Source organism: Pseudomonas sp. Irchel s3a12 (genome assembly GCF_900187485.1).
In the GTDB taxonomy this organism is placed as follows: domain Bacteria; phylum Pseudomonadota; class Gammaproteobacteria; order Pseudomonadales; family Pseudomonadaceae; genus Aquipseudomonas; species Aquipseudomonas neuropathica.
The window spans coordinates 172191-227117 of the sequence record NZ_FYDN01000006.1; the positions used below are offsets into that span (position 1 = coordinate 172191).

A 54927-nucleotide genomic window follows, 5' to 3' on the forward strand; every position below is an offset into this window, starting at 1 on the left:
CACGTTGGTGATCTTGTCGAAATGGCGCTCCAGTCGTTGGAGTTTTTCCTCGATGTAGGAACGCAGAGGTTGGGTCACTTCCAGTTGGTGTCCACTGATGTTGACTTGCATACAGCTTCTCCTTCGTTGCCAGTGCATAAAGCGGCAGGCCGGATAGCCTGCCACTGGAACGCTGTAACGTGGCTTACATCAACCGCTTGCGTTCGCTCGAAGGCGCGATCCCGAGGGATTCGCGGTACTTGGCGACGGTGCGGCGAGCCACCTGAATGCCTTGTGCCTCCAGTAAACCAGCGATCTTGCTGTCACTCAACGGCTTTTTCTGATTTTCCGCGGCAACCAGTTTTTTGATGATCGCGCGGATCGCCGTGGACGAGCATTCGCCGCCTTCGGAGGTGCTGACGTGGCTGGAGAAAAAGTATTTCAGTTCATAAATACCGCGCGGGGTATGCATGAATTTCTGTGTGGTCACCCGGGAAATGGTCGATTCGTGCATGCCGACCGCTTCAGCGATGTCGTGCAGAACCAACGGCTTCATGGCTTCGTCGCCGTACTCCAGAAAACCGCGTTGATGCTCGACGATCTGGGTAGCTACTTTCATCAGGGTTTCGTTGCGGCTCTGCAGGCTCTTGATGAACCAGCGGGCTTCCTGCAACTGATTGCGCATGAAGGTGTTGTCGGCGCTGGTGTCGGCGCGACGGACGAAACCGGCGTACTGGGCGTTGACGCGCAGGCGCGGTACCGATTCCTGATTCAGCTCGACCAGCCAGCGCTCGTTGTCCTTGCGCACGATGACGTCAGGGACAACGTATTCGGCTTCAGTGGATTCGATTTGCGAGCCAGGGCGCGGATTGAGGCTTTGCACCAGTTCGATGACCTGGCGCAGCTCGTCTTCCTTGAGCTTCATGCGGCGCATCAACTGGCTGTAGTCGCGACTGCCGAGCAGGTCGATGTAATCGCTGACCAGACGTTTCGCTTCCGCCAGCCACGGCGTCTTGGCGGGTAGCTGACGCAATTGCAGCAGCAGGCATTCGCCAAGGTTGCGCGCGCCGATACCGGCCGGTTCGAATTGCTGGATGCGGTGCAGGACGGCTTCGATTTCATCGAGTTCGATGTCGAGTTCCGGATCGAACGCCTCGAGGATTTCCTCGAGGGTTTCGTCCAGGTAGCCCTGATTGTTGATGCAATCGATCAGGGTCACGGCGATCAGGCGATCGGTGTCGGACATCGGTGCCAGGTTCAGTTGCCACAGCAGGTGGCTTTGCAGGCTCTCGCCGGCGGACGTGCGGGTGGTGAAGTCCCATTCGTCGTCATCGCTGCTGGGCAGGCTGCTGGCGCTGGTCTGGTAGACGTCTTCCCAGGCGGTGTCGACCGGAAGTTCGTTGGGGATACGCTCGCTCCAGTCACCTTCCTCCAGGTTGTCCACCGTGGGCGCGGTTTCCTGATACGAGGGTTCCTGGATCTCGGTGTTGGGCTTCTGTTCGGCGTTGTCGGCCATGGGATCGGAATTGTCGAAGTCGTCGCCTTCTTCCTGGCGTTCGAGCATCGGATTGGATTCCAGAGCCTCCTGGATTTCCTGTTGCAGATCCAGGGTCGACAATTGGAGCAGGCGGATGGCCTGTTGCAGCTGCGGTGTCATCGTCAGCTGCTGGCCCATTCTCAAGACTAGCGATGGTTTCATGGCAGGGGCTTAACACCTTATTCGCCGGCGCTATGCGCCATCCACTACAGGGCGCCGGGGCGCCAAACTTAAGCAAATTATATGCCTGAAACTGAAGTGTTTGCCTAGAGCGCTGTAACAATTAAAGCGTATTAATTCCTGCTTGAATCGATACAGCGCCCGGGCGGCGCACCGGGCACTGTTACGCTTACAAGCGGAACTCGTGGCCCAGATACACTTCCTTGACCAGATCGTTGGCCAGGATGGTTTCTGCATCGCCTTCGGCGATCAGTTGACCATCGTTGACGATGTAAGCGGTTTCGCAGATGTCCAGCGTCTCACGGACGTTGTGGTCGGTGATCAATACACCGATGCCCTTGGCCTTGAGGTGGTGGATGATCTGCTTGATGTCGCCGACCGAGATCGGATCGACACCGGCGAACGGTTCGTCGAGCAGGATGAATTTCGGTGCCGTTGCCAGCGCGCGAGCGATTTCCACCCGGCGACGTTCACCACCGGACAGGCTCATGCCAAGGTTGTCGCGGATGTGGCTAATGTGGAATTCCTGCAGCAGGCTTTCCAGCTCCTTGCGACGGCCGGCCTTGTCGAGCTCCTGACGGGTCTCGAGGATGGCCATGATGTTATCGGCCACCGACAGTTTGCGGAAGATCGACGCCTCTTGCGGCAGATAGCCAATACCGGCCTTGGCGCGACCGTGCATCGGCTGGTGGCTGACGTCCAGATCGTCGATCAGCACGCGACCCTGATCGGCCTGTACCAGGCCGACGATCATGTAGAAACACGTGGTCTTGCCGGCGCCGTTCGGGCCGAGCAGGCCGACGATCTGGCCGCTGTCGATCGACAGGCTGACGTCACGCACGACCTGGCGGCTTTTATAGGCCTTGGCCAGGTGCTGAGCTTTCAGAGTTGCCATTACTGGGTTTTCTCGTCGGTTTTCTTCTTCGGCTGGATCACCATGTCGATGCGCGGACGCGCCTCGGTGACCTTGCTGCCGGTAGCGCGACCAGCGCTGGCCAGTTTCTTCACGGTGTCGTAGACGATTTTCTCGCCCTGAGTGACGTTGCCGTCTTTGTCGACGACCTTGGCCTTATCGATCAGCACGACGCGGTTTTGCTGGGCGTGGTATTGAATCGTCACGCCGTAGCCTTGAACCGGTTTGGTGTCGCCCTGGGTTTGCAGTTGCTCGAAATAAGCCAGGTTGCCCACGGAGGTCACTACGTCGATATCTCCATTCGGGGCGCGAGTCATGGTGACGGTGTTGCCTTTAACGATCATCGAACCTTGGGTGATGATCACATCACCTTTATAGGTGGCGATGCCGTTCTTGTCGTCCAGTTGGGCGTCGTCGGCCTGAATGCGGATAGGTTGCTGCTGATCGTTCGGCAGAGCCCAGGCGCTCACGCTTCCCAGTGCTGCGCCCAGACTGAGCAAAATAGGGAGGGTTTTAACGAGCCTCATACTGTCCTCTTACGTTCGATAGCAGGTGTATCCTGCTTTCCTTCAGGTACGCTTTCATTCCAACGCCAGTCGATACACCGCCAGCGCCGTCGATTCTAACGGGTTGCTCGGTCTGCGCATATTCCTGCTGCGGGAACACGGTCATGCGAGTGGAAGTGATCAGGATGTCACGCTTCTTTTCATCGGTGCGCGCAACGCGTACCGAATCGATCAGTTCGACTTCGGTGCCGCCTGAGTTCACTTCACCGCGCTCACTGGTCACGTGCCACGGGAATTCTGTTCCGCGATACATGTTCAGGTCGGGTTTGGTCACGAGCGTGACGTCGGTTGCCTTCACGTGCTCGGCTTTTTCGGACGTCATTTCATACTGCACCTTGCCATCCGGCAGGTATTGCAGGGTATGCGTGTTGGTTGCATACCAGTCGATAGGCGTTTCAACCGAGGTGACCGGTGGTTTGTCGAGAAAGCGTTCCGGGCTGATATTCCAATAGCCGACCGCTGCGAAAATCGCAGCGATGCAGCCAAACAGCAGGAAGTTACGAAATTTTTTGCTGAACATGGTTTGGCTCACAGGTACGCGGCGTTGGCCGCATCGAGGCGGCCCTGGGCGCGCAGGATCAATTCGCAGAATTCGCGGGCGGCGCCTTCGCCACCACGGGCCCGGGTTACGCCATGGGCGTGTTCGCGGACGAAATCGGCGGCGTTGGCTACGGCCATGCCCAGACCAACACGGCGAATCACCGGAAGGTCGGGCAGATCGTCACCGAGGTAGGCGACTTCTTCATAGCTTAGGCCCAGTTGCGCAAGCAGGCCGTCGAGCACGACCAGTTTGTCTTCACGGCCCTGAAACAGGTGGGGAATCCCCAGGTTTTTCGCTCGACGTTCAACGACGGGTGTCTTGCGACCGCTGATGATAGCGGTCTGCACGCCGGCGTTCATCAGCATTTTGATGCCTTGACCGTCGAGGGTGTTGAAGGTCTTGAACTCGCTGCCGTCTTCAAGGAAGTACAGGCGACCGTCGGTGAGGACGCCGTCGACGTCGAAAACCGCCAGTTTGATCGCTTTGCCGCGTTGCAGCAGATCGTTGCTCATTACATGACTCCTGCGCGCAGCAGATCGGAGAGGTTGAAGGCGCCGACCGGGCGATCTTCCTCGTCTACGACTACCAATGCGTTGATTCGGTGATCTTCCATGATTTTCAGGGCTTCGGCGGCCAGCATTTCCGGGCGGGCAGTCTTGCCGTGGGCCGTCATTACCTGGTCGATGGTGGCGCTGCGGATGTCGATGCTGCGATCCAGCGTGCGGCGCAAGTCGCCGTCGGTGAAGATCCCGGCGAGTTTGCCGTCGGTTTCAAGGATGACGGTCATGCCCAGACCTTTACGGGTCATTTCCATCAATGCGTCTTTGAGCAGCGTGCCGCGTTGGACTTGCGGCAACTCTTGTCCGGCGTGCATGACGTTTTCCACTTTCAGCAGCAGGCGACGGCCGAGGGCGCCACCCGGGTGCGAGAAAGCGAAATCTTCGGCGGTGAAGCCGCGTGCTTCCAGCAGTGCCACGGCCAGTGCATCGCCCATGACCAGTGCTGCGGTCGTCGACGAGGTCGGTGCCAGGTTCAGCGGGCAGGCTTCATGCTCGACATGAACATTGAGATTGACCTCGGCAGCCTTGGCCAGCGGCGATTGCGGGTTGCCGGTGACGCTGATCAACTGGATGCCCAGACGTTTGATCAACGGCAGCAGGGTTACGATTTCATTGGTCGAGCCGGAGTTCGACAGGGCCAGAATCACATCGTCACGAGTGATCATGCCCATGTCGCCATGACTGGCTTCGGCCGGGTGGACAAAAAAGGCCGGGGTGCCGGTGCTGGCCAGGGTGGCGGCAATCTTGTTGCCGATGTGCCCGGACTTGCCCATGCCGACCACGACTACACGGCCTTTACTGGCCAGAATCATCTCGCAAGCGCGTACGAAATCGGCGTCGATATGGGGCAACAAGCCTTGTACGGCTTCCACTTCGAGTTGGATGGTGCGTTGTGCCGATTGAATCAGGTCGCTGGATTGGCTCATGTCAGAAATCGTATAGCCCGATGAAAAGGCGGCGATTATAGCGGTTATGTTGCAAAGCCTCACGCAAGTTCGTCGTGCTTTGTCATTACTCGTTACCAAAACCCGGGAAAAGAGCCTGCGCGCCTGTCATATCGCCGAACGCAGGCTGGTACAAGCCTTGGGCGCGTAGCCTTTGCAGTGATATAGTTCGCCGCCAGTTCGGCCTGCCCGGGATGTACGTACTTTTTAAGTAAAGACAGGCGTCCGAGTGAGAGGCTGCATCGCAAGGAGTTTAGATGAGTGCCGATAACGCCTACGCGGTCGAGCTGAAGGGAGTCTCCTTCAAGCGCGGTGCGCGCAGCATTTTCAATAACGTCGATATTCGCATACCGCGCGGCAAGGTCACCGGCATCATGGGACCTTCCGGGTGTGGCAAGACCACGCTGCTGCGATTGATGGGGGCACAACTGCGCCCTGCCAGCGGCGAAGTCTGGGTCAACGGCCAGAATCTGCCTGCGCTTTCGCGCAGTGATCTGTTCGATGCGCGAAAGCACATGGGTGTGCTGTTTCAAAGCGGCGCGCTGTTCACCGATCTCGATGTTTTCGAGAACGTGGCTTTCCCCCTGCGTGTTCATACCGATTTGCCGGAAGAAATGATCCGCGACATCGTCCTGCTCAAATTGCAGGCGGTCGGTCTGCGCGGTGCCATCGAGTTGATGCCGGATGAACTGTCCGGTGGCATGAAGCGCCGCGTCGCACTGGCGCGAGCGATTGCGCTCGATCCGCAGATCCTCATGTACGACGAACCGTTCGTCGGGCAGGACCCGATCGCCATGGGCGTGCTGGTCCGTCTGATTCGCCTGCTCAACGACGCGCTGGGGATCACCAGTATCGTGGTGTCCCACGATCTGGCCGAAACCGCGAGCATTGCCGACTACATCTATGTCGTCGGTGATGGTCAGGTGCTGGGGCAGGGTACGCCGGACGAGTTGATGAACTCGGACGAGCCGCGTATCCGTCAGTTCATGACCGGCGATCCCGATGGCCCGGTGCCGTACCATTTTCCAGCGACGGATTACCGCGCAGATCTTCTGGGGAAGCGCTGATGCGCAGAATTTCATTAATAGAACGCGTACGCCGGTTCGGCGAGTCTGCGATCGACGCCGTCGCGGTGTTCGGTCGTGCGACGCTGTTCCTGTTTCATGCCTTGCTGGGGCGTGGTGGTATCAGCGGCGGTTTTGGTCTGTTGGTCAAACAGTTGCACTCGGTCGGCGTGATGTCGCTGGTGATCATCGTCGTTTCGGGTATTTTCATCGGCATGGTGCTGGCGCTGCAGGGCTTCAGCATTCTGTCGAGCTACGGTTCGGAGCAGGCCGTGGGGCAGATGGTTGCGCTGACCTTGCTGCGTGAGCTGGGGCCGGTGGTGACTGCGCTGTTGTTTGCCGGTCGTGCCGGTTCGGCACTGACCGCCGAGATCGGCAACATGAAGTCCACCGAACAGCTGTCCAGCCTGGAAATGATCGGTGTCGATCCGCTCAAGTACATCATTGCCCCGCGCCTGTGGGCCGGCTTCATTTCCCTGCCGGTGCTGGCGATGATTTTCAGCGTGGTAGGCATCTGGGGCGGCTCGTGGGTGGCCGTCGACTGGCTGGGTGTGTATGAAGGCTCTTATTGGGCGAACATGCAGAACAGCGTGAATTTCACCAGTGATGTGCTCAATGGCGTGATCAAAAGTATTGTTTTCGCCTTTGTAGTGACCTGGATTGCCGTATTCCAAGGCTATGACTGTGAGCCCACTTCCGAGGGCATCAGTCGTGCCACCACCAAGACCGTGGTGTTTGCCTCGCTGGCAGTGCTCGGCCTGGACTTTATTCTGACCGCTTTGATGTTTGGAGATTTCTGATGCAAAACCGCACCCTGGAAATCGGTGTCGGCCTGTTCCTGCTGGCAGGGATCCTGGCTTTGTTGCTGCTTGCTTTGCGGGTCAGTGGTCTGTCTCCGACGTCGACCACCGACACCTATAAACTTTATGCCTACTTTGACAATATTGCCGGTTTGACGGTCAGAGCCAAAGTGACCATGGCCGGTGTAACTATCGGCAAGGTCACGGCGATCGATCTGGATCGCGACAGCTTCACCGGTCGGGTCACTCTGCAAGTGGATAAAAAGGTCGACAATCTTCCGACCGACTCCACAGCGTCTATCCTGACCGCTGGTCTGCTGGGCGAGAAGTACATCGGTATCAGCGTCGGCGGGGAAGACAAACCGTTAAAGGATGGTGGAACCATCCATGACACGCAGTCGTCACTGGTACTGGAAGACCTTATCGGTAAATTCCTGCTCAATACCGTTAGCAAAGACGCCAAATGAGGAGCTTTTGAATGATCTCTATCTTGCGACGCAGCCTGTTGGTGCTGTTGGCGGCCTTGCCGTTGATGGGTAACGCCGTGGCTGCTGCGACTTCGGCACATGATCTGGTGCAGGACACCACCACCCGGTTGCTGGCCGACCTGGCTGCCAACAAAGAGAAATACAAGCAGGACCCGACGGATTTCTACACGGCGCTCAACAACATCGTCGGGCCAGTGGTGGATGCCGAAGGCATTTCCAAGAGCATCATGACGGTCAAGTACTCGCGCAAGGCCACGCCTGCGCAGATGCAGACCTTCCAGGAAAACTTCAAGAAAGGCCTGTTCCAGTTCTACGGCAACGCTCTGCTTGAGTACAACAACCAGGGCATCACCGTTGACCCTGCCAAGGACGAATCGGGCGATCGCACCAGCGTAAACATGACCGTCAAGGGCAGCAGCGGCGCAATCTATCCTGTGCAGTACACGCTGGAGAAGATCAACGGCGAGTGGAAACTGCGCAACGTGATCATCAACGGCATCAACATCGGCAAACTGTTCCGCGATCAGTTCGCCGACGCGATGCAGCGCAATGGCAACGATCTGGACAAGACCATCAATGGTTGGGCCGGGGAAGTGGCCAAGGCCAAAGAAGCCACCGAAAAGAACCCCGCGCAATGAATGAGGCCGCAGTTCGTATGAGTGATGTCGACGAGCTTCTGCTTAGCGGAGTGCTGGACTATCGCACCGGCGCTGACCTGCGCAAGCAAGGCCAGGCGCTGATCAAGTCCAGCAAGGCCTCTTCGCTGGTGATCGATTGCTCGGCGGTGAAGAAGTCCAGCAGCGTCGGTTTATCGTTGCTGCTGTGCTTCATGCGCGATGCGAATGCGGCCGGCAAGGCTGTCAGCATCCGTGCGATGCCCGAAGATATGCGCGAAATTGCTCAGGTCAGTGAACTGACCGAACTGTTGGCGCACCCCTGAACCCACATCTATAAAGAAGCCCCCCGTCAGAGTCCTGCCATGCGGGGTTCGCAGGCGCGGGGCTTTTTTGTATGATGTCCGACCCGTGCGCACAGGGCGCCGATTGAGGTTGAGCATGCAGGCCGTAGAAGTGAAGAGCTTCCTTGAAGGAAAGCTGCCCGGAACGTTGGTAGAAGTTGAGGGCGAAGGCTGCAATTTCCAGCTGAACGTGATTAGCGATGAACTGGCGGCGTTGAGCCCGGTGAAGCGTCAGCAGCAGGTCTATGCCCATTTGAACCCATGGATCACCGATGGCAGCATCCATGCGGTCACTATGAAATTTTTCAGCAGCGCGGCCTGGGCCGAGCGCACCTGAGCCTAAGGGCGTCGAGATTCTTATGGATAAATTGATTATTACCGGTGGCGCTCGTCTTGATGGCGAGATCCGCATTTCCGGCGCAAAAAACTCCGCCCTGCCGATCCTGGCCGCCACCCTGCTGTGCGATGGCCCGGTGACCGTTGGCAACCTGCCGCACCTGCACGACATCACCACCATGATCGAGCTGTTCGGTCGCATGGGCATCGAGCCGGTGATCGACGAAAAACTCAGCGTCGAAATCGACCCGCGCACCATCAAGACCCTGATCGCCCCGTACGAACTGGTGAAAACCATGCGTGCGTCGATCCTGGTACTGGGCCCGATGGTTGCTCGTTTCGGTGAAGCCGAAGTCGCACTGCCTGGCGGTTGCGCCATCGGTTCGCGTCCGGTCGACCTGCACATCCGTGGCCTCGAAGCCATGGGCGCGGTGATCGACGTCGAAGGCGGCTACATCAAGGCCAAGGCGCCTGAAGGTGGCCTGCGCGGTGCACACTTCTTCTTCGATACCGTCAGTGTGACCGGTACCGAGAACATCATGATGGCCGCTGCTCTGGCCAAGGGCCGCAGCGTGTTGCAGAACGCCGCCCGTGAACCAGAAGTGGTTGACCTGGCGAACTTCCTCAACGCCATGGGCGCCAAGGTGTCCGGCGCTGGTACTGACACCATCACCATTGATGGCGTCGAGCGTCTGGGTTCGGCTTTCTATAAGGTCATGCCTGACCGTATCGAAACCGGCACTTACCTGGTCGCCGCTGCCGTGACCGGCGGTCGCGTCAAGGTCAAGGACACCGATCCGACCATCCTCGAAGCCGTTCTGGAAAAACTCCGTGAAGCCGGCGCAGAAATCACCTGCGGTGAAGACTGGATCGAGCTGAACATGCACGGCAAGCGTCCGAAAGCCGTCAACGTGCGCACCGCGCCGTACCCGGCGTTCCCGACTGACATGCAAGCGCAGTTCATCTCGCTCAACGCCATTGCCGAAGGCACCGGTGCCGTGATCGAGACGATCTTCGAAAACCGTTTCATGCACGTGTACGAACTGCACCGCATGGGTGCCAAGATCCAGGTCGAAGGCAATACCGCCATCGTCACCGGTACTGAAGTTCTGAAAGGCGCGCCAGTGATGGCGACCGACCTGCGTGCTTCGGCCAGCCTGGTAATCTCGGCACTGGTTGCCGAAGGCGACACGCTGATCGACCGCATCTACCACATAGACCGTGGTTACGAGTGCATCGAAGAAAAACTGCAGATGCTGGGCGCCAAGATCCGTCGCGTTCCGGGCTGATTGCTGCATTGGGACACAGGGACGTGTCCACTGATTTTAAGAGTCGAGCCGGTTTCCGGCTCGATGTATGTCCGGCGCCGATTGCGACCGGACATGAGTACCTTGATAAGGACTGACGTTTCCCATGTTGACCATCGCACTGTCCAAGGGCCGCATCCTTGACGACACCCTGCCGCTTCTTGCCGAAGCGGGCATCGTGCCGACCGAGAATCCGGACAAGAGCCGCAAGCTGATCATTCCCACGACCCAGGACGACGTTCGTCTGCTGATCGTGCGCGCCACCGATGTGCCGACCTATGTCGAGCATGGCGCGGCCGACCTTGGCGTTGCCGGTAAAGACGTGTTGATGGAATACACCGGCCAGGGTCTGTACGAGCCACTGGATCTGCAGATCGCCCAGTGCAAGCTGATGACCGCCGGCAAGATCGGCGCGCCGGAGCCAAAAGGCCGTCTGCGCGTGGCGACCAAATTCGTCAATGTGGCCAAGCGTTACTACGCCGAGCAGGGCCGTCAGGTCGACATCATCAAGCTCTACGGCTCAATGGAGCTGGCGCCACTGATCGGTCTGGCCGACAAGATCATCGACGTGGTCGACACCGGCAACACCCTGCGCGCCAACGGCCTGGAACCTCAGGAACTGATCGCCACGATCAGCTCGCGCCTGGTGGTCAACAAGGCTTCGATGAAAATGCAACACGCCCGAATCCAGGCGTTGATCGATACCTTGCGCAACGCAGTGGAATCGCGACACCGCGGCTGATTCACCTGCGCGACGTTAAGTCGCGCCCGTCTATCCGCCTCATAGCCAGAATCTCAGGTGCCCAAGCGGAAACGACTGCTAAGTTAGGGCGCCTGAGTTTTTGCCATTCCTATGAGGCTCTCGCTATGACCGCACCGACTGCAATTCGCCGACTCAACGCTGCTGACCCGGATTTCGCGCATCATCTGGATCATCTGCTGAGCTGGGAAAGTGTGTCTGACGACTCGGTCAATCAGCGCGTGCTGGACATCATCAAGGCTGTGCGCGAACGCGGCGACGCGGCGCTGGTCGAGTTCACCCAAAAGTTTGATGGCCTTGAAGTCGCTTCGATGGCTGACCTGATCCTGCCGCGTGAGCGTCTGGAACTGGCTTTGACCCGCATCACCGTGCCCCAGCGCGAAGCCCTGGAAAAAGCCGCGGCCCGTGTGCGCAGCTACCACGAAAAACAGAAGCAGGATTCCTGGAGCTACACCGAAGCTGACGGCACTGTACTGGGCCAGAAGGTCACGCCGCTGGATCGCGCAGGCCTGTACGTGCCGGGTGGCAAGGCGTCGTACCCGTCGTCGGTGCTGATGAACGCGATTCCGGCCAAGGTCGCCGGCGTGACCGAAGTGGTCATGGTCGTGCCGACCCCGCGTGGTGAAATCAATGAACTGGTGCTGGCGGCCGCATGCATCGCTGGCGTCGACCGGGTGTTCACCATCGGTGGTGCGCAAGCCGTCGCTGCGTTGGCCTACGGCACCGAAAGTGTTCCGCAAGTCGACAAAGTCGTTGGCCCGGGCAACATCTATGTCGCCACTGCCAAGCGTCACGTGTTCGGTCAGGTCGGCATCGACATGATTGCCGGCCCTTCGGAGATCCTCGTGGTGTGCGACGGCCAGACCGATCCGGACTGGATCGCCATGGACTTGTTCTCGCAAGCCGAGCACGACGAAGACGCCCAGGCGATTCTGGTCAGCCCGGATGCCGAATTCCTCGACAAGGTCGCTGCGAGCATCGACAAGCTGCTGCCGACCATGGATCGCTCCACCATCATCCAAACCTCGATCAATGGTCGTGGTGCGTTGATTCACGTGAAGGACATGGCCCAAGCCATCGAAGTCGCCAATCGCATTGCACCGGAGCACCTGGAATTGTCGGTCGCCGATCCGCAAGCCTGGCTGCCGCAGATCCGCCACGCCGGTGCGATCTTCATGGGCCGTCACACCTCCGAAGCGTTGGGCGATTACTGCGCTGGCCCGAACCACGTGTTGCCGACCTCGGGCACCGCGCGGTTTTCTTCGCCGCTGGGCGTATACGACTTCCAGAAGCGTTCGTCGATCATCTTCTGCTCGGAGGCCGGAGCTTCCGAACTGGGTAAAACTGCATCGGTGCTGGCCCGTGGCGAGTCGCTGAGCGCCCACGCGCGCAGTGCTGAATACCGCATCAAAGACGAAGACTTTCTAAAAGGGCAGGGGAACTGAGCGATGAGTAAATTCTGGAGCCCGTTCGTCAAGGATCTGGTGCCCTACGTGCCGGGCGAACAACCGAAGCTGACCAAACTGGTCAAGCTCAACACCAATGAAAACCCGTACGGCCCGTCGCCAAAAGCCTTGGCAGCGATGCAGACCGAACTGAATGACAACCTGCGTCTGTACCCGGACCCGAACAGCGACCTGCTGAAAACCGCCGTCGCCCAGTATTACGGTGTGCAGAGCAATCAGGTTTTCCTCGGCAACGGTTCGGACGAAGTGCTCGCGCACATCTTCCACGGTCTGCTGCAACACGATCAGCCACTGCTGTTCCCAGACATCAGCTACAGCTTCTATCCGGTTTACTGCGGTTTGTACGGCATCGAGTTTGATGCGGTGCCGCTGGACGCGCAGTTCCAGATCGATCCGGCCGACTACGCCAAGCCGAATGGCGGGATCATCTTCCCTAACCCGAACGCGCCAACCGGCTGCCTGCTGGCACTGGACGCGGTTGAGCAGATCCTCAAGGCCAGCCCGGATTCGGTGGTCGTGGTGGACGAGGCGTATATAGACTTCGGCGGCGAAACCGCGATCAGTCTGGTGGACCGTTATCCGAACCTGCTGGTGACGCAGACCTTGTCCAAGTCGCGCTCTTTGGCGGGTTTGCGCGTTGGTCTGGCGGTCGGCCATCCCGATCTCATCGAGGCGCTGGAGCGGATCAAGAACAGCTTCAACTCCTATCCGCTGGATCGTCTGGCTATTGTCGGTGCGGCAGCGGCGTTCGAAGATCGTGAGTATTTCGACAAGACTTGCCGTCTGGTCATCGAGAGCCGTGAGTGGGTGATTGCACAGTTGCAGGCCAAGGGGTTTGAAGTGCTGCCGTCGGCGGCGAACTTCATCTTCGCCCGGCATCCGCAGCATGATGCGGCGGGGCTGGCGGCCAAGCTGCGTGAGCAGGGCGTGATCGTGCGGCACTTCAAGCAGGAGCGGATTGCGCAGTTCCTGCGGATTTCGATTGGCACGCCGGAGCAGAATCAGGCGCTGATCGATGGCCTGGGCGACCTATAAAAGCAAAAGCCCCTCACCCTAGCCCTCTCCCAGAGGGAGAGGGGATTGATTGGGGGATATTGCAGAGTTTCGTCGACGTGCACGATTTGTATTGAATCCATAATCGACCTGGTCTTTCAGGTCGATGCATGAAGTCTCACACCTCGGTCGGCTCCCTCTCCCTCCGGGAGAGGGCTGGGGTGAGGGTCTGCTCTTATTCGTGATGCGCTTCGCCGAGGAAGGTCAGTGAGGTGAACAAGCCGCGGCTATCCACATCTGCGCTGCCTTTCACCGGCACCTCGACCTGCGCCGCAATCACATTCAACCCTTCATTCCTCACCAACACCTGCGCCCGACCATCCTTGTCAGTCTCGGTGCTCAACGTGTTCGGTGCACTGCGATAATCGCCAATCAACTTCACCCCCGCCGCCGGTTTGCCATCGAGCAGCACCCGCACCGGTAATGATTTCCCTGGCCCCACGGTGAGCGGATCAACCTCCGGAAGAATCAGCAATTTGATCTGATCCAGTTTTGGCAACTTCGCTCCCGGCTGATAAATCGCCAGGCTGTACTTGAACGTCTCGGTCGCCTCGACAGCGCCCGGCACTTTGCTCCGGCCTTCGTTGACCCACTTTTTGTCAGCAGTCTGCGACCACATGCCGTTGTTCAGCGCCACGGCCAGGACGGCCGGAGCTTTCAGTGGTTTCAGTCGTGCGTGATCCGTCAGGCGCTCGACGCTCACCGGAATCATCTTGCCGCTCGCGTTGTAAGCCCACGCGCCGCTGATCTTCTGCGCCTTGAACGCGTTGTCCTCAGCGCCATGACCGTAGACCACTTCGATGTTGCCACGACGTTGTTCGGTCCACAGGCCATGGGCCGATACCTGACCGGCGAACAGCGCGGCGATAAGCACAAGGGATTTGCCGTATTGCATGGTGACGTCCTTTTACAGGTTGAGAGTCAGGCTGACGGTGAAATTGCGCGGCTCACCGGGGTTGACCCAGTAGTTGCTGTAGGAGCGCTCGTAATACTTCTCGTCGAAGAGGTTGTTCAGGTTCAGGCCGACAGTGACGTTGTCGCTGGCCTTGTAATGCGCGAGCAGGTCGACGGTGTGATACGCCGGCAATTTGAAGTCGCTGCCGGATTCTCCCGAGCGATCGCCGACGTAGGTGAACGCTGCACCGACGTCCGAACCACGCAAATGGCCGTCCTGAAATTCGTAAACACCGAGTAGGCTGCCGCTACGCTTGGCCACGCCGAGGATGCGGCTGCCGGTGGAAATCACCGCGTCGCCCTTGGTCACTTCGGCGTCGATGTAGGCGAAGGCGCCGATGACTCGCACCGCATCGGTGACTTGCCCGGTGACCTGCCAATCGAAGCCGCGACTGCGTGCCTTGCCCATGGCGCGGCTGGTGTCGGTGGCCGGGTCTAGGGCGAGAACGTTTTCTTTGTCGATGTGGAAGAAGGCGAGGGTGCTGCTCAGGCGTTCGTCGAACAGTTCGTTCTTGATGCCGATTTCGTAGCCGACGCCTTCTTCCGGGTCGAAGGATTTGCCGGCGGCGTCGAGGCCATTGTTCGGTTTGAACGAGGTCGAGGCGTTGGCGAACAACCCGGTTTCCGGCGTCAGTTGATAGAGCAGGCCGACCCGCTGGGTGAGCGCGTCGTGACGTTGATTACTGGTGGCGTTGCGGCTGTGATCGTCGATGTGCTGATCGAAATGCTCGAAGCGCGCGCCGACCATCCCGCGCAGTTTGTCGGTGAAGACGATCTGGTCTTGCAGGTTCAGTGCATGACTTTCGACCTGTTCGAAGAAGTCAGTACCCGAACGCGCGCCGTTGGGTTTCGGCTGGCCGTAGATCGGCTTGTAGATGTCGAGGGCGTAGGGGCCGCCAGCAATAGTGGTGACGCGCTCGTTCTTGCGGAAGTTTTCGTACTCGGTGCCAATCAGCAATTCGTGTTGCCACGGGCCGAGATCGAACAGACCGCGCAGTTCCAGTTGGGTGATGCTGTCGTGCCAGTTCGTGTCGCGCTCGCGATAGCGGCGGTTGACGGTGTGGCCGTTGGCGTTCAATGGACGACTTTCCGAAGCATCGCCCCAGAGTTTGCCTTCCTTGTAATGACTGGCCAGACGCAGCTTCCAGCTGTCGTTGAGGTGATGTTCCAGCGTGGCCTGAAGCAGATTGTTGTGGTTATCGATGTTTCCGTCGTTGGGTTCGCCAAGGAAAGTCGAGCGCGAAACACCGCTCCATTTATTGTTGGGCGCGACGATGCCGCGATCAAAGGTCGAGCTGTGACGAACGATTTCGCTTTCCACCAGCAGCGACGTGTCCGGGTTCAATTGCCAGCTGATCGAGGGCGCGACGAATACGCGCTGGCTGTCGACGTGATCGCGAAAACTGTTGTTGTCCTCAACCGCGAGGTTGATTCGCGACAGCACATCACCCTCATCATCCAGCGGTGTGTTGACGTCCAGCGCGGTGCGATAGCGATCCCAACTGCCGGCGCTGGTTTGCAGAGTGGTGAAGGCTTCGGGCTGCGGTTTTTTGGTGACGATGTTCACCGTGCCGCCGGGATCGCCTCGACCATACAGACTGGCGGCGGGGCCTTTGAGTACTTCGATGCGCTCGATATTCGCCGCGTCCGGCGTGCTCGGATAACCCCGGTTGGCGCTGAAGCCGTCCTTGTAGAACTCCGACGTGGTGAAGCCGCGCACGCTGTATTCGTACAGCGTCAGGCCGCCGAAGTTGTTTTGCTTGGATACGCCACCGGCAAAATCCAGCGCGCGCTCGACACTGGTGCTGCCCAGATCCTTGAGCACGCTGGCGGGCACTACGCTGATCGCCTGCGGTATATCGCGGATCGCGGTGTCGGTTTTGGTTGCGCTGGATGAGCGTGTGGCGCGATAGCCCTTGACCGGGCCGGTCGGCGATTCGTAGTCGGAGATGACGCTGATGGCGTCGAGTTCAAGCGGCTTGGGTTCTTCGGCGAAGGCTGGATCGACCAGCAGACCAAGGCTCAGGCCGAGCAGGGAAGCCTTTGTTCGAGACGACATGTTATGTTGTTCCAATTCTTAGAATTGAAACAATATAACATGCCTTTTGAGAATGTATTTTATTAGCGCGATTGGCGCGAACGAAGTTTTATTCTTCTTTTTCTTTCACCGGCGCCGGTGGCGGACGCAGGCCGATTTCTGCGGTGAGCTTCAGTTCTTTGCCGTTGCGCATCACCTGGATCGTCACTTTGTCGGTCGGTTTGATCCGCGCAACCTGGTTCATCGAACGACGGCCATCTCCGGCCGGCTCGCCATCGATGCTCAGAATCACATCACCCAGTTGCAGGCCAGCCTTCTGCGCCGGGCCATCGCGGAAAATCCCCGCCACAACAATCCCCGGACGCCCGGACAAGCCGAACGACTCGGCCAGTTCCTGGGTCAGCGGCTGCACCTCGATGCCCAGCCAGCCACGAATTACCTGACCGTGCTCGATGATCGACTTCATCACTTCCATTGCCAGCTTCACTGGAATCGCAAAGCCGATGCCTTGCGAGCCGCCGGACTTGGAAAAGATCGCCGTGTTGATGCCGGTGAGGTTGCCATTGGCGTCGACCAGCGCACCGCCGGAGTTACCCGGGTTGATCGCCGCGTCGGTCTGGATGAAGTCTTCGTAGTTGTTCAGGCCCAACTGGTTACGCCCGGTGGCGCTGATGATGCCCATGGTCACGGTCTGGCCAACGCCGAACGGGTTGCCGATGGCCAATGCAACGTCGCCGATGCGAATGTTGTCGGAGCGGCCGACAGTGATGGCCGGCAGGGTTTTCAGATCGATTTTCAACACCGCGAGATCGGTTTCCGGGTCGCTGCCGATGACGCGGGCGAGGGTTTCGCGACCGTCTTTCAGGGCCACGACGATCTGGTCGGCGCCGCTGGTCACGTGGTTGTTGGTCAGGATGTAGCCTTCCGGGCTCATGATCACGCCGGAACCGAGGCTCGATTCCATGCGTTTCTGCTTCGGCGAGTTATCGCCGAAGAAACGGCGGAACTGCGGATCCTCAAACAACGGATGCGCCGGTTTGTTGATGACTTTGGTGGTGTAGAGGTTGACCACCGAAGGCGCGGCAATGGTCACCGCGTCGGCATAGGACACCGGGCCCTGTTGCACGCTGGTGGTTTGCGGGGCCTGTTGCAGGTTGACGTCGAGGCTCGGAAGCCCGACCCACTGCGGGTAACGCTGAATAATCAACAGAGCGATAAGCACACCGGCCAACAACGGCCAGCCGAAAAAACGCAGCGCCTTGAGCATTAAGCACGTCCTGGAAAAGTTGCAGGCGGGGTCAGACCGCCCATAATGTCGCGCATTATACGAGGCCGCGCGCGCCTCTGAACGGGATATTTAGGAGTCTTTCATGGCCGTTGCCCTCAGCACCCTCGTCGAAGAAGCCGACCGTTACCTCAGCAGCTCGAAAATTGCCGATTATTGCCCCAACGGCTTGCAGGTCGAAGGCCGGCCGCAAGTGATGCGCATCGTCAGCGGCGTCACCGCCAGTCAGGCGTTGCTGGATGCCGCCGTCGAAGCCGAGGCGGATCTGGTGCTGGTGCACCACGGTTACTTCTGGAAGGGCGAGAACCCGTGCATCACTGGCATGAAGCAGCGTCGACTGAAGACATTGCTCAAGCACGACATCAGTCTGCTCGCTTACCATTTGCCGCTGGATCTGCATCCTGATGTCGGCAACAACGTGCAACTGGCGCGTCAACTGGACATCACTGTGGAAGGGCCGCTGGACCCGGATAATCTGAAAATCGTTGGTCTGGTCGGGTCTTTGAAAGAACCGATGACCGCACGCGATTTCGCCCGCAAGGTGCAAGAAGTCATGGGTCGCGAACCTTTGCTGATAGAAGGTAATCCGATGATCCGTCGGGTTGGCTGGTGCACCGGTGGCGGTCAGGGCTATATCGATCAGGCCGTCGCGGCAGGCGTTGATCTGTACCTGAGCGGAGAAGCGTCCGAGCAGACCTTCCACAGCGCCCGCGAAAACGACATCAGCTTCATCGCCGCCGGCCACCACGCCACCGAACGCTACGGCGTACAGGCATTGGGCGACTACCTGGCGAAACGCTTTGCCGTTGAACATATCTTCATCGACTGCCCGAACCCGATCTGACTCCACGCCGTTCCCTATGTAGGAGCTGCCGAAGGCTGCGATCTTTTGATCTTGTTTTTTAACAGACCAGATCAAAAAGATCGCAGCCTTCGGCAGCTCCTACAGGAGGCGGCGCCCAAACGAGTGGGCATATTCATATACCCTTTCGATCTAGTTGGCGTCCTGATTAGAAGAGGCCGCTGTGCTAGGATTTCCCGCTCGAACACGGCCCGCTGGCCGTTCATAAGAAAGTTTTCGTGAGTAGCCATGGTCGACAAACTGACGCATCTGAAACAGCTGGAGGCGGAAAGCATCCACATCATCCGCGAGGTGGCCGCCGAGTTCGATAACCCGGTGATGCTGTACTCCATCGGTAAAGACTCCGCCGTGATGCTGCACCTGGCACGCAAGGCGTTCTTCCCGGGCAAACTGCCGTTTCCGGTGATGCACGTCGACACCCGCTGGAAATTCCAGGAGATGTACAAGTTCCGCGACAAGATGGTCGAAGAACTGGGCCTGGACCTGATCACCCACATCAACCCCGATGGCGTGGCGCAGAACATCAACCCGTTCACCCACGGCAGCGCCAAGCACACCGACATCATGAAGACCGAGGGCCTGAAACAGGCACTCGACAAGCATGGTTTCGACGCAGCCTTCGGCGGCGCCCGTCGCGATGAAGAGAAATCCCGTGCCAAAGAGCGCGTGTACTCGTTCCGCGACAGCAAGCACCGCTGGGACCCGAAAAACCAGCGTCCAGAGCTGTGGAACGTCTACAACGGCAAGGTCAACAAGGGCGAATCCATTCGTGTGTTCCCTCTGTCGAACTGGACCGAACTGGACATCTGGCAGTACATCTACCTCGAAGGCATCCCGATTGTGCCGCTGTACTTCGCCGCTGAACGCGAAGTGATCGAGAAGAACGGCACGTTGATCATGATCGACGACGAGCGCATCCTCGAGCACCTGTCCGACGAAGACAAAGCGCGCATCGTCAAAAAGAAAGTGCGTTTCCGTACCCTTGGCTGCTACCCGTTGACGGGCGCCGTGGAGTCCGAGGCCGAAAGCCTCACGGACATCATTCAAGAAATGCTCCTGACGCGAACTTCCGAGCGCCAGGGCCGAGTCATCGACCACGATGGCGCCGGCTCGATGGAAGATAAAAAACGTCAAGGCTATTTCTAAGGGGCTGTCATGTCGCACGTATCTGATTTGATCAGCGAGGACATCCTCGCCTACCTGGGCCAGCACGAACGTAAAGAGCTGCTGCGCTTTTTGACTTGCGGTAACGTCGATGACGGCAAGAGCACCCTGATCGGGCGCCTGCTGCACGACTCGAAGATGATCTACGAAGATCACCTCGAAGCGATCACCCGCGACTCGAAGAAAGTTGGCACCACCGGTGACGACATCGATCTGGCGTTGCTGGTCGACGGCCTGCAGGCCGAGCGCGAGCAGGGCATCACCATCGATGTCGCCTACCGCTATTTCTCCACCGCCAAACGCAAATTCATCATCGCCGACACCCCCGGCCATGAGCAGTACACCCGCAACATGGCCACCGGAGCGTCCACCTGTGACCTGGCGATCATTCTGGTCGACGCGCGTTACGGCGTGCAGACCCAGACCCGTCGCCACAGCTTCATTGCGTCCTTGCTGGGGATCAAACACATCGTCGTCGCCATCAACAAGATGGACCTGAAAGACTTCGATGAAGGCGTGTTCGAGTCGATCAAGGCTGACTACCTGAAGTTCGCCGAAGGCTTGAAGATGAAGCCGACCAGCATGCACTTCGTGCCGATGTCTGCCCTCAAGGGCGACAACGTGGTGAACAAGTCCGAGCGCTCGCCGTGGTACACCGGCCAGTCGCTGATGGAAATCCTCGAGACCGTGGAAGTGGCGGGCGATCGCAACTTCACCGATCTGCGCTTCCCGGTGCAGTACGTCAACCGTCCGAACCTGAACTTCCGTGGTTTCGCTGGCACGCTGGCCAGCGGCATCGTGCACAAGGGTGACGAAGTCGTGGTGCTGCCGTCGGGCAAAAGCAGCCGGGTGAAATCCATCGTCACCTTCGAAGGTGAATTGGAACACGCCGGTCCAGGTCAGGCCGTAACGCTGACCATGGAAGACGAAATCGACATCTCCCGTGGCGACCTGTTGGTGCATGCCGACAACGTGCCGCCGGTCACCGACAGCTTCGAAGCGATGCTGGTGTGGATGGCTGAAGAGCCGATGCTGCCGGGCAAGAAATACGACATCAAACGCGCCACCAGCTACGTGCCGGGCTCGATTGCCAGCATCGTCAACAAGGTCGACGTGAACACGTTGGAAGCAGGCCCGGCGAGCGCGTTGCAGCTCAACGAAATCGGCAAGGTGAAGATTGCGCTCGACGCGCCGATCGCCCTCGACGGTTACGAAAGCAACCGCACCACCGGCGCGTTCATCGTCATCGATCGCTTGACCAACGGCACCGTCGGCGCCGGCATGATCGTCGCGCAACCGGTGACGCATGGCACTGCCACGCATCACGGCAAACTGGCGCACGTGGCCACTGAAGAGCGCGCCCAGCGCTTCGGCCAGCAACCGGCGACCGTGCTGTTCAGCGGCCTGTCGGGCGCGGGCAAGAGCACGCTGGCTTACGCCGTCGAGCGCAAGTTGTTCGACATGGGTCGTGCGGTGTTTGTACTGGATGGTCAGAACCTGCGTCATGACTTGAACAAAGGTCTGCCACAGGATCGCGCCGGGCGTACCGAAAACTGGCGTCGTGCCGCGCACGTCGCGCGTCAGTTCAACGAAGCCGGTTTGCTGACGTTGGCGGCGTTCGTCGCGCCAAGCGCTGAAGGTCGCGAGCAGGCCAAGGATCTGATCGGCAAGGATCGTCTGCTGACGGTCTACGTGCAGGCCTCGCCGGCTGTCTGCGCCGAGCGTGATCCGCAAGGTCTGTATGCCGCCGCTGGCGACAACATCCCGGGCGAATCCTTCCCGTACGACGTGCCGCTGGATGCCGATCTGGTGATCGACACGCAGACGCTGAGTCTGGAAGACAGCGTCAAGCAAGTGCTGGATCTGCTGCGCAAGCGTGGCGCGATCTAAGCGTTAGCGACAAACAAAAAGCCCGCCGATGAGCAATCATCGGCGGGCTTTTTTATTGGGGCCAACTCGGTCCATTGTAGGAGTGAGCCTGCTCGCGATAGCGGTGGATCAGCCACCAACAATGTTGAATGACACACCGCTATCGCGAGCAGGCTCACTCCTACAGGGGGTTAGTGTTTGCCCGGATATTTCGTGATCGTTCCCACGCTCTGCGTGGGAATGCAGCTCGGGACGCTCCGCGTCCCATCTAAAGCGGACGCAGAGCGTCCAGTGAGGCATTCCCACGAGGAGCGTGGGAACGATCATACGGAAGGATATTCGCGGTGCATCTGTTCGAGCAGCGCATCCTTGTCCAGCCACAGCTGATTGATCCAGCCTTGGAACTGCAGGCGATATTCACCGTCCTGATCGTAGTTCTTGTCAATGAACTGCTGCGGAATCTTCAGCTCTTCAAAGTGCACCACCACATCGCGCACATTACCGCAGAGCAAATCCCAGAACCCCGGACGCCCGGCCGGGTAGTGGATCGTCACGTTGACGATCGACTCCAGCTGTTCGCCCATTGCATCCAGCACAAAGGCGATCCCGCCAGCCTTGGGCTTGAGCAAATATTTGAACGGCGACTGCTGCTGCGCATGTTTGCCTTCGGTGAAGCGTGTGCCTTCGACGAAGTTGAAAATCCCCACCGGGTTATTGCGAAATTTCGCACACGTCTTGCGGGTGGTTTCGAGGTCTTTGCCTTTCTTCTCCGGATGCTTGGTCAGATACGCCTTGGAGTAGCGCTTCATGAACGGAAAGCCCAGCGCCCACCACGCCAGACCGATCACCGGCACCCAGATCAGCTCCTGTTTGAGGAAGAATTTCAACGGTTGGATCTTTCGGTTGAGCACGTATTGCAGCACCAGAATATCCACCCAGCTCTGATGATTGCTGGTGATCAGGTACGAGTGTTGGTAATCGAGTCCTTGCAGACCGCTGAGGTGCCAGCGTGTACGCCGAACCAGATTCATCCAGCCCTTGTTGTTGCTGATCCACGCTTCGTGGGTGTGGCTCATCAGCCACAGCGAGGCGCGTCGGGCGAGGTCGAATGGCAGCACTTTGATCAGCGCCACGCAAAACAGAAACGAGCACAGCAGAATCGTATTGAGTGCTAACAGCAGCGAAGCGATCACGCCGCGCACGGGTGCAGGTAGAAAATCCAGCATTTACACATCCATAGGTCGGTTGGCGGCTTGAATCGCGGTGAGGGCGATGGTGTAGACGATGTCATCGACCTGCGCGCCACGCGGCAAATCGTTCACCGGTTTGCGCAGGCCCTGCAGCATCGGGCCGAGGCTGACGCAATCGGCGCTGCGTTGCACGGCTTTGTGCGTGGTGTTGCCGGTGTTCAGATCGGGGAAGACGAACACCGTGGCGCGACCAGCCACCTGACTGTTTGGCGCCAGTTGCCGGGCGACGTCTGCGTTGGCGGCAGCGTCGTATTGCAGCGGGCCGTCGATCAGCAGCGAGTGCTGTTGTTCGTGGGCGAGCAGGGTGGCCTCGCGGACTTTCTCGACCTCTTCGCCGGTGGCCGATTCGCCGCTGGAGTAACTGATCATTGCCACGCGCGGGGTGATGCCGAAGGCCGCTGCCGAGTCGGCGCTTTGCAGGGCAATCTCGGCCAGTTCGGTGGCACTCGGGTGCGGGTTCATCACGCAGTCGCCGTAAACCAGCACTTCCTCAGGGAAGAGCATGAAGAACACCGACGACACCAGCGTGCAGCCCGGCGCAGTCTTGATCAACTGAAGGGCCGGGCGAATGGTGTTGGCAGTGGTGTTGATCACGCCCGAGACCAGGCCGTCGACCTCGTCCAGCGCCAGCATCATGGTGCCGATCACTACGGTGTCTTCCAGTTGCTGTTCGGCCATCGGCGCGTTGAGGCTTTTAGTCTTGCGCAAGGCAACCATCGGTTCGACATAGCGCTCGCGGATCAGGTCAGGATCGAGGATCTCCAGGCCCGGCGGCAACACGATCCCTTGGGCGCGGGCCACGGCTTCGACATCTTCCGGTTTGGCGAGTAACACGCAGCGGGCGATGCCGCGTTCCTGACAGATTGCCGCCGCTTGCACGGTGAACGGCTCACTGCCTTCAGGCAGGACGATGCGCTTGTTCGCCGCTTGCGCACGCTGGATCAACTGATAGCGGAATACTGCTGGCGACAGGCGCATTTCCCGTGGCGTGCCACAGCGCTGGTGCAGCCATTTGGCATCGAGATGGCTGGCGACGAAATCGGTGATGATCTCCGCACGCTCGCGGTCGTCGATCGGGATTTCCTTGTTCAGACCGTTGAGCAGGTTGGCGGTGTCGTAGGAACCGGTGCTCACCGACAGCACAGGCAAACCGGCCTGCAACGCACCACGGCACAGATCCATGATGCGCGGATCGGGCAGGGTGTCGCTGGTCAGCAGCAGGCCGGCCAGCGGCACGCCGTTGATCGCGGCCAGACTGACTGCGAGGATGATGTCGTCGCGATCGCCCGGCGTCACCACCAACACGCCGGGCTTGAGCAGCTCGACGGTGTTGCGCATGGTCCGCGCGCAGATGATGATTTTGGTCATCCGGCGGGTTTCGTAATCACCGGCATTAAGCACTTGTGCACCCATCAGGTCGGCAACATCACGGGTACGTGGTGCGTTGAGTTCCGGCTGATAGGGAATGCAGCCGAGCAGGCGGAAATCACCGCTGCGCAGCAACGGCGAATGCTCCTTCAGGCGCGCAGCGAAGGCGTCCATGCTCTCTTCGGTCTTGACCTTGTTGAGGATCACCCCGAGGACTTTCGGGTCTTTCGGGCCGCCAAACAATTGCGCCTGCAATTCGACACGGCCGGAGAGTTCGGCGAGCACTTCGTTTTCCGGTGCCGAGACCAGAATCACTTCGGCATCCAGGCTCTTGGCCAAGTGCAGATTGACCCGTGCGGCATAGCTGGCGCTGCGGGTCGGCACCATGCCTTCGACGACCAGCACGTCTTTGCCAATGGCGGCTTGCTGATAGAGGGTGATGATTTCTTCGAGCAGCTCATCGAGCTGACCGTCGCCGAGCATCCGCTCGACGTGCGCCAGGCCCAACGGTTGTGGCGGTTTCAACCCGTGGGTGCGCGCCACCAGTTCGGTGGAGCGCTCGGGGCCGGTGTCACCCGGATGCGGCTGCGCAATCGGTTTGAAGAAACCGACTTTCAGCCCGGCTCGCTCAAGCGTGCGCACCAGCCCGAGGCTGATGGAGGTCAGACCCACACCAAAATCGGTGGGCGCGATAAAAAAAGTTTGCATGCGAATTCTCTAAAGTTGCATGGCAATGGCGATCGCCTATAGCTGACGACCTACCGAAATTCAGTCGCCAAGGTTATCGCTAACCGAGCCTTGTGCGCACCAACCGCAGGCAAAGGGTTGGCCTATTTTTTCAATACGTTGCGCCGGGTCCAGCACCCAGGCGCGCGATTGCCAGGGCGGCTGATGGCGCAGGTGCTGGGTGTGGCCACAGGAAAGCTCGACGACCCAGTGACCGTCCTCGTCCTGATGAAAGCCTGCGATCGTCGAAACCCGTTTGTCCGGGTTGTGTTCGCTTTCGCGCGATTGCTTCGCTAAACTTGGCCTTTCTATATTCTTATGCAAAAGGTCTCGCCCCATGCTGATCGCCGCCAATAAGGCTGTCTCCATCGACTATACCCTGACCAACGACGCTGGTGAGGTCATCGACAGCTCCGCCGGCGGCGCTCCGCTGGTCTACCTGCAAGGCGCAGGCAACATCATCCCGGGCCTGGAAAAAGCTCTGGATGGCAAAGCTGTTGGTGACGAGCTGGAAGTTTCCGTTGAGCCGGAAGACGCTTACGGCGAATACGCCGCCGAGCTGGTCAGCACCCTGAGCCGCAGCATGTTCGAAGGCGTTGACGAGCTGGAAGTCGGCATGCAGTTCCACGCTTCGGCGCCGGACGGCCAGATGCAAATCGTCACCATCCGTGACCTCGACGGCGATGACGTGACCGTTGATGGCAACCACCCACTGGCCGGTCAGCGCCTGAACTTCAAAGTGAAGATCGTTGACATCCGTGATGCCAGCCAGGAAGAAATCGCTCATGGCCACGTCCATGGCGAAGGTGGCCATCACCACTGATTTTCTGCGCTAAGCTTCGAGTACTGGAGAGGCGCCTGCGGGCGCCTTTTTAGTCCGCGGCTGTCCTTGGTGACCTCGCCAAGTGGCTGTTTCGAGTAGAACACGGGAATCTTGGAGTTCGTCATGAGTGCTTTTCACGACCTTAAGTTGACAGCCCTGGATGGTCAGGAGCTACCGCTGGCGCCGTTCAAGGGCCAAGTCGTGCTGGTGGTCAACGTCGCCTCCAAATGCGGCTTGACCCCACAGTACGCGGCGCTGGAAAACCTCTATCAGCAATACAAAGGCAAAGGTTTCAGCGTGCTGGGCCTGCCATGCAACCAGTTTGCCGGCCAGGAACCAGGCAGCGAAAAGGAAATTCAAGAGTTCTGCAGCCTCAACTATGGCGTGACATTCCCGTTGTCGAGCAAGCTTGAAGTCAACGGTCATGATCGTCACCAGCTCTACCGTCTGCTGGCGGGCGAGGGCGCGGAGTTTCCCGGTGATATCACCTGGAATTTCGAGAAGTTTCTGCTCGGCAAGGACGGCCGCGTGCTGGCGCGGTTCTCGCCGCGCACGGCGCCGGATGATCCGACCATTGTGCATGCGATTGAAAAAGCGCTGAGCTGAAACAGCAAGATCAAAAGATCGCAGCCTTCGGCAGCTCCTACAGGTGACCTCAAACCCCGTGTAGGAGCTGCCGGAGGCTGCGATCTTTTGCGTTGCGTCTTTTAATCCTTAATCACCCAAATCAATAGTGCTGTTCAAAGGGTTCGCGTCTCCATATTATCGCCGTCATAAAGCCTTCTCTGTGGAGTCCTTCGATGCCCGTTCAAGCCTTGTTCAAACCGTTCCAACTCGGTGCCCTCGAATTGCCGACCCGCGTGGTCATGGCGCCGATGACTCGCTCCTTTTCCCCGGGCGGCGTGCCTAATTCGAAAGTCATTGAGTACTACCGTCGTCGCGCTGCCGCGGGCGTTGGCCTGATCATCACCGAAGGCACTACCGTCGGCCACATTGCCTCCAACGGTTATCCGAACGTACCGCAGTTCTTTGGCGACGCGCCATTGGCCGGCTGGAAGAAAGTCGTCGACGCGGTTCACGCCGAAGGCGGCAAGATTGTTCCGCAACTGTGGCACGTGGGCAGCGTGCGCCGAATCGGCACCGAGCCGGACGCTAGCGTGCCGGGTTACGGTCCGTCGGAAAAAATCAAAGACGGTCAGGTCGTGGTGCACGGCATGACTAAACAAGACATTCAAGATGTGATCGCAGCCTTCGCCCAAGCGGCCAAAGATGCACAAAGCATCGGCATGGACGGCGTGGAAATCCACGGCGCCCACGGTTATCTGATCGACCAGTTTTTCTGGGAGGGCAGTAACCAGCGCACCGACGAATACGGTGGCAGCCTGGCCAACCGTTCGCGTTTCGCCATCGAACTGATTCAAGCCATACGTGCAGCGGTCGGCGAAGGTTTCCCGATCATCTTCCGTTTCTCGCAGTGGAAACAGCAGGATTACACCGCACGTCTGGTGCAAACCCCGGAAGCGCTGGGTGAATTCCTCAAGCCGCTGTCTGACGCTGGCGTGGATATTTTCCACTGCTCGACGCGCCGCTTCTGGGAGCCGGAATTTGACGGTTCCGAGCTGAACCTGGCCGGCTGGACCCGCAAACTCACCGGCAAGCCGACCATCACCGTTGGCAGTGTTGGCCTTGATGGCGAGTTCCTGCAATTCATGGTCAACACCGACAAGGTCGCGCAACCGGCCAGTCTGGAGAATCTGCTGGAGCGTCTGAATAAAGAGGAGTTCGATCTGGTGGCGGTGGGGCGTGCGTTGCTGGTCGATCCGGATTGGGCGCAGAAAGTCCGCGAAGGGCGTGAGCAGGATATTTTGCCGTTCAGCCGTGAGGCGTTGATGACGCTGGTTTAACCAGCGGCTGTACTGACGCCATCGCGAGCAGGCTCACTCCTACAATTGGAATGCATTCCCCTGTAGGAGTGAGCCTGCTCGCGATAGCGGTCTCCAAGTCGCCTGGATTCAAGGCAATGTCTGCGCATTCGGCACCACTTGCTCCCCCACACAAGCCCCGCGCAAATGCTTTTCAAACTGCTCGATAACCGCCGGCCAGCCCTGGCGACTCGCATGCTGGCGCGCATTCAGGCGCACGCAGCGCAACCTCTCATCCTCTTCCAGCAACCATGCCGCCGCCTCGCAAAAGGCTTGCTCATCACCAGGCATCGCCAGCACGCCGTTGTAGCCATGGCGAATATGCTGCGCCGCCGCAGCCTGATCGTAAGCCACCACACCCAGTCCCGAGGCCAGTGCCTCCAGCACCACATTGCCGAAGGTTTCGGTCAGACTCGGAAATAGAAACAAATCTCCAGACGCATAGTGCGCCGACAACGCTTCACCGCGCTGCGCACCGCAGAAAACCGCCCCGGGCAAATCCTTTTCCAGCGCCAGCCGTTGCGGTCCGTCACCGACCACGATCAGTTTCAGATTGCGCTGTGGATAAGTGTCACGCAGGTTTTCGAAGCAGCGTTTGAGCAGGCCAAGGTTCTTCTCCGGCGCGAGTCGTCCTACGTGAATCACCGCAATGTCCTGCTCGGACAGGCCCCATTGCTCACGCAAGGCATTCAGCCGTTTGCTCGGATGAAACAACTGGCTGTCGACACCGCGCGATAACAGTGCCAAGCGCTCGAAATGCCGCCGTTCCAGTTCCAGGCGCTGGCTGACGCTCGGCACCAACGTCATGGCCGAGCGATTGTGAAACCAGCGCAAATAATGCGTGAGCATCCGCGTCAGCAGACCGAGCCCGTATTGGCTGGTGTATTGCTGAAAATTGGTGTGAAACCCACTGACCACCGAAATCCCCAGACGTCGCGCCGCACGCAGGGCCGATAACCCGAGCGGTCCCTCCGTGGCGATATACAGCACATCGGGACGCTGGCGCTTCCAGCGCCGCAGCAGTTTGTGCATCGACGACTGACCCCATTGCAGCCCCGGATATCCCGGCAACGGCCAGCCCCGACACAGTAGCAGCGCGTCATCTTCACTGCGCTGCGGATCACCGGCCTGACGCGGCCGCACCAGTTCAACCTGATGCCCACGCGCGCGCAGTCCATCGCACAAGCGGCCAAGGGTATTGGCCACCCCGTTGATTTCCGGTGGGAAGGTTTCGCTGATCAGAGTGATATGTAGAGCTGTCGTCATGACCCCAGTGTCGACTGAGGCCATGTCGTCATTGTGTCGAGTTGATGATGGATTGATGACAGCCACTGGCCCCGCTGGGCTCAATATTTTCGCCAGTCGGTCGTTAGCCTTGATTGAACGTTTGAACCAAGGAAATGGCTATGGCGGAAAATGTCTACGCGTCCCCTGAGGCGAATCTGTTGAACGAAGATGTGCAGGCTGCGGGATTTTACGTGGTTGCCAGATGGAAATTCATTCTGCTGTCGGTGCTCAGTTTTGGCCTGTATTTCTATTATTGGTCGTACAAAAACTGGAGCCTGTACAAGCAGCGGACGCAGGAAGAGCTGTGGCCTGTGGCGCGCGGTATCTTCTATATATTTTTCGTGCACAGGCTGTATCGTCATGCAGACAAAACGATTCACGACAGCGGCCGAAAATCCAGCTGGGATCTTGAGCAGTGGGCAACGGTGTTTGTTGTATTGACGTTGCTTGCAGTGGTGCTCGATAAACTATCGAGCCATTTCGAAGGCTTGTTGTACCTGAGTTTGTTTGCTATGGCACTGCTGCCGCTCAGAGCTTATGTCGCCAGTGAAGGCCAGCAACTGATCAACCTGGCCGCCAACGATCCGCAAGGCTTGGGCAACAACCGCCTGAATGCCTGGAATTTTTTGATCATCGTTCCAGGCATCGGCCTGTGGGCATTGGTGCTGATCGGGACGTGGAGCTTTTTCCACTGAGGCAGCGGCAAAACAACAGCGTCTGGCTCAGGCCTTTTCCTGAGCCAGCACCTCGCCACCGCGCTCACGCACCCAGAACAACGTCGCCCCGGCCACAGCCGCCGGCATCATCAGGATGTTGACCACCGGAATCAGCAGCACCAGATAGACGATCCCGCCAAAGCTCATGCTCTGCCAGCGCTTTTGCCGCAGCCAGGCGAGCATCTCGTTCCAGCCCAGTTTGTGGTTATCCGCCGGGTAGTCGATGTACTGGATCGCCATCATCCACACGCCGAACAACAGCCACAGCGGTGCAGCAATGATATTCACCACCGGGATGAACGAGAGAATGAACAGTCCGATCGCCCGTGGCAGGAAGTAGCCGAGTTTGCGCATTTCCCGGGCGAGGGTGCGCGGGACCATCGCGATCAGTTCGCCCCAGCTGAACGCCGGGAAGTCATCAGTGCCGCGTACCACCACTTCGACTTTCTCGGCAAGGAAGCCGTTGAACGGTGCGGCGATTACGTTGGCCAGCATGGTGAAAGTAAAGAACACCATCAGCGCCACTAGCACTACAAACAGTGGCCAGAGGATGTAGCTGAGGAAACTCAGCCATTCGGGCAGCGAGGGCATCAGCGTATCGACCCACAGGCTGAACTGGTGGCCGGCCAGATAAATCAATCCGACGAACAGCACCAGGTTGATCGCCAGCGGCAGCAAAACGAACAGGCGCAAGCCAGGGCTGAGAACCAGTTTGAGGCCTTCGCGCAGGTATTGCGGGCCGGACAGAACAGGGGCGGGCATAAGGTGCTCCGAGCAAGGGAAAACGCGCCGACCTTACCGGCTTTGCAACGACGGCGAAAGCGCGGTAGAGCGATCGACATTCACTGTAACAAAGACGTCCATCTCGTCAGTGTGTCGGCATAGAGACCACCTATGAGCTGGATTGTTAAACCGTATTTCCTTAATCTTGCCCCCCTCGATACGCTGCACCCAACTTTTTACAGGACTGTCGAGCTCAAGCCTTCCCCAAGGTTTTCCACGGTCCTTTTTTATTCCCGCCGGCAGTCCGGCGATCCGTGCCAGTCTTTCGGCCCGGTCAACAGGAGCAGGTCATGTCTGAAGTCCGTCATTCGCGAGTGATTATTCTCGGTTCCGGCCCTGCCGGTTACAGCGCTGCGGTATACGCGGCCCGTGCCAACCTCAAGCCACTGCTGATCACCGGCATGCAGGCTGGCGGTCAACTGACCACCACTACTGAAGTCGACAACTGGCCGGGCGACGTTCACGGCCTGACGGGTCCAGCCCTGATGGAGCGGATGCGCGAGCACGCCGAGCGTTTTGAAACCGAGATCGTTTTCGATCACATCAACGCCGTGGACTTCGCTGCCAAGCCGTACACCCTGACCGGCGACAGCGCGACCTACACTTGCGACGCCCTGATCATCGCCACCGGTGCCAGCGCGCGTTACCTGGGCCTGCCATCGGAAGAAGCGTTCATGGGCAAAGGCGTTTCCGCCTGCGCAACCTGCGACGGTTTCTTCTACCGCAACAAGCCTGTTGCAGTGGTCGGCGGCGGCAACACCGCTGTTGAAGAAGCACTGTACCTGGCCAACATCGCCAGCACCGTGACCCTGATCCACCGTCGCGAAACCTTCCGCGCCGAGAAGATCCTGATCGACAAGCTCAACGCTCGCGTCGCTGAAGGCAAGATCATCCTCAAGTTGAACGCCAACCTCGACGAAGTGTTGGGCGACAACATGGGCGTGACCGGTGCGCGCCTGAAGAACAACGATGGCAGCTTCGACGAAATCACCGTCGACGGCGTGTTCATCGCCATTGGTCACACCCCGAACACCTCGCTGTTCGAAGGCCAGTTGACCCTCAAAGACGGTTATCTGGTGGTGCACGGCGGCCGTGAAGGCAATGCTACGGCGACCAGCGTCGAAGGCATCTTCGCTGCCGGTGACGTGGCTGACCACGTTTACCGTCAGGCGATCACCTCGGCCGGCGCCGGCTGCATGGCGGCACTGGACACCGAGCGTTACCTGGACGGTCTGCAGAACGCTTCGTTCTAAATCGCAGACATAAAAAAACCGGCCAGATTGGCCGGTTTTTTTGTGCCCGATCGTTCCCACGCTCTGCGTGGGAACGCAGCCGGGGACGCTCCGCGTCCCAATGGACGCAGAGCGTCCGATGAAGCATTCCCACGCGGAGCGTGGGAACGATCAGATAGTGTTGGATCTGTATCAGCGGCGGGTCAGGGGTTGAGCGGTGAATTTGACGCCGGCCAGACCGTGCTGGATCAACGCACGGATATTGCCGTGATCACTGCCCTCAGGTGTCGCCACTACCGAGCGGTAATGCTCGCCGAATGCCAAGAGCGCTTCTTCATCGCTCAGGCCTTCCAGCAGCGCCAGACCCAGGGTCTTGCAAGAACCTTCGTTCTGCCCGGCGGCGTTTTCCACGCCACCGTTGTTGAACGCCTGCGGCTGATAGTCGTAACCGGCGGCGATGAAGGCCAGCGTGTCGGCGAAAGCGTGTTCGCCGCTCTTGAGGCTGGTGCGCAGGGTGTTCAGATCACTCATGGGTTTTTCCTTTGGCGAACGCGGCTTGTTGCTCGGCGTTGGCTTCTTGCTGAAATTGGGCTTTCCACTCGGCGTACGGCATGCCGTAAACCACTTCGCGGGCGTCGTCGAGGCTGATCTCGATCTGGCGCTCGTCGGCTTCGGCCTTGTACCACTTCGACAGGCAGTTGCGGCAGAACCCGGCAAGGTTCATCAGGTCGATGTTCTGCACGTCCTTACGGCTGTCCAGGTGGGCGACCAGGCGGCGGAAGGCGGCAGCTTCGAGTTCGAGGCGTTGTTGCTCGTTCATGGGAGTCTCTGCGAGACAGCTTCAAGCGACGAGCTTCAAGCTGCAAAATGGGTGGCGGTGATACGAAGTTTACAGCTTGCCGCTTGAAGCTTGAAGCTAGCGGCTCGCTGCAAGCGTGATTGACACCGACTCGGCAAAACGCAGCGCGTGCGGCTTGTCGACTTCGACTTCGGCATACAGCACTGAACCGTTGCTCATCACCAGGTCGAGCAACTCCTGCGTCAGGCGTTCGAGCAGCGCAAAGCGGTTGCCCTCGACGTGGGCGATGATCGCTTTGGTGATCGTGCGGTAATTCAGCGCGTGGTCGATATCATTGTCACGCACCGCCTCCTGCGCGGCGTACAGAATGGTCAGGTTGATCAGCACATCCTGCTTGTTGAGGATTTCGTCCTCGTTGATCCCGATAAAGGTGCGCAAGCGCAGATCCTTGACCCGGATGCGCGCCATTCCCGGCTGAAGTTGTGGCATTTACTTGCTCCGTCCAATCAATTGCAGGAACTCCTGGCGGGTGTTGCTCGACTCGCGGAACGCGCCGAGCATGACCGAGGTGTTCATGGTCGAATTCTGTTTCTCGACACCGCGCATCATCATGCACATGTGTCTGGCCTCAATGACGACCGCGACGCCAGCGGCATCGGTGACCTGTTGCACTGCGTCGGCGATTTGTCGGGTGAGGTTTTCCTGAATCTGCAGGCGCCGGGCGAACATGTCCACCAGTCGCGCGATTTTCGACAGACCCAGCACCTTGCCCGTCGGAATATAAGCCACATGGGCCTTGCCGATGAAGGGCAGCAGGTGATGTTCGCACAAAGAATACAACTCGATGTCGGCGACGATGATCATCTCGTCACTGTCCGAGGCAAACAGCGCGCCGTTGACGATCTCATCGACGCTCTGTTCGTAACCATGACACAGGTATTGCATGGCCTTGGCCGCGCGCACCGGTGTGTCTTGCAGTCCTTCGCGGTCGGGATCTTCACCCAGGTCAATGAGGATTTCGCGGTAATTCTCGGGCAGTGAGCGGGTCATGGACATCCTCGCGAGTCGGCTTACTTGACGTGCCGTCCGCCGTTGACGGTCAGGGTCGTACCGGTGACATAGGGATTGTCGAGCAGATAGCGCAGGCTCTGGTAGATCACTTCGCTGCCGGGTTCGATGCCCAGCGCGGACTTGGCCAGTGCCTTGGCGCGGTACGCCGCGTCGTCGTCGGGGTTGAACAATAGCAGGGCCGGGGCGATGCCGTTGACCTTGATGGTCGGCGCATAGCGGGCGGCGAAGGACAGGGTCAGGCTGTCGAGCCCGGCTTTGCTGGCGCAATAGCCAATGTGCTTGCTGCTGCCCTTGCGGGTGACATCGTCGCTGATATGAATGATGTCGGCGGGCGTCGAGTGCTTTAGCAGTTCACCGCAGTGCAGGTTGATCAGGTACGGTGCGAGCATGTGCAGATTGAACATGCGCGTGAAGGCTTCGGCTTCGCTGCCCGGGGTTTCGGCCAGCCACTCGGAGGCGTTGTGCACGATGGCGCGCAAGCTGTCGGTGTGGGTTTTCAGTTCGGCGATGAAAGCGAGAATCGCGGCTTCGCTGGAAAAGTCGGCGAACAGGCCGAGGGCGCCCAGATCGCGCAGCGTTTGCACGCCGGGGCGTTCGCTGCGGTAAGTGAAGATGACGCGATAGCCATCCTCGAGCAGCCGCTGCGCACAATGCAGGCCGACACGCTGGCCGGCACCGGTGATGAGGATCGGGGCTGAGGAATCAGGCATGAACGGCTCGCATCGCGGTTGGAGCAAAAACTATAACAGCGACGAGCCCGAAAAGATCGCAGCCTGCGGCAGCTCCTGCCCTGGTCTGTGTTCAGTCCTGCAGGAGCTGTCGAGTGCAACGAGGCTGCGATCTTTAATGTTTCTGAGGTGTCGCCGATACAGGCAGTCGTACCGGCGTACTGTTCAGCCAGTTCGCCAGCAATCGGGTCGACAGCGGAATAAAGAAGTAAACCATCAGCGGGGTCAGGCACGCCGTGCTGATCAACATACGCGGCAACAGGCTCAGTTCTGCGAGCAACGGGCCGAGGACAAAGTTGAACAGCAGTGACACCGGAAAGAACGCCAGCCAGATCGCGACGGCCTGTTTCCACCGTGGAGGACGTTGCCCGGCAGCGCCGAACCAGCCTTCGATGCCACTGACTCGATGTTCTTTCGGGTGGGCAAACAGGTCGCTGCCACGGCTCAGCCACGCGGTACGTGAAACCGAATGCTCCCACGCATGCAACGTCTGCTCATCGACGAAGCGGAAGATGATCTGGAATTCGTTATCGCCGGGCGGCGGAGCGAGCACGCCAGAGCCCAGGTAACCGGGGAAATCAGTGGCCAGTTGTTCGCCTTCGCGCAGCCAGGCGATCAAGTCCTGATAACGGCCATCAGCGACGCGACGGGCAACCATCAGCGTGACAGGGGAAGTAGACATTATGTATCTCCGTATTTCAGTTGCGTCGCTCCGGGTAGGAGTTTCGCCTGACGCAGGGCCGGGGTAGAGGCCTGCGTTTTTCAACAAGCAAGGATTATTCCGGTTTTTCCCGATTAAACCAGCGACTTTCGTCGCATTTCTGCACTTGATCGCAATCGGGGCATAAGCGTTAGAATGGGATCCAAATATCTCCGACATGGAAGTTGAACACCCTATGCCTGTCATCACGGACGCAAAGCCTGCTTTGCAGACATCCTCTGCGCTCGAGCGCGAGGATCTGTTCCCTATCCGTGAGGTCGCACGCCTGACAGGTGTAAACCCGGTGACCTTGCGCGCGTGGGAGCGGCGCTATGGTCTGATTCAGCCCACGCGCACCGAAAGTGGGCATCGGCTCTATTCGATGACCGATATCGAGCGCGTGCGCAGCATCGTCGACTGGATTGATCGCGGGGTCGCCGTGAGCAAGGTCGGCAAGATCCTCGCCAAGACCGAACCGATGAAAGTATTGGCGCACATCATCCCGGATGACTTGGTGCAGGCGGATTATCTGCAATGGCAGGAGCAGATCCAGCAGGCGGTCAGTGCGTTCGACGACCAGCAACTGGACCGCGTCTATGGGCAGATTTTCTCTTCATACTCATTGCCGGTGGTGTTTCAGGACATCCTCATGCCTTTGTGGCTGCAATTGTTGCAGCGCCAGGAGGCTTTCGGGCAAACCAGCGAGTGGCTGTTCTTCGATGGATTCCTGCGGGCGCGGGTATTGCAGCGGATCGTCATGCTGCGTGGTACGCAACCGCGCCGAGTGATCGTCAGCGCGCTGGCCGGGCAATGTCGAGAGCTGGAGTTGTTGGTGGCGGCGCTGTTTCTCAGCGACAGCAATTCCGGTGTTCGGGTGCTGACCACAGGTCAGCCATTCGATGAGCTGACGTTGGTGTGCGAAAAGATCAAACCTGATGCACTCGTGCTGTTTTCCAATCACGCGCCCAGCGCCGAATTGCCTCGGCGTTTGAACCGGTTGGCATTGAGTCTCGATTGTCAGTTGATGCTGGCGGGCGACGCTTCAGATCTGGCGCAGGACAGCCTGGCCGGATCCTCTGTTGCCTGTCTGGGCAATGAAGGCGCGAACATGCGTCAGCGCATGCTGCAGTTTCTGGCCGGCAATCTGGATACCTGAAACTCAGGTGTGAAGGGCGGGATGCGTCAGGCGATGTTGCTGCAGGATGAACTGGCGTAGACGTTCGGTTTCATCGGTGTCGGTCTGGCTCAGTTCGTAGGCGTAGAAGCCGCTCTCGGTTTCCCGTTCGAAATTGCCGCGCAATGAAATCCGCTCGTAACCCGAAGGGCTGAACCACAGGGCGAAATGCTTGGGCGGTTTGGTCTTGTTGCGCACTTCCAGCAGCACACCTTTGTGCGAAACCTCGTGGACCCATAAGGTCCCCGGCTGACCTTTGGCGTTTTCCAGAGCTACCGGCTCTTCGAGAGTCAAACGCCATGGCCGCACCATCGGGCCGTCTTCGTAAATACTAGGTACGCCAAGACGCAGGTGCAACGCGTGAAACTCGTCTTCGACCAGATGCAACGGGAAGGTCATCTGCTGATTTTCGAAGTTGGCCTGAATGGTCACTTGCTCGTGAGCGGCCAGACGCGTGAGCAAATCACGGATCTGCGAACCGCCGTTAACCAGCAGACTCGACGTTGCATCCCGCACGTTCAGTTGCGGGTTGTGCTGCATGGTCTGGATGAAATCCAGCTCATCCTGAGTGAGGAGGGCGTCGCGCTGCATGGCTAACTCGAAAGATATAGATACAAAGTCATTGGTGATTGTAGTTAATGACACTTAGTTCGCGATTTTGTTTTGACCGTTTGTCGCTTTCAATGCAGCCAGTTCTGCTTTGAGGGCAACGACCTCAGCTTCCAGTTGAATCACGCGCTGTTGTGCCTTGACCTGAACGGTGACGTCCTTCTGCACGCCAACGAAATATGTCTGCCCGTCTTCGACGTTTTTCACCGTCGAAATCGACAGTTCATTCCAGAACGGCGTACCGTCCTTGCGATAGTTACGCAGGATTTCCCGGCACGAGCCGCCGTTATCCAGCGTCTCGCGAATCAGTTTCAGGCTGTCCTGATCGCGGTCTCCAGACTGCAGAAAGCGGCAGTCCTGATAGAGGATTTCCTCACTCGTGTAGCCGGTCAGTCGTTCAAAGGCCGGGTTCACATAGATCAGGATATCGTTCTGTTCACCTTCTTTCTCCGCGACCACTATCCCGTCATTCGACGCATTGATCACCATTTGCAGCAGACTGGCGTTGATCATCTTTGAATCCTTTCAGAGTTGTCAGTGGCAGGCATTCTAGAAGAACCGCACGGCCTGTCTACTGGCCATTACCGCCAATTGAGATCCAGTCGCAGCTTTGCGCTTGAGACTGTTACTATCGCGGCTCTTTTTTTTCAGTTTCAGGATCAGATTGATGAAAGTCGCCATCCTCTCCGGTTCGGTCTACGGCACCGCCGAAGAAGTCGCCCGTCACGCCGAGAACCTGTTGAAAGCCGCTGGCTTTGAAACCTTCCACAACTCGCGCGCCAGCCTGGCCGACATCCAGGCGTTCGGCCCTGAAGCATTGCTTGCGGTGACCTCGACCACCGGCATGGGCGAATTGCCCGACAACCTGCAACCGCTGTACTCAGCGATTCGCGACCAGTTGCCCGCCGCACTGCTCGGTTTGCCGGGCGCAGTGATTGCCTTGGGCGACGCCAGTTACGGTGACACTTTCTGCGGCGGTGGCGAGCAAATGCGTGAACTGTTCGGCGAGCTGGGTGTGCGCGAAGTGCAAGAGATGCTGCGCATCGACGCCAGCGAAAGCGTCACCCCGGAAACCGACGCCGAGCCTTGGCTGGCGCAGTTGATCGACACGCTCAAGGGCTGATTCCACGCTCGCGCAACAGCGCCAGCCATGCCTGCGCCGCTTTTGACAGATACGCGCCGCGCCGCCAGATAAACGCGATATCCCAACGCAGATAATCCGGCGCGCGTAAGGTCAGGCGCACCACGCCTGGCCGCACCAGACCGCGTGCAACCACGCTGGGCAGCAGCACCACGCCTTGCCCGGCGGCCACCAGCGCCGCAAGAAAATCCGCCTGACCGCTGCGCCCGCCTTCCTTCGGCGTAAAGCCCAGTTGCTGGCACGCCTGCAGCAAGCGGTCGTTGAGCACGAAGCTGCGCTGATAGAGCAGAAAGGGCGTCTCGGCCAATTCCTCCAGACCGATCTCACCCCGCTCGGCCAGTGGATGATCCACCGGCAGCAGGGCGTCGAGTTGCTCATCGCAAAACGGCTGACAGTCGAATTGCGGATCCTTTGGCAACAGACTGCCGCCCAACTCCAGTTCACCGCTCAGCACAGCCTGCTCGATGTTGCGGCTACCGCCCTCGAGCAACTGGATGCTGATATTCGGATAGCGCCGCCGGTATTCGGCAAACAGTTCGGCGAATAGCGCGTCGCTGCCGAGTAATGGCAGGCCGAGGCGCAACTCTCCGCGTGCCAAATGACTCAGGTCATCCAGCTCCGCGAGCAGTTCGTTGCGCAAGCGCAGCATGCCTTCGGCCCGTTGCAGCACCACGCTGCCAGCGGCCGTCAGGCGCAATTGCGAACCCAGCCGCTCCAGCAAAGGCGTGCCGAGACTTTGTTCCAGTTGCGCGATCTGTTTGCTCACCGCTGACTGGCTGATGTGCAGGGTTTTTGCGGCTTGGGTAAAACCGCCTTGATGCATGACTTCGACAAAGCTGCGCAGTTGTTTGAATTCCATTGTCCGATTCCATTTTGGAATGGTATTGAGTCTAACAATTCGCTTCGGGGATGGCAGGGCGCCTCGTAAAATAAGCGCCTGTCTGGAGCAAAATCATGAACGCCGTCCCGCTCAAACATCTGTCTCGTCTTCTCGCTGAACTCGCTGTATTGCTCGGCCTCTACTTGCTCGGCTGCCAACTCGCGGTCTGGCTGGCGTGGCCGATTCCTGGTGGTGTGATCGGTATGGCGCTGTTGCTGCTGGCCTTCGCCTTTGGCTGGATAAAACCCGCCGCCCTGCAATTGGGCGCAGGGTTGCTGATGGCCGAGATGTTGTTGTTCTTCATTCCGGCGCTGATGAGCCTGCTCGACTATGGCGCACTGTTGCGCAATGACGGCTGGCGAATCCTGTTGGTGATCGCCGCCAGTACATTGATGGTCATGCTGGTGACGGCTTTCACCGTAGAACTTGCCGTGCGCATGAGGCGTTCCCATGAAGCTTGAATGGATGCCGATGTTCTGGCTGGCCTTCACCCTGTTGGCGTACCTGTTCAGCCGCTGGATTTATCGGCGCACTGGGCACTACGTGTTGTCGCCGCTGATCCTGGTGCCGGCGTTGCTGTTGGCGCTCGCTGTGCCGTTGCACACCGCTTATGCCGAATATTCCAGCAACACCCATTGGCTGATGCGGGTGCTCGGCCCGGTCACTGTCGCGTTTGCTGTGCCGATCTGGCAGCAGCGGCGCTTGCTGATGCGGCATTGGTCGGCGCTGCTGTTGGGCATGGTTGCCGGCAGTGCGGCGTCGATCGGCACTTCATTCTGGCTGGCCAGGGCGCTGGCGCTCGACAGCTCGGTGACGCTGTCACTGGTGCCGCGTTCGATCACCACACCGTTCGCCATGCCGCTGGCGCAGGACCTCGGCGGCGTGCCGGAGTTGACCGCGGTATTCGTGATGTTCACCGGTGTGTTCGGGGCGATGCTCGGCGGCGTGTTGTTGAAGTGGTTGCCGTTGCGCAGTGCCTTGGCGCGCGGCGCGTTGTTCGGGGTTGGCGCGCATGGTGCCGGTGTCAGTCGGGCCCATGAAGTGGGCGGCGAAGAAGGCTCTGTCGCCGGGCTGGTGATGGTTTTGACCGGGTTGCTCAATCTGTTTGCCGCGCCTTTGTTGGCGTCGTGGCTTTGACATGGATCCAAGGAGTTTGCCTGGCTGACCCGCTCAGTCATCAAGCTGGCTGGCAATGCAACTACGCAATGCTCTGCGCCTGACTAGACTGCTCGTACGTGCAGAACAATAAGAACGCAGAGGTGCATACAGTGAGCGTAGCCCCCGTCCAATCGTCCCTTAATGTCAAAGACCAGGTCAGTGCCGCAGAGTGGCAGACCCGTGTCGATCTCGCCGCTTGTTATCGTCTGGTCGCGCTGCATGGCTGGGACGATCTGATCTTCACCCATATTTCCGCCAAGGTGCCGGGCACCGAAGATTTCCTGATCAACCCGTTTGGTCTGATGTTTCATGAGATCACCGCGTCGAGCCTGGTGAAAGTCGATCAGGCCGGCAACAAACTCATGGACAGCCCTTACGAAATCAACCCCGCCGGCTACACCATCCACAGCGCCGTGCACGAAGTGCGGCACGATGTGGTTTGCGTGCTGCATACCCACACCGCTTCCGGTGTCGCGGTGTCGGCGCAAAAGCAGGGCGTGTTGCCGATCAGCCAGCAGTCGCTGTTCGTGCTTTCGAGCCTGGCCTATCACGGCTACGAAGGCGTGGCGCTGAACCACGAAGAGAAGGCGCGCCTGCAAGCCGATCTTGGCGAGAACAATTTCCTGATGCTGCACAACCACGGTCTGCTGACCTGTGGCGGCACCATCGCCGACACTTTTCTGATGATGTTCACCTTCCAGCGCGCCTGCGACATTCAGGTCATGGCGCAAACCGGTGGCGCTGAACTCATCGCCATCGAACCGCAAATCCTGGCAGGCGCCAAAGCGATGATCGCCGGTGTCACCAAAAGTGCTCAAGGCATGGGTGGCGCGCTGGCCTGGCCAGCGTTGCTGCGCAAACTCGATAAACAAGACCCCGGATATAAACTCTAATGCCTCTTGCCGAGATTCCTCTGTGTGTCTGGCGTAAACGCAGCCAGACGTTTGTTTTTCGTGGCCAGCCGATCCGCTATTGGACGGCGGGGCAGGGTGAGCCGCTGTTGCTAATCCACGGTTTCCCGACCGCCAGTTGGGATTGGCATTATCTGTGGCAGCCGCTGGCCCAGCGATATCGAGTGATTGCCTGCGACATGCTGGGCTTTGGTGATTCGGCCAAACCGCTCAATCACACCTACAGCCTTTTGGAGCAGGCTGACCTGCAGCAGGCATTGCTCGCGCATCTGCAGGTCGGGCAACCGGTTCACTTGCTTGCTCACGACTACGGCGACAGCGTTGCCCAGGAACTGCTCGCCAGGCACTACGAAGACAAGATCGAGATCGCCAGTTGCGTGTTCCTCAACGGCGGGTTGTTTCCGGAAACCCATCGCCCGGTGCTGATGCAGAAACTGCTGCTCAGCCCGTTGGGCTGGATGATCGGTCGTGCGTTCACTCGCGATGCTCTGGTGAAAAGCTTCCGGCAGATCTTCGGCCCGCAAACCCGGCCGAGCGAAAGCGAGCTGGACGATTTCTGGAGCCTGGTCGATAGCAATCGCGGGCCACGGATCATGCACAAGTTGATCAGCTACATTCCCGAACGCCGTGTGCAGCGTGATCGCTGGGTGACGGCGATGCAGCGCGGCGAAATCCCGTTACGGGTGATCGATGGCGAAGTCGATCCGATTTCCGGGGCGCACATGGTCGAGCGTTACCGTGAATTGATCCCTGACGCCGACACGGTGTTGCTGCCGGGCATCGGCCACTATCCACAGACCGAGGCGCCGGTGCAGGTGCTCAAGCATTATCTGGAGTTTCGCGATCGTTTTGTGCTGCCACCGCGCAAAGTCGCCTGCTCCTGAAAGATCAAAAGATCGCAGCCTGCGGCAGCTCCTACATTGAATTTGTGTAGGCGCTGCCGCAGGCTGCGATCTTTTGATCTTTTGATCTTTTGATCTTTTGATCTTTTGATCTTTTGACGCCTTCATCATCCCCTAACCTTATCGCGCACCATTCAGCCTCAGCCGTGTTCGTTGTGACCAAAAGCCGCGTGCCTGACACTCGGGGTCATTACTGGCCTGCTGGAGTTGCTGCGATGAATGAGTCTGTGCGTTTCGAAGAAAAAGTCGTCATCGTCACCGGAGCCGGTGGTGGCCTCGGACGCGCCCACGCATTGCTGTTCGCCAAACAGGGCGCCAAAGTGTTGGTCAACGACCTCGGCGGCTCGACCCAGGGCGAGGGCGCCAATGCGTCCGCTGCCGACCGCGTCGTCGCCGAAATCCGCGAGGCCGGCGGCATTGCCGAAGCCAACCACGACTCTGTCACCGACGGCGACAAACTGGTGCAAAACGCCCTTGATGTCTTCGGTCGCGTCGACGTCGTGGTGAACAACGCCGGGATCCTGCGCGACAAGACCTTCCACAAAATGGACGACGCCGACTGGGATCTGGTTTACCGCGTCCACGTCGAAGGCGCCTACAAAGTCACCCGCGCCGCGTGGCCACACCTGCGCGAGCAAAACTACGGCCGGGTAATCTTCACCGCCTCGACCTCAGGCATCTACGGCAACTTCGGCCAGTCCAACTATGGCATGGCCAAACTGGGTCTTTACGGTTTGACCCGCACCCTGGCCATCGAAGGTCGCAAGAACAACATCCTCGTCAACGCCATCGCGCCTACCGGCGGCACCCGCATGACCGAAGGCTTGATCCCGCCGCAAGTATTCGAGCAATTGAAGCCAGAACTGGTCAGCCCGCTGGTGGTATATCTGGCTAGTGAACAATGCCAGGAAACGTCAGGGCTGTTCGAAGTCGGTGGCGGCTGGATGGGCAAGGTGCGTTGGGAGCGCAGCCTCGGTGCCGGCTTTGATCCGCACGTAGGCTTCTCGCCGGAAGATGTCGCGGCGCACTGGCAGCAGATTTGTGATTTCGAAGGGGCGGCGCATCCGAAGGACAATATTGAGGCGTTGAAAGAGATGATGGCGAATTTGCAGAAGTATTCGCTTTAAGAAACGTTTGAGCCTCGCTGCGTTCTGGATGCGGCGAGGCTCCTTCTATTACTCCTCGTACCGCTTATCAATCATGAATTCCGGGATTTCCCAGTTTGGACCCGGAATGGCAACAGCCGCATTACCCTCAGCCAGTACACCCTCACGAAATAATTCCTCGTATGTTCTCCACAATTCACCGCGCGCGATAACTTCAAAACGATAACGTCCGAACAGTGTGTCGATGGAGGGAAATGCCAAACCGATAGCCAAAACTGATAACAAATCTCTGAGATTTTCTTGCCTGACAGCTTGTTCGAGTTTGGCAGTCGAACTCTTGGATCTGCTGACGCATTCAAATGCTTCCAATTCTTGTTTTTTCGCCGCGTCGATGGCCTCTTCCGTATAGCGTAATGACTCATCGTCGCTCAGTTTGAAGTCTTCAAGTGTGGCGGTATGGAGGTTATTCCAAAGGGACGGATTACTTTTGGGAATGTGGTCGTCGGCGAATCCCATCGCTCTGAATCGCTCCATCATTCGAAGTGAATAGGCATAGAACCGTCGATCGGTATCGGTCATCTCGAGCTTGCGCTCCAGTATGGCGTCAAGACGCTTGATCATGATGAGGTTGGCTGTAGACCCTTTTCCTTCAATTTTTATTTCGGCGCCCTCAACAAAACTTTGCTCCAACATTCGTTTTACTCACTGCGAATTTTTCGGTTTGCGGAGCAATTAACCTACATCAGCTTTCGAACGGAAATATCTGCATCAATCGTCAGTAATGACCTGCCTGGTTGTATGAATAATGTGGAAAGCGGTTTGATAGCTTGGCATTAAAAGACAAAAAGGATATTTCCTACAGCAATGGGGGGATCTTCCCGCTGATGCAGGTGAGGTGAGTAAAACGGCGCCCATAAAAAAGGCCGCTGCAAACGCAGCGGCCAAGGTAAGACGTTGGATCAAGGAGCTACAAATCAACGTCAGTGAACACCGGGGCGATAAACCGAAGTCTTCGATTCATCTGAAATCTGTCAGCAATGGCCTGAGTCGCTCAAAGGCCAGTGCTTCGTGCTTTGCGGCGTGTCCCGTGAAAGCGCGTTCAGAATAAGGTGTTGAACACGTAGGAAAAATACCGATTCCGGACATGCACTGTTGCGGGGCACGTAACAGTCCCATGTGCTGATGTGCACCATGCGCGGCACTGATGATCTTCCATCCAGCCGATCCATGAACGGCGCAAAACCCCGTCGTTCAAGGCCATTCATCCTTTCGAGCGACAACACGAATACCTCCTTGGTGCGCTTATCGACGCGGTCACCCGGCAGTAGGGTGGGGCCTTCTGTCACTCACCGGGGAAGACGCATGACAAAAACAACAATGCGCGCCATCTTCACACCGCAGGCGCTGACCGCCGCGGTGGCTTTGGGTTGCTGCGCCCAGGCGCACGCGGTTGCGTTCAACATTGGCGAGATCGAGGGCACCTTCGATTCGTCACTGTCGATCGGTGCGAGCTGGGGCATGCGCGATGCCGACAAGTCGCTGGTCGGCACGGTCAATGGCGGGACCGGGCAATCCTCGACCGGTGATGACGGGCGTTTGAATTTCAAGAAGGGTGAGACCTTCTCGAAGATCTTCAAAGGTATTCACGATCTTGAACTCAAGTACGGCGACACCGGTGTGTTCGTGCGTGGCAAGTACTGGTATGACTTCGAGCTGAAGGACGAAGACCGCGAGTTCAAGCCGATCAGCGACAGCGGACGCAAGGAAGGTGCGAAGTCCTCCGGCGCGCAGATTCTTGATGCGTTCGTCTATCACAACTATTCCATTGCCGATCTGCCAGGCACCGTGCGCGCGGGCAAGCAGGTGGTGAGTTGGGGCGAAAGTACGTTTATCGGTAACTCGATCAACAGCATCAACCCGATCGACGTTTCAGCGTTTCGTCGTCCCGGTGCCGAGATCAAGGAAGGTCTGATTCCGGTCAACATGCTGTTTGGCTCCCAAGGCCTGACCGATCAACTGACCGTTGAAGGTTTCTATCAACTGGAATGGGACCAGACCGTTCTCGACAACTGCGGCACTTTCTTCGGGGTCGATGTGGCGGCGGACGGTTGCAACAACGGCTACACCGTTGGCAACCCGGCGATCGCGCCGTTTGTGCCGCTGACCCAAGCCTTTGGCCAAGGTATTCAGGTCACCCGTGAGGGGGTGGTGATTCCCCGTGGCGGCGACCGTGATGCGCGGGATTCCGGGCAATGGGGGACGGCGTTGCGCTGGCTCGGTGATGACACCGAATATGGCCTGTACTTCATGAACTACCACAGCCGTACGCCGGCGGTAGGCACAACCACGGCCGGTCTTTCGACGTTGGCGGCATTGCCGGGCATGGTCGGGATCGCCAATGGCCTGGCACCCGGCAGCGGTTCCGGCCTGGCGCAGAGCGTGATGCTCGGGCGCGGTGGCTACTACCTCGAATACCCGGAAGACATTCGCCTCTACGGCGCGAGTTTTTCCACCACGTTGCCCACCGGCACTGCATGGACCGGCGAGATCAGCTACCGCCCGAATGCACCGGTGCAGGTCAACACCAACGACCTGACGCTGGCGCTGCTCAACCCGATTGCCGGTGGCGCTGCTTCGCCGATCGCCACCACTGCGGGAGCCGACAACAAAGGCTATCGGCGCAAAGAAGTCACGCAAATCCAGAGCACCCTCACGCACTTTTTCGATCAGGTGTTAGGCGCGGAACGCCTGACCGTGGTCGGCGAAGCTGCGGTGGTGCATGTCGGTGGCCTGGAGTCGCGCAGCGAGCTGCGTTATGGCCGCGATTCGGTGTATGGCCAATACGGTTTCGGTGGTGATACCGACGGTTTCGTCACCTCGACCTCATGGGGCTACCGTGCCCGGGCGATCCTCGATTACGCCAACGTGATCGGCGGGGTCAACTTCAAACCCAACCTGTCGTGGTCGCATGACGTCGCCGGTTATGGCCCCAACGGCCTGTTCAACGAAGGTGCGAAAGCGATCAGCGTCGGCGTCGATGCCGACTACCGCAACACCTACACCGCAAGCCTCAGTTACACCGACTTTTTCGGTGGCGACTACAACGTCCTCGAAGACCGTGACTTCGTCGCCCTGAGCTTCGGCGTGAACTTCTGATCTGCCCGAGAAGGATGAATGCAATGCGCAAAATGATTCTGCAATGTGGTGTGCTGGCCCTGAGTCTGCTGGCGGCCAACGTGATGGCTGCGGTGTCGCCGGAGGAGGCCAACAAACTCGGCACCAGTCTGACGCCGCTCGGCGCCGAGAAGGCCGGCAATGCTGACGGTTCGATACCCGCATGGACCGGCGGCATCCCGAAAAACGCCGGGGCGGTGGACAGCAAAGGCTTCCTCGCCGACCCGTTTGCCAATGAAAAACCGCTGTTCACCATTACTGCTTCCAACGTCGACAAGTACAAGGACAAGCTCTCGGACGGGCAGGTGGCGATGTTCAAACGCTACCCGGAAACCTACAAGATCCCTGTCTATCCGACCCACCGCACGGTCGCCGTGCCAGCGGAAATCTATGAGTCGGCCAAACGCAGCGCGCTCAATGTCACCAGCATTAACGATGGTAATGGCCTGGCCAATTTCACTGGCAACCGCTACTACGCCTTCCCGATTCCGAAGACTGGCGTGGAGGTGTTGTGGAACCACATCACCCGATATCACGGCGGTAACCTGCGGCGCATCATCACCCAGGTGACCCCGCAGACCAACGGCAGCTACACGCCGATCCGCTTCGAAGAAGAGATCGCCGTGCCACAACTGATGAAGGATCTCGACCCGGAAAAAGCCGCCAACGTGCTGACCTTCTTCAAGCAGTCGGTAACGGCGCCGGCACGTCTGGCCGGTAACGTGCTGCTGGTTCACGAAACCCTCGATCAGGTGAAGGAACCGCGTCTGGCGTGGATCTACAATGCCGGCCAGCGCCGCGTGCGTCGGGCGCCGCAAGTGGCCTATGACGGCCCGGGCACCGCCGCCGATGGCCTGCGCACGTCGGACAACTTCGACATGTTCTCCGGCGCTCCGGATCGCTACGACTGGAAACTGGTCGGCAAAAAGGAAATGTACATCCCGTACAACAGCTACAAACTCGATTCGCCGAAGCTCAAGTACGACGACATCGTCAAGGCCGGGCATATCAATCAGGACCTGACCCGTTACGAACTGCACCGCGTCTGGGAAGTGATCGGCACGGTCAAACCGAGCGAGCGGCACATCTACGCCAAGCGTCACATGTACATCGATGAAGACAGCTGGCAAGTGGCGCTGGCAGACCACTACGACGGTCGCGGGCAACTGTGGCGTGTCGCCGAAGGTCACGCTCAGTACTACTACGATCACCAGGCGCAGGCCTACACCCTCGAAGCGCTCTACGACATCATTGCCGGTCGCTACATTGCCCTGGGAATGAAGAACGAAGAGAAGCACAGTTTCGAGTTCGGCTTCGAAGCCAAGGCTGCCGACTACACGCCAGCGGCCTTGCGCGCAGAGGGCGTGCGGTAACGGTTGTGATACACAAGCGAGGCAAAAGGCGACCGCTCGGTCGCCTTTTTTATGGACACCAATCAGCGCGCTGAATACTCGTCAACAAGTGCAGGGGAGAGGGCTAGGGTGAGGGCACAACGATAAAAAGGCTCACCCGATGACCGCCATGACTGCCTGTCTGGATCGCCCCGGATTCTTGCCCAGACTTTCTTCTCATCATCAACTTCGCCCTCGACTGAGTGAGCCGCTACTGACGACTGTGGCGCGGATCAGGCTGATCTGCGCGCCGCCCGGCAGTGGCAAAAGCGCGTTGCTCTCCGAATGCTTGTCACAGGCACCGGCACACTGTGCGGTGCACTGGCTGCCACTGATGGGCGTGTCGTTGAGTACGGAGGAGTTCTGTCGGCGGCTGAGCCTGGCATTGGGGCTGGCAGCAATGGATGAGGCGCAATTGGCGGCGGCACTGGCACGCTGGTCAGCGCCCACCTGGCTGTTTATAGACGACTATTGTCGGCTCCCCGATCCGGCTCTCGATGCATTGTTGGACCGCTTGCTGGCGCTCAGCAGCCCGGCATTGATCTGGTGGATCGGCGCGCGTCGACGCCCCCAGTGCAATTGGCCACGGTTGCTGCTGGACGACGAATTGTTTGAATGCGAAAGCGCGACGCTGGCGCTGACCCCGGAAGAAATCGCTCAGGCGTTAAAACACCTGTCCGCGGAGCAGGCTGCCAGTGTGGCCGCGCGGATTGTTCATCGAACCGGTGGCTGGTGCGCCGGGGTGCGCATGGCGCTGCTGCAAAAATGCGACTGGTCGCAAACCCTTCAGCCGCAGCAAAGGGTGGAAACACTGCTGGATTATTTGCAGCACGAACTGTTCAGCGGCCTGACGCCGGAGTTGGCCGAGGTCTGGCGGGTACTGGCGAATCTGCCGCGTTTCAATGCTGAGTTGTGTGAGCACCTGTTCGGTGCCGGAGAAGGCGCGGACTACCTGCGCACCCTGCAAACGCTGGGTTGCTTCATCGAACCATGGAATGACTCGTCCCAGTGGTTGCAGATCTTTGCACCTTTGGCTCAGGTGATGCGCGATGAGCGCTGGCCTGCGGCCCGCTCATGGCATCGTCGGGCATGCCAATGGTTCGCCGCTGCCGGGGACTGGCGCTCGGCTTTCGAGCAGGCGTTGCTTGCCGAGGAATTCGAAACGGCAGTGAGTCTGTTGCAGCACTTCAACTTCGAGCATCTTTTTGAAGAGCAAACGGTGGTGCTGTTGTTGCGCCTGCATGAATCTCAGGGCGAAGGAGTGACCTTGGGATCACCGCAGTTGGTTGGGCTGATTACCGCAGCTCTTTTGTTTGCCGGCCGTTTTGAACAGGCCACGCAGTGCATCGCGCACCTGGCGAGGTTCATGCCGCAACCTTCGGCGGCACTGGAACGACAACTGATTGCACGCTGGCAAGCGCAACAAGGCTGGCTGATGCATTTGCAGGGGCGTATGACGCCTGCGCGCGAACTCTTTCAGCAAGCTCTGGAAGCGCTCGATGGCGATGCCTGGGCCACAAGGTTGCTGTGCCTGTCAGGGCTGACTCAACAAGCCTTGCTCTGTGATGAACTCGAACAAGCGCACGCCATCAGTCGCGAAGCGTTGTGTCTGGCGCGGGCACAAGGCTCCTTGCTGTTTGAAGGCTTGCTGGAACTTGATCACGCGCAGTTGCTTGAGCAGCGTGGTGCTCCAGCCCGCGCTGACAACCTGCTACTGAGCATTGAGCAGTTACTTGGCCAGCGCGCTGAGCGGCCATCGCCGCTGCTCGGTCGTATCGCCCTGCGTCGTGGTCGATTGGCGTTGGTCATGGGGCTGGAGGAGCAAGCCGCCGTTCTGTTCAAACGTGGCCTGGAGGATTGTCTGCGCAGTCACGATAAACGGGTGTTGTTCGGCTATCTGGGGCTGGCGCAGATAGCGGCCAACCACTGTGAATACACGCAAGCATTCGAGCGCTTGCACGAGGCCGAGCGGTTGATGCAGCAACGCAGGATTCCAGACACGGTTTACCGTGGTGTGTTGTTACAGGTCAGTAGCCAGATCTGGCTGCAGCAGGGGCGGGCGCAGTTGGCACATGAGGCGTTGAGCCGGGTGCTGCGCCACTATCAACCGCCGAACGCGTTGCAGGCACCTCCGGCGACGGTTCAACTGATTGCGCGTATTCAGTATTTGCTGATATTGGCCACGGCATCTTTGCAACGCGGTAGTGATCTCTCGGAGCAACTTCAGGTGTTGCTGGATAAAGCCCGCAAGTGCGGGGCGCAGACACTTGAGGCGGAGTTGCATTTTGCCCTCGCCGAAGTGGCATTGCTGCACAGCGAGTCGTTACGGGTGGTTGAGCATGTGGAGTGCGCGTTGAAGATTGTCCGGCGCTCGGGGTCACAATTGCTGATACGCCAGGCCACCCTGCGTTCGCCGAAAATATTTGATCCGACAATTGTGCTGGAGGAAAAGCAGCAAGTTGTAGCCGAGTCTGAAGCTGAAAGTTCACTGAGTCAGCGAGAGTTACAAGTCTTGGTATTGATTGCGGCAGGTGATTCCAATCAACAAATCGCAGAAAAACTTTTCCTTTCATTGCATACCGTTAAAACTCATGTCCGAAGGATCTATATAAAATTGGGGGTGATGCGTAGAACGCATGCAGTGGCCAGGGCCAGAACATTGGGTTTGATGTAGGTGTGAGGTTGTTAGATGTTTGTAGTTGTAACTTAGGGGGTTGTTGGTGTTGTAATTAAACACTGTTGGAAACAGTGCGGTGGGTATCTTTTTGTTCTGGATCTGAATTAGCTTGATTTGGCGAGGCAAGTTGTAATTGGTCACTTGTCATTATCAAGCTGATAGAGATTCCATTATGGAAATTAATAAAGAAGCCGAAAGCCAAAGTCTGCGTGAAGTGGGGAAAGCCCTGGAAAGTATCTCGCAGGAATTGAAGCTTGTTCCGTCATTTTCAGTGGTGGTGCAGGACACGTTGCGTGAAGCGCTATGGAAGATCTCCGAAGGTGTGCGGCTAAGCAGCCTGTTCGTCAATGTCGTGGCGGGCGCCAAACCGAAAAATAAACAGCCGGTCGGACGTTTGCTGGATGTCGCGCTTGAGTGCCTGCAAAGTGGTCGGCCGCCAAACTATGATGTCAATGATTATGGTGTTTTCAATCACCCGAATTTTACCAGTCGTGAAGACATTCTTACGCAAGTCCCGATCTCGGCTATTGAAAAAGTAGTAGCAGATCTGCTGAAGACACTGGCGGTTGATTACACGGCGACTGTGCGGCAGTACTGGGAAAATCCGACCGTTCAAAAAACAAGTGGAGCTTATCCTCAGTTAACGCGAAAGTCTGCTTTAGGTGTACTCGAAGCTAACCTTTTCATTAGTGAGCTGGAGGCGCTGACGATTCAAGGGGTCATTACTCAGCAACAACGAGCGCTGATCAGTACGACCGTACAACCCAGTCTGACCGGCACTTGTTACGGGGTTTTCATTGAAGGTCAGAATGGCAAATACATCGAGCAGAACGCGATGTTTGTATTGCCCCTTACAACCCCTATCTATGAACAGTTGGTTCCCGGTGAGCAGGGCGCTGTCGTACTCTACTGCGCGAATCGTGGTCTCGAATTGTTCTCTTCCATTTGGAAACTTGAACAAGCGTTGTTGAGCCGACTGGGCTCCTCGGAAACTCAGGAAGAGTTTCTGCAAACGCTGTCGCTCAGTGAACGCGTTGGGTTCGCATACGTCCCTGCTATTCGTTTTTTGAAAGTTCGTGCGAATTTGTTTGAGAGATTCGTTGGTAAGCGGATTCAGACGATGTACAGCAACATCACTGGGTATCTTGAATCTGTCGGTAAGCCAGGCTCGGAGTTTGATAAAACTGTTGTCGCCGTAGAGGCCGCACAATCGTTGCCCGATTTGAATCATCAGGCCAGAAAACGCCAGGTACAACTGATTAAGCATGTCGAGCGGAATGCTTGGCCGCAATGGTTGAAAAGCACTTCCGATGTCAATCAGGAAGTTTATGTTTCCCTGCAAAAAGAGCTGCTTGAAGCCGAAGTCAAACTTCATGAGGTCACTCACGGAGTTGCTTCGCTGAAAGACTACGCGCGGTTGGCCGTAGAGGACTTCATATCGCCGGGTAAAGATGAACGTATCGACCCGGACACGGTATTCGTGAAAGTCACCCATACCGTGCCTCTGGCGGATGGAAAAAAGGTGGAACTCACCGAGCGCAAAACGCTGACTCAGGCCTTTATGCAAGGTGCTCATGATCTGGCAGGGCAATATCAGATCGTTCCGGAGGTCCCCTCCAGTCTGCCAAAGTTGAGTCCATCGAACATCCTGCGTGCCATCAAGTCGTTGGACGTTCGTGTTGCCTATACCACGGCTCAACGTCTTCTGTATTCGCAAGCCGAAGTTACCGGGTCGCTGCGAGTGGTCCTTAGCCGTAAAACAGCGCTGACCCTGTTCGCGGCGATCCTGCAGAAACACGTGGGACCTTCAGCTCATAAATTGGTGATGGGTTATAACCTCGGCGATACGTCCATTGAAACGCTGGGCGTGGCGCTCAAACACTGGTTCAAGCCTTTCAATGGTTTGCTGGTTTATCGCAGGAAAGGTGTGGCAGCCGATCGCAGCGCTCATGTCCTGCACATACCGGGTTCGCCAGCCGGGCAGGAGTGGTTTGAATTCACCGACCTGAAAAGCCTGCAGCACAAGTTGGCGCAATGGGCGGCCAAGGCTGAAACCTGGGCGTACTTGCTGAGTCAGGCACACGCCAGCGACAGTGCGCAGATGCAAAGTGATTATCTGAGTCTAAAACCATCTGAGGTACTGAATGAATGGTGGTCGAAGATTAAGTTGGTCGATTTACCCGAAGAGGAGCCTTTGTTCGGAGCCGTTCAAAATCACATTTTGTGGAGTATCGATCAAACCGAAGCTGCCACCCCTCAATGGTACAGAAAGGCCAGCTCGAACGATCAGCACCTGCTCAATCGTCTGAACGCTGATTTCAAGGCTATTCATCATCATTCCCGGGAAATGCTGGCGGTCGAGCCGTTCAAACAGTTTGCCAGCCACTTGGTGAAGACGGAGCTGAAGCAGTATTTTGCCCCGACAGGTTCATCTGTGGACATTAACCCTGACGAGGTATGGGTCAAATTTCACGCAGACTCGAAGATCAGCCTGACCGATCTGTTTATTCAGTGGCAAAAGTGGCGCAGTGACGTAAGCGCGTTCGAGAAATTTTTCACCTGGGTGAACCCTCAATTAGCCGGGATTGAAAATTTGCGAGAGCAACTCAGGCAGGCCACCTTCTGGACGTTTACCGGACAGCCCATTGCCCAACTGAATGCCAGAGTTATCAATGATCTGATCGATCTGAGGCCTGGTGAAAAGTATCTTCAATATCTGAAAGATAAATTCCTCAATGCGTCCGACATTGACTTGAAAGCCAGTCTGTATCGAAAAACAAAACAAAATGAAATGCTCCGGGCTGCATTGATTCAGAAAATCAAAGGCGAGCTCTCCCTCGACCAATTCAGCTGGTTGCAGGGACTCATTAACGGATTTGATCGCGATCTGCCTCGTCAGGGCATCATCACCACGGGTGGGAAGCCGGGCATTGGCGTATACGAGTTCACTCTCAGGGGACGCGCCCTTGTCGGGGCTTACGTTTTTGGGCGCAAAGTCAGCGGGCGTGATGAGTTTTTTGTCTATATTCCCGATACGCCTGGTGGCAAGGATTTCTTCCCTGTCCAGGAACTTGCTGGTCGATTGAAAAGCGTGATCTTCAACAAAAAGGTCTTGAGCCTCGCTCGTCTGGAACATCAGCAAGCAGTGAAAAACCTCCTGGACACCTACTGGGACTCGAACCCGGTAGCGACCAGTAATCCGGAATTGACTAACAGTTATCCAGTACTGGCTTTCAAACAGGAGTACCTGGCTAAAATCGGGCAACTCGTCGCCGATGTAGATTTTCAGACGAGCAGTTATCTGGAAGCGCTGTGGAAGGATGTGAGGGTACTGGCCGAATTTGCCCTGGATGTGGCTTCGATGTTCATTGCGCCACTTGGCCTGGCACTGACTGTACTGCGCATTACTCAGTCGGTTGTGCTGGGCATTGTGGCTTCCAGTCAGGGCTCCGATGAGGCTGCGAACGCACACTTTGCATCGGCGTGGCGAGGGGCGATTCTGTTGTACGTTGGCAAAGTGGCGGCGATCGGCGCGCCCGTGAACCCGATTGCTCTGCTATCGAGCGTCAGGGATTTCGCCGATGTGATGGCAGGCGTCACCGGTGTTGAAGTCAGCATCAACTACGTGACAGCAATCACCGCACCTCCAGCGGTCGTGAACAGCACCACTCGTCTGCTCAACTGACAGATGAAGCTGCGCGAGTAACGGCCCTCGTTACTCGCTCGATTGGCGCCGTTCAGGCCTGCAGAGGTTCATAACCCATCCGCCAACTCACGGCCCGCGTCGCCGCCAGCAACCGCTGCGCCGCCGGGCCGTTTTCGTCGGCATGGAACAATGAAGTGGGACCAACGATGGTCAACACGGCGGCGACCTGGCCGACGGCGTTGAACACCGGGGCGGACAATGCATCCACACCCGGCATCAGCAGGCCATGCACATGATGCAGACCGCGTTCGCGGATCTGTTCGCACAGGGTTGCGTAGGTTTTTTCGTCCTTCAATGGATGATCCACAGCGGCAATTTCCTGCTCGCGCAACTCATCGGTTTCCCGATGGGGCAAGTAGGCGCTGAACACCAGTCCAGTCGATGAACTGAGCAGTGGCAACACTGAACCCAGTTGCGTCACCACCGTCACCGCGCGCACCGCCGGTTCGATATGCACCACGGTCGCGCCCTGATTGCCCCACACCGCCAGAAAGCAGGTTTCGTTGAGTTCGTCGCGCAGTTCGGCCAACGGCAGGGCGGCGACTTTCAGCACGTCCATACTGTTGAGTGCGGCCAGGCCTACGCGCAAGGCTTCGCGGCCGAGCCCGTAATGGTTGGTAGCGGTGTTCTGCTCGGCGAATCCTGAAGCGATCAACGCTTGCAGATAGCGATGAACCTTGCTCGCCGGCATCTGCACATGTTCGGCCAGACGCGACAACGAAGTGGACGGCGACAACTCGGCCAGAGCCTTGAGGATGTCGGTGCCGACTTCGGCGGAGCGGACTTTCTGTTTGCCGTTGCTGTCGCTGGTTTTTTCCATGGTGCGGCCGGGTTCCGAAACGAATGGGCGTCTTTATAGCTTGACGCTGGATAGCGAGCAAATTACGTTATGCGTAATCGAATTACGATAATAACAACCCCGGCGTGCCGAAACCTCTGAGCCAGAGCGATGGGCCACTGCCGACTCCCTGTTCAGGAGGCTCCATGAACCTCGATTCAACCGCTCAGGCGCTGGCGTATCAGTCCGGTTTCGGTAACGAATTCAGCTCTGAAGCGTTGCCCGGTGCGC

The 54927-nt window shown here is 58.3% G+C and carries 56 protein-coding genes (2 of these 56 running past the window's edge); 30 read left to right on the forward strand and 26 right to left on the reverse strand.

What is annotated here, in order from left to right:
- From hpf to CKW14_RS12275, 7 genes are all read right to left on the reverse strand, one after another.
- On the reverse strand, window positions 1-111 hold the 5' end (the start) of the coding sequence (gene hpf, locus CKW14_RS12245) for a ribosome hibernation-promoting factor, HPF/YfiA family (RefSeq protein WP_008085073.1). The gene continues 198 nt to the left of window position 1, outside the view; the window shows 111 of its 309 coding nt (coding positions 1-111); it begins with the start codon at window positions 109-111; its stop codon lies off the left edge, out of view.
- A gap of 73 nt (window positions 112-184) precedes the next feature.
- On the reverse strand, window positions 185-1678 hold the full coding sequence (locus CKW14_RS12250; RefSeq protein WP_038357535.1) for an RNA polymerase factor sigma-54: 1494 nt from the start codon (window positions 1676-1678) through the stop codon (window positions 185-187).
- A 187-nt stretch (window positions 1679-1865) separates the two neighbouring features.
- Entirely contained in the window at window positions 1866-2591 is a 726-nt protein-coding gene (lptB, locus tag CKW14_RS12255) for an LPS export ABC transporter ATP-binding protein (RefSeq protein WP_008085069.1), read from the reverse strand.
- The gene (gene lptA / locus CKW14_RS12260; protein WP_038357536.1) at window positions 2591-3136 is read right to left on the reverse strand and encodes a lipopolysaccharide transport periplasmic protein LptA; all 546 of its coding nucleotides are present in this window, start codon (window positions 3134-3136) and stop codon (window positions 2591-2593) included. The genes lptB and lptA overlap by 1 nt, the downstream gene beginning before the upstream one ends.
- Window positions 3123-3695 (reverse strand): LPS export ABC transporter periplasmic protein LptC, encoded by a 573-nt coding sequence (lptC, locus tag CKW14_RS12265; protein ID WP_038357537.1) that lies wholly within the window; start codon window positions 3693-3695, stop codon window positions 3123-3125. Before lptC ends, lptA begins: the two co-directional genes overlap by 14 nt.
- Before the next feature lie 8 nt (window positions 3696-3703).
- Window positions 3704-4228, reverse strand: coding sequence for an HAD family hydrolase (locus CKW14_RS12270; protein ID WP_095049755.1), 525 nt, complete (start codon window positions 4226-4228; stop codon window positions 3704-3706).
- Window positions 4228-5202 (reverse strand): KpsF/GutQ family sugar-phosphate isomerase, encoded by a 975-nt coding sequence (locus tag CKW14_RS12275; protein ID WP_007912405.1) that lies wholly within the window; start codon window positions 5200-5202, stop codon window positions 4228-4230. Before CKW14_RS12275 ends, CKW14_RS12270 begins: the two co-directional genes overlap by 1 nt.
- A 275-nt stretch (window positions 5203-5477) precedes the next feature.
- Between CKW14_RS12275 and CKW14_RS12280 the strand changes: the two genes are divergently transcribed.
- The 10 genes from CKW14_RS12280 (at window position 5478) to hisC (ending at window position 13434) form a co-directional block, all read left to right on the forward strand.
- On the forward strand, window positions 5478-6287 hold the full coding sequence (locus tag CKW14_RS12280) for an ATP-binding cassette domain-containing protein (RefSeq protein WP_007912403.1): 810 nt from the start codon (window positions 5478-5480) through the stop codon (window positions 6285-6287).
- Window positions 6287-7084 carry a lipid asymmetry maintenance ABC transporter permease subunit MlaE gene (mlaE, locus tag CKW14_RS12285; protein WP_064119368.1) on the forward strand — a complete coding sequence of 266 codons (798 nt, stop codon included), beginning with the start codon at window positions 6287-6289 and terminating at the stop codon, window positions 7082-7084. The genes CKW14_RS12280 and mlaE overlap by 1 nt, the downstream gene beginning before the upstream one ends.
- Window positions 7084-7551 carry an outer membrane lipid asymmetry maintenance protein MlaD gene (gene mlaD / locus CKW14_RS12290; RefSeq protein ID WP_007912400.1) on the forward strand — a complete coding sequence of 156 codons (468 nt, stop codon included), beginning with the start codon at window positions 7084-7086 and terminating at the stop codon, window positions 7549-7551. Before mlaE ends, mlaD begins: the two co-directional genes overlap by 1 nt.
- A gap of 11 nt (window positions 7552-7562) precedes the next feature.
- Window positions 7563-8210 carry a phospholipid-binding protein MlaC gene (locus CKW14_RS12295; RefSeq protein WP_007912390.1) on the forward strand — a complete coding sequence of 216 codons (648 nt, stop codon included), beginning with the start codon at window positions 7563-7565 and terminating at the stop codon, window positions 8208-8210.
- Complete coding sequence (locus tag CKW14_RS12300) at window positions 8207-8512, forward strand: lipid asymmetry maintenance protein MlaB (RefSeq protein WP_034154488.1); 306 nt, start codon at window positions 8207-8209, stop codon at window positions 8510-8512. The genes CKW14_RS12295 and CKW14_RS12300 overlap by 4 nt, the downstream gene beginning before the upstream one ends.
- Before the next feature lie 115 nt (window positions 8513-8627).
- Window positions 8628-8867 carry a BolA family protein gene (locus CKW14_RS12305; RefSeq protein ID WP_008085051.1) on the forward strand — a complete coding sequence of 80 codons (240 nt, stop codon included), beginning with the start codon at window positions 8628-8630 and terminating at the stop codon, window positions 8865-8867.
- Between the two features lie 22 nt (window positions 8868-8889).
- A complete protein-coding gene (gene murA, locus CKW14_RS12310; RefSeq protein WP_007912385.1) occupies window positions 8890-10155 on the forward strand; it encodes a UDP-N-acetylglucosamine 1-carboxyvinyltransferase in 1266 nt (421 codons plus the stop codon).
- Window positions 10156-10279: 124 nt separating this feature from the next.
- Window positions 10280-10915 (forward strand): ATP phosphoribosyltransferase, encoded by a 636-nt coding sequence (hisG, locus tag CKW14_RS12315; RefSeq protein WP_007912384.1) that lies wholly within the window; start codon window positions 10280-10282, stop codon window positions 10913-10915.
- A 125-nt stretch (window positions 10916-11040) separates the two neighbouring features.
- Entirely contained in the window at window positions 11041-12378 is a 1338-nt protein-coding gene (gene hisD / locus CKW14_RS12320; protein ID WP_095049756.1) for a histidinol dehydrogenase, read from the forward strand.
- Window positions 12379-12381: 3 nt separating this feature from the next.
- Entirely contained in the window at window positions 12382-13434 is a 1053-nt protein-coding gene (hisC, locus tag CKW14_RS12325; protein WP_095125398.1) for a histidinol-phosphate transaminase, read from the forward strand.
- 193 nt (window positions 13435-13627) lie between these two features.
- Here the strand turns inward: hisC and CKW14_RS12330 are convergent, their stop codons facing one another.
- The 3 genes from CKW14_RS12330 to algW all read right to left on the reverse strand — a co-directional run bounded on the left by CKW14_RS12330 (window position 13628) and on the right by algW (window position 17711).
- The gene (locus tag CKW14_RS12330) at window positions 13628-14347 is read right to left on the reverse strand and encodes a DUF4198 domain-containing protein (protein ID WP_095125399.1); all 720 of its coding nucleotides are present in this window, start codon (window positions 14345-14347) and stop codon (window positions 13628-13630) included.
- A 12-nt stretch (window positions 14348-14359) separates the two neighbouring features.
- On the reverse strand, window positions 14360-16465 hold the full coding sequence (locus tag CKW14_RS12335) for a TonB-dependent siderophore receptor (RefSeq protein WP_095049759.1): 2106 nt from the start codon (window positions 16463-16465) through the stop codon (window positions 14360-14362).
- Window positions 16466-16553: 88 nt separating this feature from the next.
- Window positions 16554-17711: a Do family serine endopeptidase AlgW gene (gene algW, locus CKW14_RS12340; RefSeq protein ID WP_038357545.1), complete on the reverse strand. Its 1158-nt coding sequence runs from the start codon at window positions 17709-17711 to the stop codon at window positions 16554-16556.
- Between the two features lie 103 nt (window positions 17712-17814).
- Between algW and CKW14_RS12345 the strand changes: the two genes are divergently transcribed.
- The 3 genes from CKW14_RS12345 (at window position 17815) to cysN (ending at window position 21645) form a co-directional block, all read left to right on the forward strand.
- Window positions 17815-18573 carry a Nif3-like dinuclear metal center hexameric protein gene (locus CKW14_RS12345; protein WP_095049760.1) on the forward strand — a complete coding sequence of 253 codons (759 nt, stop codon included), beginning with the start codon at window positions 17815-17817 and terminating at the stop codon, window positions 18571-18573.
- 246 nt (window positions 18574-18819) lie between these two features.
- Window positions 18820-19737: a sulfate adenylyltransferase subunit CysD gene (gene cysD, locus CKW14_RS12350; RefSeq protein WP_007912374.1), complete on the forward strand. Its 918-nt coding sequence runs from the start codon at window positions 18820-18822 to the stop codon at window positions 19735-19737.
- 9 nt (window positions 19738-19746) lie between these two features.
- Window positions 19747-21645 (forward strand): sulfate adenylyltransferase subunit CysN, encoded by a 1899-nt coding sequence (cysN, locus tag CKW14_RS12355; protein WP_095125400.1) that lies wholly within the window; start codon window positions 19747-19749, stop codon window positions 21643-21645.
- A gap of 302 nt (window positions 21646-21947) precedes the next feature.
- Here cysN and CKW14_RS12365 read toward each other — a convergent pair whose 3' ends face one another.
- From CKW14_RS12365 to CKW14_RS12375, 3 genes are read right to left on the reverse strand one after another with little or no spacing between them, the layout of a single operon-like run.
- On the reverse strand, window positions 21948-22850 hold the full coding sequence (locus CKW14_RS12365; RefSeq protein ID WP_095125402.1) for an acyltransferase: 903 nt from the start codon (window positions 22848-22850) through the stop codon (window positions 21948-21950).
- Window positions 22851-24950 (reverse strand): phosphate acetyltransferase, encoded by a 2100-nt coding sequence (pta, locus tag CKW14_RS12370; protein ID WP_095049764.1) that lies wholly within the window; start codon window positions 24948-24950, stop codon window positions 22851-22853.
- Between the two features lie 60 nt (window positions 24951-25010).
- On the reverse strand, window positions 25011-25337 hold the full coding sequence (locus CKW14_RS12375) for a DUF3565 domain-containing protein (protein ID WP_093436299.1): 327 nt from the start codon (window positions 25335-25337) through the stop codon (window positions 25011-25013).
- On the opposite strand from CKW14_RS12375, the gene CKW14_RS12380 reads away from it, so the two are divergent.
- From CKW14_RS12380 to CKW14_RS12390, 3 genes are all read left to right on the forward strand, one after another.
- Window positions 25306-25791 carry a peptidylprolyl isomerase gene (locus tag CKW14_RS12380; protein ID WP_008085027.1) on the forward strand — a complete coding sequence of 162 codons (486 nt, stop codon included), beginning with the start codon at window positions 25306-25308 and terminating at the stop codon, window positions 25789-25791. The genes CKW14_RS12375 and CKW14_RS12380 overlap by 32 nt on opposite strands.
- Before the next feature lie 123 nt (window positions 25792-25914).
- Window positions 25915-26397, forward strand: a complete 483-nt coding sequence (locus CKW14_RS12385; RefSeq protein WP_095125403.1) for a glutathione peroxidase — start codon at window positions 25915-25917, stop codon at window positions 26395-26397.
- Window positions 26398-26591: 194 nt separating this feature from the next.
- A complete protein-coding gene (locus CKW14_RS12390; protein WP_095049766.1) occupies window positions 26592-27695 on the forward strand; it encodes an NADH:flavin oxidoreductase in 1104 nt (367 codons plus the stop codon).
- A gap of 108 nt (window positions 27696-27803) precedes the next feature.
- Here the strand turns inward: CKW14_RS12390 and CKW14_RS12395 are convergent, their stop codons facing one another.
- Window positions 27804-29003, reverse strand: a complete 1200-nt coding sequence (locus tag CKW14_RS12395; RefSeq protein WP_095049767.1) for a glycosyltransferase family 1 protein — start codon at window positions 29001-29003, stop codon at window positions 27804-27806.
- 116 nt (window positions 29004-29119) lie between these two features.
- On the opposite strand from CKW14_RS12395, the gene CKW14_RS12400 reads away from it, so the two are divergent.
- The gene (locus tag CKW14_RS12400; protein ID WP_095049768.1) at window positions 29120-29695 is read left to right on the forward strand and encodes a hypothetical protein; all 576 of its coding nucleotides are present in this window, start codon (window positions 29120-29122) and stop codon (window positions 29693-29695) included.
- Between the two features lie 27 nt (window positions 29696-29722).
- On the opposite strand, the gene cysZ is transcribed toward CKW14_RS12400, so the two are convergent.
- Window positions 29723-30478: a sulfate transporter CysZ gene (gene cysZ, locus CKW14_RS12405; RefSeq protein WP_095125404.1), complete on the reverse strand. Its 756-nt coding sequence runs from the start codon at window positions 30476-30478 to the stop codon at window positions 29723-29725.
- A 311-nt stretch (window positions 30479-30789) separates the two neighbouring features.
- Between cysZ and trxB the strand changes: the two genes are divergently transcribed.
- Window positions 30790-31752: a thioredoxin-disulfide reductase gene (trxB, locus tag CKW14_RS12415; protein ID WP_007912350.1), complete on the forward strand. Its 963-nt coding sequence runs from the start codon at window positions 30790-30792 to the stop codon at window positions 31750-31752.
- 171 nt (window positions 31753-31923) lie between these two features.
- Here trxB and CKW14_RS12425 read toward each other — a convergent pair whose 3' ends face one another.
- The 6 genes from CKW14_RS12425 to CKW14_RS12450 all read right to left on the reverse strand — a co-directional run bounded on the left by CKW14_RS12425 (window position 31924) and on the right by CKW14_RS12450 (window position 35011).
- Complete coding sequence (locus tag CKW14_RS12425) at window positions 31924-32262, reverse strand: HopJ type III effector protein (protein WP_095049771.1); 339 nt, start codon at window positions 32260-32262, stop codon at window positions 31924-31926.
- Entirely contained in the window at window positions 32255-32551 is a 297-nt protein-coding gene (locus tag CKW14_RS12430; RefSeq protein WP_093436032.1) for a DUF1244 domain-containing protein, read from the reverse strand. The genes CKW14_RS12425 and CKW14_RS12430 overlap by 8 nt, the downstream gene beginning before the upstream one ends.
- Before the next feature lie 96 nt (window positions 32552-32647).
- Complete coding sequence (folX, locus tag CKW14_RS12435) at window positions 32648-33019, reverse strand: dihydroneopterin triphosphate 2'-epimerase (protein ID WP_007914273.1); 372 nt, start codon at window positions 33017-33019, stop codon at window positions 32648-32650.
- Window positions 33020-33580: a GTP cyclohydrolase I FolE gene (gene folE / locus CKW14_RS12440; protein WP_218233161.1), complete on the reverse strand. Its 561-nt coding sequence runs from the start codon at window positions 33578-33580 to the stop codon at window positions 33020-33022.
- Between the two features lie 20 nt (window positions 33581-33600).
- Complete coding sequence (gene folM / locus CKW14_RS12445) at window positions 33601-34311, reverse strand: dihydromonapterin reductase (protein WP_093436042.1); 711 nt, start codon at window positions 34309-34311, stop codon at window positions 33601-33603.
- Window positions 34312-34444: 133 nt separating this feature from the next.
- A complete protein-coding gene (locus tag CKW14_RS12450) occupies window positions 34445-35011 on the reverse strand; it encodes an antibiotic biosynthesis monooxygenase (RefSeq protein WP_093436046.1) in 567 nt (188 codons plus the stop codon).
- Between the two features lie 214 nt (window positions 35012-35225).
- On the opposite strand from CKW14_RS12450, the gene CKW14_RS12455 reads away from it, so the two are divergent.
- Entirely contained in the window at window positions 35226-36185 is a 960-nt protein-coding gene (locus CKW14_RS12455; RefSeq protein WP_095049773.1) for a MerR family transcriptional regulator, read from the forward strand.
- 3 nt (window positions 36186-36188) lie between these two features.
- Here the strand turns inward: CKW14_RS12455 and CKW14_RS12460 are convergent, their stop codons facing one another.
- Complete coding sequence (locus CKW14_RS12460) at window positions 36189-36794, reverse strand: hypothetical protein (protein ID WP_016987019.1); 606 nt, start codon at window positions 36792-36794, stop codon at window positions 36189-36191.
- Between the two features lie 54 nt (window positions 36795-36848).
- Window positions 36849-37325 (reverse strand): PAS domain-containing protein, encoded by a 477-nt coding sequence (locus tag CKW14_RS12465; RefSeq protein WP_095049774.1) that lies wholly within the window; start codon window positions 37323-37325, stop codon window positions 36849-36851.
- Window positions 37326-37479: 154 nt separating this feature from the next.
- On the opposite strand from CKW14_RS12465, the gene CKW14_RS12470 reads away from it, so the two are divergent.
- A complete protein-coding gene (locus CKW14_RS12470; RefSeq protein WP_095049775.1) occupies window positions 37480-37935 on the forward strand; it encodes a flavodoxin in 456 nt (151 codons plus the stop codon).
- Here the strand turns inward: CKW14_RS12470 and CKW14_RS12475 are convergent.
- Complete coding sequence (locus tag CKW14_RS12475) at window positions 37925-38812, reverse strand: LysR family transcriptional regulator (RefSeq protein ID WP_095125406.1); 888 nt, start codon at window positions 38810-38812, stop codon at window positions 37925-37927. The genes CKW14_RS12470 and CKW14_RS12475 overlap by 11 nt on opposite strands.
- Before the next feature lie 95 nt (window positions 38813-38907).
- Here CKW14_RS12475 and CKW14_RS12480 point away from each other — a divergent pair, with 95 nt between their 5' ends.
- The 5 genes from CKW14_RS12480 (at window position 38908) to CKW14_RS12500 (ending at window position 42931) form a co-directional block, all read left to right on the forward strand.
- A complete protein-coding gene (locus tag CKW14_RS12480) occupies window positions 38908-39294 on the forward strand; it encodes a CidA/LrgA family protein (RefSeq protein WP_095049777.1) in 387 nt (128 codons plus the stop codon).
- Window positions 39284-39970 carry an LrgB family protein gene (locus CKW14_RS12485; RefSeq protein ID WP_095125407.1) on the forward strand — a complete coding sequence of 229 codons (687 nt, stop codon included), beginning with the start codon at window positions 39284-39286 and terminating at the stop codon, window positions 39968-39970. Before CKW14_RS12480 ends, CKW14_RS12485 begins: the two co-directional genes overlap by 11 nt.
- Before the next feature lie 131 nt (window positions 39971-40101).
- Window positions 40102-40884: a class II aldolase/adducin family protein gene (locus tag CKW14_RS12490; protein ID WP_093436071.1), complete on the forward strand. Its 783-nt coding sequence runs from the start codon at window positions 40102-40104 to the stop codon at window positions 40882-40884.
- Window positions 40884-41786: an alpha/beta fold hydrolase gene (locus tag CKW14_RS12495; protein WP_095125408.1), complete on the forward strand. Its 903-nt coding sequence runs from the start codon at window positions 40884-40886 to the stop codon at window positions 41784-41786. The genes CKW14_RS12490 and CKW14_RS12495 overlap by 1 nt, the downstream gene beginning before the upstream one ends.
- A gap of 233 nt (window positions 41787-42019) precedes the next feature.
- The gene (locus tag CKW14_RS12500; protein ID WP_095049781.1) at window positions 42020-42931 is read left to right on the forward strand and encodes an SDR family oxidoreductase; all 912 of its coding nucleotides are present in this window, start codon (window positions 42020-42022) and stop codon (window positions 42929-42931) included.
- 48 nt (window positions 42932-42979) lie between these two features.
- Here the strand turns inward: CKW14_RS12500 and CKW14_RS30175 are convergent, their stop codons facing one another.
- Complete coding sequence (locus CKW14_RS30175; protein ID WP_256587207.1) at window positions 42980-43603, reverse strand: hypothetical protein; 624 nt, start codon at window positions 43601-43603, stop codon at window positions 42980-42982.
- A 669-nt stretch (window positions 43604-44272) separates the two neighbouring features.
- Between CKW14_RS30175 and CKW14_RS12510 the strand changes: the two genes are divergently transcribed.
- The 4 genes from CKW14_RS12510 to CKW14_RS12525 all read left to right on the forward strand — a co-directional run bounded on the left by CKW14_RS12510 (window position 44273) and on the right by CKW14_RS12525 (window position 53837).
- Window positions 44273-46066 carry a DUF1302 domain-containing protein gene (locus CKW14_RS12510; RefSeq protein WP_095125409.1) on the forward strand — a complete coding sequence of 598 codons (1794 nt, stop codon included), beginning with the start codon at window positions 44273-44275 and terminating at the stop codon, window positions 46064-46066.
- Between the two features lie 23 nt (window positions 46067-46089).
- Window positions 46090-47457 (forward strand): DUF1329 domain-containing protein, encoded by a 1368-nt coding sequence (locus CKW14_RS12515; protein WP_095125410.1) that lies wholly within the window; start codon window positions 46090-46092, stop codon window positions 47455-47457.
- Between the two features lie 139 nt (window positions 47458-47596).
- Entirely contained in the window at window positions 47597-50149 is a 2553-nt protein-coding gene (locus tag CKW14_RS12520; protein WP_095125411.1) for a LuxR C-terminal-related transcriptional regulator, read from the forward strand.
- A gap of 175 nt (window positions 50150-50324) precedes the next feature.
- On the forward strand, window positions 50325-53837 hold the full coding sequence (locus tag CKW14_RS12525; protein ID WP_095125412.1) for a dermonecrotic toxin domain-containing protein: 3513 nt from the start codon (window positions 50325-50327) through the stop codon (window positions 53835-53837).
- A 52-nt stretch (window positions 53838-53889) separates the two neighbouring features.
- Here CKW14_RS12525 and CKW14_RS12530 read toward each other — a convergent pair whose 3' ends face one another.
- On the reverse strand, window positions 53890-54678 hold the full coding sequence (locus CKW14_RS12530) for an IclR family transcriptional regulator (RefSeq protein ID WP_095125413.1): 789 nt from the start codon (window positions 54676-54678) through the stop codon (window positions 53890-53892).
- Window positions 54679-54842: 164 nt separating this feature from the next.
- On the opposite strand from CKW14_RS12530, the gene hmgA reads away from it, so the two are divergent.
- On the forward strand, window positions 54843-54927 hold the start of the coding sequence (hmgA, locus tag CKW14_RS12535; RefSeq protein WP_095049786.1) for a homogentisate 1,2-dioxygenase. It continues 1220 nt past the right edge of the window; the window shows 85 of its 1305 coding nt (coding positions 1-85); its start codon is at window positions 54843-54845; its stop codon lies beyond the right edge, outside the window.

What these genes read in the sequence shown, in the direction of transcription:
- murA (WP_007912385.1), top strand. Translation starts at nt 8,890, where the DNA reads ATGGATAAATTGATTATTACCGGTGGCGCTCGTCTTGATGGCGAGATC.
- CKW14_RS12510 (WP_095125409.1), top strand. Translation starts at nt 44,273, where the DNA reads ATGACAAAAACAACAATGCGCGCCATCTTCACACCGCAGGCGCTGACC.
- folE (WP_218233161.1), bottom strand. Translation starts at nt 33,580, where the DNA reads ATGACCCGCTCACTGCCCGAGAATTACCGCGAAATCCTCATTGACCTG.
- mlaE (WP_064119368.1), top strand. Translation starts at nt 6,287, where the DNA reads ATGCGCAGAATTTCATTAATAGAACGCGTACGCCGGTTCGGCGAGTCT.
- CKW14_RS12305 (WP_008085051.1), top strand. Translation starts at nt 8,628, where the DNA reads ATGCAGGCCGTAGAAGTGAAGAGCTTCCTTGAAGGAAAGCTGCCCGGA.
- CKW14_RS12525 (WP_095125412.1), top strand. Translation starts at nt 50,325, where the DNA reads ATGGAAATTAATAAAGAAGCCGAAAGCCAAAGTCTGCGTGAAGTGGGG.
- CKW14_RS12300 (WP_034154488.1), top strand. Translation starts at nt 8,207, where the DNA reads ATGAATGAGGCCGCAGTTCGTATGAGTGATGTCGACGAGCTTCTGCTT.
- CKW14_RS12330 (WP_095125399.1), bottom strand. Translation starts at nt 14,347, where the DNA reads ATGCAATACGGCAAATCCCTTGTGCTTATCGCCGCGCTGTTCGCCGGT.
- CKW14_RS12520 (WP_095125411.1), top strand. Translation starts at nt 47,597, where the DNA reads ATGACCGCCATGACTGCCTGTCTGGATCGCCCCGGATTCTTGCCCAGA.
- cysZ (WP_095125404.1), bottom strand. Translation starts at nt 30,478, where the DNA reads ATGCCCGCCCCTGTTCTGTCCGGCCCGCAATACCTGCGCGAAGGCCTC.
- CKW14_RS12365 (WP_095125402.1), bottom strand. Translation starts at nt 22,850, where the DNA reads ATGCTGGATTTTCTACCTGCACCCGTGCGCGGCGTGATCGCTTCGCTG.
- CKW14_RS12295 (WP_007912390.1), top strand. Translation starts at nt 7,563, where the DNA reads ATGATCTCTATCTTGCGACGCAGCCTGTTGGTGCTGTTGGCGGCCTTG.
- CKW14_RS12465 (WP_095049774.1), bottom strand. Translation starts at nt 37,325, where the DNA reads ATGATCAACGCCAGTCTGCTGCAAATGGTGATCAATGCGTCGAATGAC.
- CKW14_RS12470 (WP_095049775.1), top strand. Translation starts at nt 37,480, where the DNA reads ATGAAAGTCGCCATCCTCTCCGGTTCGGTCTACGGCACCGCCGAAGAA.
- CKW14_RS12485 (WP_095125407.1), top strand. Translation starts at nt 39,284, where the DNA reads ATGAAGCTTGAATGGATGCCGATGTTCTGGCTGGCCTTCACCCTGTTG.
- CKW14_RS12280 (WP_007912403.1), top strand. Translation starts at nt 5,478, where the DNA reads ATGAGTGCCGATAACGCCTACGCGGTCGAGCTGAAGGGAGTCTCCTTC.
- mlaD (WP_007912400.1), top strand. Translation starts at nt 7,084, where the DNA reads ATGCAAAACCGCACCCTGGAAATCGGTGTCGGCCTGTTCCTGCTGGCA.
- CKW14_RS12345 (WP_095049760.1), top strand. Translation starts at nt 17,815, where the DNA reads ATGGCCGTTGCCCTCAGCACCCTCGTCGAAGAAGCCGACCGTTACCTC.
- CKW14_RS12335 (WP_095049759.1), bottom strand. Translation starts at nt 16,465, where the DNA reads ATGTCGTCTCGAACAAAGGCTTCCCTGCTCGGCCTGAGCCTTGGTCTG.
- CKW14_RS12425 (WP_095049771.1), bottom strand. Translation starts at nt 32,262, where the DNA reads ATGAGTGATCTGAACACCCTGCGCACCAGCCTCAAGAGCGGCGAACAC.
- CKW14_RS12390 (WP_095049766.1), top strand. Translation starts at nt 26,592, where the DNA reads ATGCCCGTTCAAGCCTTGTTCAAACCGTTCCAACTCGGTGCCCTCGAA.
- CKW14_RS12270 (WP_095049755.1), bottom strand. Translation starts at nt 4,228, where the DNA reads ATGAGCAACGATCTGCTGCAACGCGGCAAAGCGATCAAACTGGCGGTT.
- CKW14_RS12250 (WP_038357535.1), bottom strand. Translation starts at nt 1,678, where the DNA reads ATGAAACCATCGCTAGTCTTGAGAATGGGCCAGCAGCTGACGATGACA.
- CKW14_RS12480 (WP_095049777.1), top strand. Translation starts at nt 38,908, where the DNA reads ATGAACGCCGTCCCGCTCAAACATCTGTCTCGTCTTCTCGCTGAACTC.
- hisG (WP_007912384.1), top strand. Translation starts at nt 10,280, where the DNA reads ATGTTGACCATCGCACTGTCCAAGGGCCGCATCCTTGACGACACCCTG.
- CKW14_RS12430 (WP_093436032.1), bottom strand. Translation starts at nt 32,551, where the DNA reads ATGAACGAGCAACAACGCCTCGAACTCGAAGCTGCCGCCTTCCGCCGC.
- CKW14_RS12385 (WP_095125403.1), top strand. Translation starts at nt 25,915, where the DNA reads ATGAGTGCTTTTCACGACCTTAAGTTGACAGCCCTGGATGGTCAGGAG.
- lptB (WP_008085069.1), bottom strand. Translation starts at nt 2,591, where the DNA reads ATGGCAACTCTGAAAGCTCAGCACCTGGCCAAGGCCTATAAAAGCCGC.
- lptA (WP_038357536.1), bottom strand. Translation starts at nt 3,136, where the DNA reads ATGAGGCTCGTTAAAACCCTCCCTATTTTGCTCAGTCTGGGCGCAGCA.
- CKW14_RS12455 (WP_095049773.1), top strand. Translation starts at nt 35,226, where the DNA reads ATGCCTGTCATCACGGACGCAAAGCCTGCTTTGCAGACATCCTCTGCG.
- CKW14_RS12395 (WP_095049767.1), bottom strand. Translation starts at nt 29,003, where the DNA reads ATGGCCTCAGTCGACACTGGGGTCATGACGACAGCTCTACATATCACT.
- CKW14_RS30175 (WP_256587207.1), bottom strand. Translation starts at nt 43,603, where the DNA reads ATGTTGGAGCAAAGTTTTGTTGAGGGCGCCGAAATAAAAATTGAAGGA.
- CKW14_RS12515 (WP_095125410.1), top strand. Translation starts at nt 46,090, where the DNA reads ATGCGCAAAATGATTCTGCAATGTGGTGTGCTGGCCCTGAGTCTGCTG.
- CKW14_RS12400 (WP_095049768.1), top strand. Translation starts at nt 29,120, where the DNA reads ATGGCGGAAAATGTCTACGCGTCCCCTGAGGCGAATCTGTTGAACGAA.
- CKW14_RS12275 (WP_007912405.1), bottom strand. Translation starts at nt 5,202, where the DNA reads ATGAGCCAATCCAGCGACCTGATTCAATCGGCACAACGCACCATCCAA.
- folM (WP_093436042.1), bottom strand. Translation starts at nt 34,311, where the DNA reads ATGCCTGATTCCTCAGCCCCGATCCTCATCACCGGTGCCGGCCAGCGT.
- hisC (WP_095125398.1), top strand. Translation starts at nt 12,382, where the DNA reads ATGAGTAAATTCTGGAGCCCGTTCGTCAAGGATCTGGTGCCCTACGTG.
- CKW14_RS12380 (WP_008085027.1), top strand. Translation starts at nt 25,306, where the DNA reads ATGCTGATCGCCGCCAATAAGGCTGTCTCCATCGACTATACCCTGACC.
- cysN (WP_095125400.1), top strand. Translation starts at nt 19,747, where the DNA reads ATGTCGCACGTATCTGATTTGATCAGCGAGGACATCCTCGCCTACCTG.
- trxB (WP_007912350.1), top strand. Translation starts at nt 30,790, where the DNA reads ATGTCTGAAGTCCGTCATTCGCGAGTGATTATTCTCGGTTCCGGCCCT.
- CKW14_RS12530 (WP_095125413.1), bottom strand. Translation starts at nt 54,678, where the DNA reads ATGGAAAAAACCAGCGACAGCAACGGCAAACAGAAAGTCCGCTCCGCC.
- CKW14_RS12495 (WP_095125408.1), top strand. Translation starts at nt 40,884, where the DNA reads ATGCCTCTTGCCGAGATTCCTCTGTGTGTCTGGCGTAAACGCAGCCAG.
- pta (WP_095049764.1), bottom strand. Translation starts at nt 24,950, where the DNA reads ATGCAAACTTTTTTTATCGCGCCCACCGATTTTGGTGTGGGTCTGACC.
- hisD (WP_095049756.1), top strand. Translation starts at nt 11,041, where the DNA reads ATGACCGCACCGACTGCAATTCGCCGACTCAACGCTGCTGACCCGGAT.
- CKW14_RS12500 (WP_095049781.1), top strand. Translation starts at nt 42,020, where the DNA reads ATGAATGAGTCTGTGCGTTTCGAAGAAAAAGTCGTCATCGTCACCGGA.
- CKW14_RS12375 (WP_093436299.1), bottom strand. Translation starts at nt 25,337, where the DNA reads ATGGAGACAGCCTTATTGGCGGCGATCAGCATGGGGCGAGACCTTTTG.
- algW (WP_038357545.1), bottom strand. Translation starts at nt 17,711, where the DNA reads ATGCTCAAGGCGCTGCGTTTTTTCGGCTGGCCGTTGTTGGCCGGTGTG.
- CKW14_RS12460 (WP_016987019.1), bottom strand. Translation starts at nt 36,794, where the DNA reads ATGCAGCGCGACGCCCTCCTCACTCAGGATGAGCTGGATTTCATCCAG.
- lptC (WP_038357537.1), bottom strand. Translation starts at nt 3,695, where the DNA reads ATGTTCAGCAAAAAATTTCGTAACTTCCTGCTGTTTGGCTGCATCGCT.
- CKW14_RS12475 (WP_095125406.1), bottom strand. Translation starts at nt 38,812, where the DNA reads ATGGAATTCAAACAACTGCGCAGCTTTGTCGAAGTCATGCATCAAGGC.
- cysD (WP_007912374.1), top strand. Translation starts at nt 18,820, where the DNA reads ATGGTCGACAAACTGACGCATCTGAAACAGCTGGAGGCGGAAAGCATC.
- folX (WP_007914273.1), bottom strand. Translation starts at nt 33,019, where the DNA reads ATGCCACAACTTCAGCCGGGAATGGCGCGCATCCGGGTCAAGGATCTG.
- CKW14_RS12450 (WP_093436046.1), bottom strand. Translation starts at nt 35,011, where the DNA reads ATGTCTACTTCCCCTGTCACGCTGATGGTTGCCCGTCGCGTCGCTGAT.